The 53375-nt window shown below is 61.8% G+C and carries 50 protein-coding genes, 2 tRNA genes, 1 other RNA gene and 1 pseudogene; 46 read left to right on the plus strand and 8 right to left on the minus strand.

What is annotated here, in order from left to right:
* From ACO59D_RS07470 to ACO59D_RS07510, 9 genes are all read left to right on the plus strand, one after another.
* Window positions 1-492 (plus strand): transposase (locus ACO59D_RS07470; protein ID WP_485126456.1); only part of this gene is annotated, 492 nt, incomplete at its 5' end.
* 234 nt (window positions 493-726) lie between these two features.
* Window positions 727-1200 (plus strand): PTS sugar transporter subunit IIA, encoded by a 474-nt coding sequence (locus ACO59D_RS07475; RefSeq protein ID WP_130811865.1) that lies wholly within the window; start codon window positions 727-729, stop codon window positions 1198-1200.
* Between the two features lie 59 nt (window positions 1201-1259).
* Entirely contained in the window at window positions 1260-1550 is a 291-nt protein-coding gene (locus ACO59D_RS07480) for a PTS sugar transporter subunit IIB (RefSeq protein ID WP_130811866.1), read from the plus strand.
* Window positions 1551-1624: 74 nt separating this feature from the next.
* Complete coding sequence (locus ACO59D_RS07485) at window positions 1625-3031, plus strand: PTS galactitol transporter subunit IIC (RefSeq protein ID WP_485126457.1); 1407 nt, start codon at window positions 1625-1627, stop codon at window positions 3029-3031.
* 102 nt (window positions 3032-3133) lie between these two features.
* Window positions 3134-3805, plus strand: coding sequence for a class II aldolase/adducin family protein (locus tag ACO59D_RS07490; RefSeq protein WP_130811868.1), 672 nt, complete (start codon window positions 3134-3136; stop codon window positions 3803-3805).
* 108 nt (window positions 3806-3913) lie between these two features.
* The gene (locus ACO59D_RS07495) at window positions 3914-4516 is read left to right on the plus strand and encodes a hypothetical protein (protein WP_485126458.1); all 603 of its coding nucleotides are present in this window, start codon (window positions 3914-3916) and stop codon (window positions 4514-4516) included.
* A gap of 11 nt (window positions 4517-4527) precedes the next feature.
* Window positions 4528-5520: a dihydroxyacetone kinase subunit DhaK gene (locus ACO59D_RS07500; RefSeq protein ID WP_485126459.1), complete on the plus strand. Its 993-nt coding sequence runs from the start codon at window positions 4528-4530 to the stop codon at window positions 5518-5520.
* A gap of 37 nt (window positions 5521-5557) precedes the next feature.
* Window positions 5558-6208, plus strand: coding sequence for a dihydroxyacetone kinase subunit L (locus tag ACO59D_RS07505; RefSeq protein WP_130811871.1), 651 nt, complete (start codon window positions 5558-5560; stop codon window positions 6206-6208).
* A gap of 96 nt (window positions 6209-6304) precedes the next feature.
* Window positions 6305-8008 carry a dihydroxyacetone kinase family protein gene (locus tag ACO59D_RS07510; protein ID WP_485126460.1) on the plus strand — a complete coding sequence of 568 codons (1704 nt, stop codon included), beginning with the start codon at window positions 6305-6307 and terminating at the stop codon, window positions 8006-8008.
* A 236-nt stretch (window positions 8009-8244) separates the two neighbouring features.
* On the opposite strand, the gene ACO59D_RS07515 is transcribed toward ACO59D_RS07510, so the two are convergent.
* A complete protein-coding gene (locus ACO59D_RS07515; RefSeq protein WP_485126461.1) occupies window positions 8245-9099 on the minus strand; it encodes an alpha/beta fold hydrolase in 855 nt (284 codons plus the stop codon).
* Between the two features lie 164 nt (window positions 9100-9263).
* Here ACO59D_RS07515 and ACO59D_RS07520 point away from each other — a divergent pair, with 164 nt between their 5' ends.
* The 11 genes from ACO59D_RS07520 (at window position 9264) to ACO59D_RS07570 (ending at window position 20090) form a co-directional block, all read left to right on the plus strand.
* Window positions 9264-10175, plus strand: coding sequence for an ABC transporter substrate-binding protein (locus tag ACO59D_RS07520; protein ID WP_485126462.1), 912 nt, complete (start codon window positions 9264-9266; stop codon window positions 10173-10175).
* 2 nt (window positions 10176-10177) lie between these two features.
* Entirely contained in the window at window positions 10178-11239 is a 1062-nt protein-coding gene (locus ACO59D_RS07525) for a FecCD family ABC transporter permease (RefSeq protein ID WP_485126463.1), read from the plus strand.
* Window positions 11236-11997 carry an ABC transporter ATP-binding protein gene (locus ACO59D_RS07530; protein ID WP_485126464.1) on the plus strand — a complete coding sequence of 254 codons (762 nt, stop codon included), beginning with the start codon at window positions 11236-11238 and terminating at the stop codon, window positions 11995-11997. The genes ACO59D_RS07525 and ACO59D_RS07530 overlap by 4 nt, the downstream gene beginning before the upstream one ends.
* A gap of 60 nt (window positions 11998-12057) precedes the next feature.
* The gene (asrA, locus tag ACO59D_RS07535; RefSeq protein WP_485126465.1) at window positions 12058-13134 is read left to right on the plus strand and encodes an anaerobic sulfite reductase subunit AsrA; all 1077 of its coding nucleotides are present in this window, start codon (window positions 12058-12060) and stop codon (window positions 13132-13134) included.
* Window positions 13127-13924 (plus strand): anaerobic sulfite reductase subunit AsrB, encoded by a 798-nt coding sequence (asrB, locus tag ACO59D_RS07540; protein ID WP_485126466.1) that lies wholly within the window; start codon window positions 13127-13129, stop codon window positions 13922-13924. The genes asrA and asrB overlap by 8 nt, the downstream gene beginning before the upstream one ends.
* Before the next feature lie 9 nt (window positions 13925-13933).
* Window positions 13934-14923 (plus strand): sulfite reductase subunit C, encoded by a 990-nt coding sequence (gene asrC, locus ACO59D_RS07545; protein ID WP_485126467.1) that lies wholly within the window; start codon window positions 13934-13936, stop codon window positions 14921-14923.
* Window positions 14924-15409: 486 nt separating this feature from the next.
* The gene (locus ACO59D_RS07550) at window positions 15410-17209 is read left to right on the plus strand and encodes a BglG family transcription antiterminator (protein ID WP_485126468.1); all 1800 of its coding nucleotides are present in this window, start codon (window positions 15410-15412) and stop codon (window positions 17207-17209) included.
* Between the two features lie 50 nt (window positions 17210-17259).
* Window positions 17260-17691, plus strand: coding sequence for a PTS sugar transporter subunit IIA (locus ACO59D_RS07555; RefSeq protein ID WP_485126469.1), 432 nt, complete (start codon window positions 17260-17262; stop codon window positions 17689-17691).
* Between the two features lie 48 nt (window positions 17692-17739).
* Window positions 17740-18042 carry a PTS sugar transporter subunit IIB gene (locus ACO59D_RS07560; RefSeq protein ID WP_485126470.1) on the plus strand — a complete coding sequence of 101 codons (303 nt, stop codon included), beginning with the start codon at window positions 17740-17742 and terminating at the stop codon, window positions 18040-18042.
* 2 nt (window positions 18043-18044) lie between these two features.
* Window positions 18045-19319 carry a PTS ascorbate transporter subunit IIC gene (ulaA, locus tag ACO59D_RS07565; protein ID WP_485126471.1) on the plus strand — a complete coding sequence of 425 codons (1275 nt, stop codon included), beginning with the start codon at window positions 18045-18047 and terminating at the stop codon, window positions 19317-19319.
* 27 nt (window positions 19320-19346) lie between these two features.
* Window positions 19347-20090: an SIS domain-containing protein gene (locus tag ACO59D_RS07570; RefSeq protein WP_130811901.1), complete on the plus strand. Its 744-nt coding sequence runs from the start codon at window positions 19347-19349 to the stop codon at window positions 20088-20090.
* Between the two features lie 124 nt (window positions 20091-20214).
* Here the strand turns inward: ACO59D_RS07570 and ACO59D_RS07575 are convergent, their stop codons facing one another.
* On the minus strand, window positions 20215-22260 hold the full coding sequence (locus ACO59D_RS07575) for a class I tRNA ligase family protein (RefSeq protein WP_485126472.1): 2046 nt from the start codon (window positions 22258-22260) through the stop codon (window positions 20215-20217).
* Window positions 22261-22456: 196 nt separating this feature from the next.
* On the opposite strand from ACO59D_RS07575, the gene ACO59D_RS07580 reads away from it, so the two are divergent.
* From ACO59D_RS07580 to queA, 5 genes are all read left to right on the plus strand, one after another.
* Window positions 22457-23233, plus strand: a complete 777-nt coding sequence (locus ACO59D_RS07580) for a YwaF family protein (protein ID WP_485126473.1) — start codon at window positions 22457-22459, stop codon at window positions 23231-23233.
* The gene (locus tag ACO59D_RS07585) at window positions 23230-23781 is read left to right on the plus strand and encodes a DUF3267 domain-containing protein (protein WP_485126474.1); all 552 of its coding nucleotides are present in this window, start codon (window positions 23230-23232) and stop codon (window positions 23779-23781) included. Before ACO59D_RS07580 ends, ACO59D_RS07585 begins: the two co-directional genes overlap by 4 nt.
* Window positions 23782-23896: 115 nt before the next feature.
* Window positions 23897-24715 (plus strand): PHP domain-containing protein, encoded by an 819-nt coding sequence (locus ACO59D_RS07590; RefSeq protein ID WP_485126475.1) that lies wholly within the window; start codon window positions 23897-23899, stop codon window positions 24713-24715.
* Window positions 24716-24947: 232 nt separating this feature from the next.
* A complete protein-coding gene (locus ACO59D_RS07595; RefSeq protein WP_485126476.1) occupies window positions 24948-25601 on the plus strand; it encodes an epoxyqueuosine reductase QueH in 654 nt (217 codons plus the stop codon).
* Window positions 25602-25676: 75 nt separating this feature from the next.
* On the plus strand, window positions 25677-26843 hold the full coding sequence (gene queA, locus ACO59D_RS07600) for a tRNA preQ1(34) S-adenosylmethionine ribosyltransferase-isomerase QueA (protein WP_485126477.1): 1167 nt from the start codon (window positions 25677-25679) through the stop codon (window positions 26841-26843).
* Between the two features lie 46 nt (window positions 26844-26889).
* Here queA and ACO59D_RS07605 read toward each other — a convergent pair whose 3' ends face one another.
* Window positions 26890-28155 carry a hypothetical protein gene (locus ACO59D_RS07605; protein ID WP_485126478.1) on the minus strand — a complete coding sequence of 422 codons (1266 nt, stop codon included), beginning with the start codon at window positions 28153-28155 and terminating at the stop codon, window positions 26890-26892.
* 257 nt (window positions 28156-28412) lie between these two features.
* On the opposite strand from ACO59D_RS07605, the gene ACO59D_RS07610 reads away from it, so the two are divergent.
* The 11 genes from ACO59D_RS07610 to rplT all read left to right on the plus strand — a co-directional run bounded on the left by ACO59D_RS07610 (window position 28413) and on the right by rplT (window position 41146).
* Complete coding sequence (locus ACO59D_RS07610; RefSeq protein ID WP_130811909.1) at window positions 28413-28685, plus strand: HPr family phosphocarrier protein; 273 nt, start codon at window positions 28413-28415, stop codon at window positions 28683-28685.
* Window positions 28686-28840: 155 nt separating this feature from the next.
* Window positions 28841-29980 carry a tRNA guanosine(34) transglycosylase Tgt gene (gene tgt, locus ACO59D_RS07615; RefSeq protein WP_485126479.1) on the plus strand — a complete coding sequence of 380 codons (1140 nt, stop codon included), beginning with the start codon at window positions 28841-28843 and terminating at the stop codon, window positions 29978-29980.
* Window positions 29981-30520: 540 nt separating this feature from the next.
* Window positions 30521-32056 carry a protein translocase subunit SecD gene (gene secD / locus ACO59D_RS07620; RefSeq protein ID WP_485126480.1) on the plus strand — a complete coding sequence of 512 codons (1536 nt, stop codon included), beginning with the start codon at window positions 30521-30523 and terminating at the stop codon, window positions 32054-32056.
* Window positions 32049-33038 carry a protein translocase subunit SecF gene (gene secF, locus ACO59D_RS07625; RefSeq protein WP_130811912.1) on the plus strand — a complete coding sequence of 330 codons (990 nt, stop codon included), beginning with the start codon at window positions 32049-32051 and terminating at the stop codon, window positions 33036-33038. The genes secD and secF overlap by 8 nt, the downstream gene beginning before the upstream one ends.
* A 1-nt stretch (window position 33039) precedes the next feature.
* Window positions 33040-36375 carry a single-stranded-DNA-specific exonuclease RecJ gene (recJ, locus tag ACO59D_RS07630; protein WP_485126481.1) on the plus strand — a complete coding sequence of 1112 codons (3336 nt, stop codon included), beginning with the start codon at window positions 33040-33042 and terminating at the stop codon, window positions 36373-36375.
* Between the two features lie 158 nt (window positions 36376-36533).
* Window positions 36534-38858: a RelA/SpoT family protein gene (locus ACO59D_RS07635; protein ID WP_485126494.1), complete on the plus strand. Its 2325-nt coding sequence runs from the start codon at window positions 36534-36536 to the stop codon at window positions 38856-38858.
* A 7-nt stretch (window positions 38859-38865) separates the two neighbouring features.
* Window positions 38866-39543: an MBL fold metallo-hydrolase gene (locus ACO59D_RS07640; RefSeq protein WP_485126482.1), complete on the plus strand. Its 678-nt coding sequence runs from the start codon at window positions 38866-38868 to the stop codon at window positions 39541-39543.
* Between the two features lie 46 nt (window positions 39544-39589).
* A tRNA-Leu gene (locus tag ACO59D_RS07645) sits at window positions 39590-39675 on the plus strand.
* Between the two features lie 242 nt (window positions 39676-39917).
* Window positions 39918-40535, plus strand: coding sequence for a translation initiation factor IF-3 (infC, locus tag ACO59D_RS07650; protein ID WP_485126483.1), 618 nt, complete (start codon window positions 39918-39920; stop codon window positions 40533-40535).
* Window position 40536: 1 nt separating this feature from the next.
* Window positions 40537-40734 carry a 50S ribosomal protein L35 gene (gene rpmI, locus ACO59D_RS07655; protein ID WP_130811916.1) on the plus strand — a complete coding sequence of 66 codons (198 nt, stop codon included), beginning with the start codon at window positions 40537-40539 and terminating at the stop codon, window positions 40732-40734.
* Between the two features lie 46 nt (window positions 40735-40780).
* Window positions 40781-41146, plus strand: a complete 366-nt coding sequence (rplT, locus tag ACO59D_RS07660; protein ID WP_130811917.1) for a 50S ribosomal protein L20 — start codon at window positions 40781-40783, stop codon at window positions 41144-41146.
* A 435-nt stretch (window positions 41147-41581) separates the two neighbouring features.
* Here the strand turns inward: rplT and ACO59D_RS07665 are convergent, their stop codons facing one another.
* The gene (locus ACO59D_RS07665) at window positions 41582-42820 is read right to left on the minus strand and encodes a glycosyltransferase family 4 protein (RefSeq protein ID WP_485126484.1); all 1239 of its coding nucleotides are present in this window, start codon (window positions 42818-42820) and stop codon (window positions 41582-41584) included.
* A 245-nt stretch (window positions 42821-43065) separates the two neighbouring features.
* Here ACO59D_RS07665 and ssrS point away from each other — a divergent pair.
* Both ssrS and ACO59D_RS07675 read left to right on the plus strand, forming a co-directional pair.
* A non-coding RNA gene (ssrS, locus tag ACO59D_RS07670) (6S RNA) lies at window positions 43066-43223 on the plus strand.
* Window positions 43224-43359: 136 nt separating this feature from the next.
* Window positions 43360-43435 (plus strand) — tRNA-Ala (locus ACO59D_RS07675).
* A gap of 103 nt (window positions 43436-43538) precedes the next feature.
* On the opposite strand, the gene ACO59D_RS07680 is transcribed toward ACO59D_RS07675, so the two are convergent.
* The 4 genes and pseudogenes from ACO59D_RS07680 to ACO59D_RS07695 all read right to left on the minus strand — a co-directional run bounded on the left by ACO59D_RS07680 (window position 43539) and on the right by ACO59D_RS07695 (window position 44779).
* A complete protein-coding gene (locus tag ACO59D_RS07680) occupies window positions 43539-43757 on the minus strand; it encodes a transposase (RefSeq protein ID WP_485126485.1) in 219 nt (72 codons plus the stop codon).
* Window positions 43754-44446: pseudogene (locus ACO59D_RS07685) on the minus strand (ISL3 family transposase). The gene ACO59D_RS07680 and the pseudogene ACO59D_RS07685 overlap by 4 nt, the downstream one beginning before the upstream one ends.
* Before the next feature lie 12 nt (window positions 44447-44458).
* On the minus strand, window positions 44459-44641 hold the full coding sequence (locus ACO59D_RS07690; RefSeq protein ID WP_485126486.1) for a hypothetical protein: 183 nt from the start codon (window positions 44639-44641) through the stop codon (window positions 44459-44461).
* Between the two features lie 12 nt (window positions 44642-44653).
* The gene (locus ACO59D_RS07695) at window positions 44654-44779 is read right to left on the minus strand and encodes a hypothetical protein (protein WP_485126487.1); all 126 of its coding nucleotides are present in this window, start codon (window positions 44777-44779) and stop codon (window positions 44654-44656) included.
* Window positions 44780-45181: 402 nt separating this feature from the next.
* Between ACO59D_RS07695 and ACO59D_RS07700 the strand changes: the two genes are divergently transcribed.
* The 8 genes from ACO59D_RS07700 to ACO59D_RS07735 all read left to right on the plus strand — a co-directional run bounded on the left by ACO59D_RS07700 (window position 45182) and on the right by ACO59D_RS07735 (window position 53195).
* Window positions 45182-45970: an HNH endonuclease gene (locus tag ACO59D_RS07700; protein WP_485126488.1), complete on the plus strand. Its 789-nt coding sequence runs from the start codon at window positions 45182-45184 to the stop codon at window positions 45968-45970.
* Window positions 45971-46098: 128 nt separating this feature from the next.
* A complete protein-coding gene (locus ACO59D_RS07705) occupies window positions 46099-46344 on the plus strand; it encodes a recombinase family protein (protein WP_485126489.1) in 246 nt (81 codons plus the stop codon).
* A gap of 99 nt (window positions 46345-46443) precedes the next feature.
* A complete protein-coding gene (locus tag ACO59D_RS07710; RefSeq protein WP_485126495.1) occupies window positions 46444-47034 on the plus strand; it encodes a recombinase zinc ribbon domain-containing protein in 591 nt (196 codons plus the stop codon).
* A 405-nt stretch (window positions 47035-47439) separates the two neighbouring features.
* A complete protein-coding gene (locus tag ACO59D_RS07715; protein WP_485126490.1) occupies window positions 47440-48441 on the plus strand; it encodes a radical SAM protein in 1002 nt (333 codons plus the stop codon).
* 57 nt (window positions 48442-48498) lie between these two features.
* A complete protein-coding gene (locus tag ACO59D_RS07720; protein WP_130811919.1) occupies window positions 48499-48810 on the plus strand; it encodes a hypothetical protein in 312 nt (103 codons plus the stop codon).
* A gap of 74 nt (window positions 48811-48884) precedes the next feature.
* Window positions 48885-50378 (plus strand): nicotinate phosphoribosyltransferase, encoded by a 1494-nt coding sequence (locus ACO59D_RS07725; protein ID WP_485126491.1) that lies wholly within the window; start codon window positions 48885-48887, stop codon window positions 50376-50378.
* A 95-nt stretch (window positions 50379-50473) separates the two neighbouring features.
* Window positions 50474-52318 (plus strand): arginine--tRNA ligase, encoded by a 1845-nt coding sequence (gene argS / locus ACO59D_RS07730; protein ID WP_485126492.1) that lies wholly within the window; start codon window positions 50474-50476, stop codon window positions 52316-52318.
* Window positions 52319-52526: 208 nt separating this feature from the next.
* Window positions 52527-53195, plus strand: a complete 669-nt coding sequence (locus tag ACO59D_RS07735) for a MarR family transcriptional regulator (protein WP_485126493.1) — start codon at window positions 52527-52529, stop codon at window positions 53193-53195.
* The last annotated feature ends 180 nt before the right edge of the window (window positions 53196-53375 follow it).

Consider the following 53375-nt stretch of genomic DNA (forward strand, 5'->3'; position numbering starts at 1 on the left):
CTCGTCGTCACCGACGTCACCGAGTTCGCCCTCGACGGCTACAAGGCCTACCTCTCCCCGGCGATCGACTGCTTCGACGGGATGCCCGTGTGCTGGCGCGCGTCGCTGCACCCCGACAAGGCGCTCTCGCTGGGCATGCTCTCCGACCTGGTCGCGGCCGTGCGCCCCACGGGGGCGAGGCCGCTGGTCGTCCACACCGACGGCGGCTCGGTCTGCATGACCGACGAGTGGCGGGGCGCCTGCGAGGCGGCCCACGTCACCCGCTCGATGTCGCGCAAGTCGAGGAGCCCCGACAACGCCCGCGCGGAGTCGTTCTTCGGCACGCTCAAGAGCGACTTCTTCGAGGACGTGGACTGGACGGGCGTCACCTTCGCGGAGTTCCGCCGGAGGCTGGGCGCCTACATCGAGTGGTATCGTGGGGGCAAGCTCAAGAGGTCGCTCGGCTGGAGGACCATCGAGCAGTACAGGAGGGACATGGGCTACGCCGCGTAGCGCCAGGTCCGAGAAAACGTCCGGGGTCCCCTTTGCAATAGAAGGACCTACAACCTGCGCAAACAAGTTAGAAGAACATCCTGCAAACATCGTGAAAGAGGCTAAACAGACTACAAGGCTGCAGGGAATCGTGAAGAACCTTTCACTAGTGTGCAAGGCTTGTGCCCCATAGAATCTACGTCGACAGGGGGAAGCAAGGCATTTGGTGCCTTAGGGCATTCGAGGGGAGGATAGATGCTAGGAAAAGAGATTATCATGCGCGAGCTTGCCGAGATCGGCCTGGACGTAGACGGCTACGAACAGGTCTTCGACATTATGGGCGCACGCTTTCTCGAGAAGGGCTATGTCAACGACCGGTACCTTCCCACAATCAAAGAGCGTGAGGCACAGTATCCCACTGCATTGCCGGTCGAACCGTATCCCATTGCCATCCCGCACACGATGGCGCAGGCGATCATCAAGCCCTTCATCGCGCCGGTACGTCTTCTGCATACCGTTCCATGGGGCGATATGTCTGACCCCGAGAACAAGTTCGACGTAAAGCTCGTCTGCATGCTGGGTTTCAAGGACCCTGGCGAGCACATCGAGCTCCTCCAGATTCTGATGCATAACTTCCGGAAGCCCGAGTGGGTCAACCCTCTGTTCGAGGCGGAGACCGTGGACGAGTTCTACGACGACTTCGTAAAGATGGAGTGGACGCACGACTGAGAGCTTTGCGCAGTGCGGGAAAACAGTCGTTTCTTGGCCGTAGAGAGCAGGAGGAAACCATGACAGCAAAGATAATCGTCGCCTGCGGGAGTGGTGTTGCCACGTCTCAGACCGTGGCATCCAAAGTCAACCGCATGCTCGACAAAGACAGGATTGACGCGCACGTCGAAGCCGTCGATCTCAAGAGTGTCGACCGCTATCTCAAGGACGCTGCTGCCTACATCACCATCGTGCGCGACAAGAAGACCTACGACCTTCCCGTCATCGATGGAATTGCGTTCCTCACGGGGGTTGGCCAGAAGCAGCAGTACGAAAAGCTGCTCAAGGCGATTAGGGACCACAAGGGCTGAGAGGCCCGCGTATGACCCCCGCTTGAGGGCGGGGGCTCCGAAGAAACATAACCCATACTGAGAGGTGAGAGCATATGGATCTTGCTGCCGCAAGCTCGTGGATTAACGGCTTCCTTAGCTCGGTAGGTGCAGCCGTCTTCGTGCCAATCATTATGATTGTCATGGGCCTCATCGTGAGGATGAAGCCCAAGGAGGCAGTCTCCGCCGGCATCCTTCTGGGCGTGGCCTTCACGGGCATGTCGATGCTCATCAGCTATATGGGCAACATCATCCAGCCCGTCGGCGAGGCAATGCTCAATAACTTGGGAATTGACCTCCCGATCCTCGACGGCGGCTGGACCACCATGGCGGCAATCGCCTGGTCGTGGCCTTATGCCATCCTCATGTTCCCGTTGATGATCGTCATCAACATCATCATGCTCGTTGCCAACAAGACTGACACCTTCAACGCCGACCTTTGGAACGTGTGGGGCAAGATCTTCACAGCCGTGGGCGTGGTTGGCCTTACCGGAAACGTGTTGCTCGCTTTCGTGATTGCTGCTATCCAGATCGTGTTCGAGCTCAAGACCGCCGACCTCTTCAAGGACGAGATTTTCGAGCTCACGGGCATTCCTGGCGTCACCTGCACCCACAAGATGGTCTTCCTGGCTGCCATCTTCTATCCCATCGACAAGGTTCTTCGTAAGATTCCCATCCTCAACCACAAGGCTGACGCGGAGGCCCTGCACGAGAAGATCGGCATCTTCGCCGAGAACCATGTGCTCGGCTTCATACTCGGATGCCTCTTTGGCCTGCTGGGCGGCTATGACCTTGGCGCCCTCCTTACGCTCGGTGTCGAGTGCGCAATGTGCCTGACCCTCTTCCCCGTCATCTCCAAGTACTTCATGGAGGCCCTGTCGCCTATTTCCGAGGCCGTGTCCGACTACATGCACGGCAAGTTCGAGGGCCGCACTCTGGTCGTCGGCTTGGACTGGCCGTTCCTCGGCGGCTCCAACGAGATTTGGATCTCGGTCATCATCAGCATCCCCATCACGGTGCTCTTCGCCTTTATCCTGCCTGACAACAGGCTCCTTCCGTTCGCCGGTATCGTGAACACCGCTCTTGCCGTTCCCGCGTACCTGGTCACGAAGGGCAACCTGCCTCGCATGATCATCCTGAGCATCATTGGTATCCCCATCTTCTTGCTCGTTGGCACCGCATTTGCCCCGTTTGTCTCCCAGCTTGCCCTCTCCACGGGTGCTGTCGTGAAGGATGCACTTGGTGCCTCCGGCCTCATCTCCAACTCTGCGATCGATGGTCCCTGGTTCACCTATGCGTTCTCTCAGTTCCTCGACTGCATGAACGGCAACTACATCCCGCTTGGAATGCTGATCGTCTGGCTGGCTGGTTACTTCTTCATGTACCACGACACGAAGAAGGCCGCCAAGGAGAAGGCTGCCGCCGAGCCTGGCGAGGCTTCTGCCGAGGTTGCTGCCGAGTAACGGCTTCAACGCGAATCATGCCGGCGATGTCCTAGGCAGTTTTCAAATGGCCGACGGGCGCCAGTTGGTCCGTCGGCCATTCACTAGAGAAAGGAAAGCAACATGCTCGAAGATCTTAAGCTCAAGGTCATGAACGTTGCAAAGCAGGCTCAGCGCGAGGGAATGTGCAAGCACAAGTCTGGTAACTTCTCCGCTCGTGACGAAGAGACCGGCCTTGTGGTCATCACCCCCACGAGCGTTGACCGTGAGGCCCTGGTGGTCCCAGACATGATTGTGATGGACTTCGACGCAAATGTGGTCGAGAACCAGACGGGCCTACGTCCCACATCGGAATCCCTTATGCACCTCAAGATCTACCAGACGCGTCCGGACGTTAAGGCAATCGCACACACCCACTCGCAGTATGCGACTACCTTCGCCATCCTGGAGAAGCCCATCCCTGCCGTAGTGTACGAGCTCGCCACCCTCAACTGCTCCAAAGCCCGCATCCCGGTTGCGCCTTACGGTCGTCCCGGTACCCCGGCGCTGGCAGACTCCGTCGTCGAGCCCGTCAAGGAAGCTGACGTATTCCTGCTTCAAGGCCATGGCTCAGTTGCCGTTGACGAGGACAACATCGATGAGGCATACCTCAAGGTCTGCTACATCGAGGAGCTCGCCGAGCTGTACTACCATGCGCTGACCGTCAATGGCGGCAGGGAGCCTAAGTCCTTCCCGCCCGAGGAGCTCCAGAGCTGGGAGTATCCCAAGGAGATCAAGTTCCCCAACGCGAAGTAACGCCTTGCGCCTGGGGCTCTTCCTTTCCCAGCTGCCCGTCCACGCCTCTTGTGCGGGGCGGGCGGCTCTCTCGGCAGGGCCTACGTTGGCATGTCATGGAGGCAGAGCGTGAGTAAGAAGAGGACAAAGAAACGGAACGTTGCGCCCTCCGGTGTCATGGGTTCCAAAAAGGCTCAAGATAGGCGCTCGTTCGAGCTCCCCAAAGTCAGCGAGACGAGGCATCCTGCCCCCATCACTGTCGGGGCGCGTATGGCGACCTTCGTAGAGCTGCTCGCCATCTGCGCAGTCTGGCTCTTCGTCGCCTTTAGGTTCTTTGCCAGCAAGGATATTTTTGGGACGTTCGTGATAGGCCTCACCTATTTTCTCGGCGCCTTCTCCATGTACCTGGTAAGGGCTGCCCTGGAGGCCAAGCGTCGCTACGGGAAGGCTGACGGCAAGAGGCTCTTCTACTATAGCCAGATGGTGAAGGGAGACCAGAAGTGGTCCCTCTACATCGGGCTTTCCTTCTTTGCCGTTTCGATGGTGCTTCGTTGGCTGGCTCCGTCTCCCAACTTCGACATGGTGGGTATCGACATCGCCACGTCCTTCTACCTGGGATATATCTGGACGGCAAAGTACAAAGGGGAGGAAGCGCTTCCCTTCGCGTACATGGAAACCATCTTCCTCCTGCTCACCATGTTCACGAATTACATCGTCTACTTCTTTGGATGAGAGGATAAGCAATGAAGAAGATCATCAACGCTCCCGAGGATTACGTCGACGAGATGCTCCAGGGCATCTACGCCTCCCACCCAGACCAAGTGAAGTGTGTCGCAGATGACCTGCGCTGCTATTGCACCGCTCGCAAGAAGCCGGGCAAGGTTGCGATCATCACAGGTGGCGGCACCGGTCACCTGCCCCTGTTCTTGGGCTATGTGGGCGATGGTCTGATTGACGGTTGCGGCGTTGGCGGAGTGTTCCAGTCTCCCTCTGCCGAGCAGATCTACAACATCGCCAAGGAAGTCGAGGCTGGAGCGGGGGTTCTCTGCCTCTACGGCAACTACACCGGCGACATCATGAACTTTGACATGGCGTCCGAGATGCTCGAGATGGATGACATTGAGTGCAAGTCGCTCGTAGGAGCTGATGACGTTCTCTCGAACGAGAATCCCGAGGCTCGTCGTGGAGTTGCGGGCATATTCTTCATGTACAAGGCTGCTGGTGCTAAGGCCGACCAGGGCGGTGCGCTCGATGAGGTGTATGCAGCTGCAAAGAAGGCCGGGGACAATGTGAGGACGGTGGGTTTTGCTCTCACGCCTTGCATCGTTCCCGAGGTTGGCCATTCCAACTTCGAGCTCAAGGACGATGAGATGGCCTTCGGCATGGGCATTCACGGCGAGCCCGGCGTTTGGAATGGTCCTATCAAGACCGCAGACGAGCTTGCAGAGGAATCGGTGGGGGAGATTTTGAAGGACATGCCCGTTGCCTCGGGAGAAGAGGTTGCCCTTCTCGTTAACGGGCTTGGCGCCACTTCCGTCGAGGAGCTCTACATCCTTAGTAACTCCGTGAGGAAGCAGCTCAAGGCCAAGGGAATCAAGGTGTGGCGCTCTTGGACGGGGGAGTACGCGACCTCTATGGAGATGGCAGGTGCCTCCATCTCCGTCTGCAAGGTCGACGAGGAGCTCAGGGGATACTTCGAACACCCTGTAAACACCCCCTTCATCTGCCAGAGGTAGGCACCTTGGCCCATTCGATGCTTGGAGGCATCTAGGGATGGAAAAGATCACAGCAAACGATGTTCCGGCAATGTTCGATTGTGTCAGCAAACTATTTGCCGAGAAGAAGGACGAGCTCTGCCAGATGGACGCGGTAATGGGAGACGGTGACCTAGGCCTCACCATGAGCAAGGGCTATGGCGCACTCCCTGGGTTCCTTCGCGACTTCACCGGCGAGGGAGACATCGGCAAGATGCTTTTCAAAGGCGCAATGAAGATGCAGAACACCGTCCCGTCGACGATGGGAACCCTCATGTCGTCAGGTGTCATGCAAGCCGGGAAGTCCTTCAAGGGAAAGACCGAGCTGGTTCCCCCTGACATGGCTACCTACATAGAATCGTTTGCCGAGGGAATCAAGAAGCGCGGCAAGTGCGAGCTTGGGGACAGGACGATTCTCGATTCCGTCGATGCCGCAGCAAAGAGTGCACGCGCCCTCGTCGACCAGAATCCTGAGGCAAGCTTCCGCCAAGTCATGGATGCGGCTGTCGAGGGAGCAAAGGCAGGCTGCGAGGCGACGAAGGACATGCTGCCCAGGTTTGGGAAGGCTGCCGTTCATGCTGCAAAGGCGAAGGGCGTGATTGACCAAGGCGCGCTTGCCGGACAGTATATGCTTCAAGGGCTCCGCAATTACTTTGCAGATAACCAATAACAGCGACATGAGGACGGGACACTCCGCCCAATAGGGGGAGCGGGCGGGGAGGGAATCCATCTTCCCGCCCGCCTTTTGAAGGGATGCGTGAGACCCATGCTCTACAACGACCCAAAGAGCTTTCGCGAGGACATGCTGAGGGGCTACGTGGCCGCATACCCGGAGTATGTCGCCCAGGTGCCCGGGGGAGTCGCCCGCGCGACGAGGATGCCCGCCGGCAAGGTCGCAGTCATCAACGGAGGCGGCTCCGGTCACTACCCGGCCTTCTGCGGAATCGTGGGCGACGGATTCATGGACGGGACCGTGGTCGGCAACGTGTTCACGTCACCCTCGGCCGAAGACGTCCTCGGGGTCGCCCATGCGGTCGAGCAGGGGACGGGGCTCCTCATCGTCGGTGGCAACTACGCCGGTGACAAGATGAACTTCGACATCGCCCGCGATCGCCTGCGCGAAGGCGGCGTCGACTGCCGCACCACCTACATCACCGACGACGTGAGCTCCGCCGCACCGGAGGAGGCGTGCAAGCGCCGAGGGAACGTGGGGACGTTCATGGTCTTCAAGGCCGCGGGCGCCGCGGCCGCAGCGGGGCTGCCCCTCGACGAGGTGGAGAGGGTGGCGAGGGAGGCGAACGACTCCACCAGGACCATGTCCGTGGGGTTCCGCGGGTGCACGCTCCCGGGCGAGGACGCTCCGCTCTTCCACGTCCCGCACGGGCGCATGGAGGTCGGGCAGGGCATCCACGGGGAACCCGGCGTCGGGGAGGCCGACCTCGAGAGCGCCGACGGGATAGCCGGCCTGCTCGTCGACCGCGTCCTCGCGGAGGCGCCTAAGGGCGGCAGCAAGAGGGTCGCAGCTATCCTGGACGGGCTCGGCTCCACCAAGTACGAGGAACTCTTCGTGGTCTGGGGCACGGTGAGGAGGCTCCTCGAGGACAGGGGCTACACCCTCGTCCACCCGCTGGTCGGGGAGTACGTGACGTCGCTCGACATGGAGGGGATAGCGCTCGCCGTGGAGTTCCTGGACGACGAGCTGGAGGGGTACTGGCTCGCCCCGTGCGACACGGCGTCGTACCGCCTCGGTGGAGGGACGATGGCCTCGCGATCGCGTGCGACCTACGAGACGGGGCCAGGGGTGGAGGAGTCCTTCGGGCGCGGCTCCGACGCGTCCGAGGCTGCCGCAGGATATGTGGTGGACGCGCTTGCCCGCATGCGCGACGCGGTAGCCGCCGCCGAGCAGGACCTCGCCAGGATCGACGGGGTGGCCGGCGACGGCGACCACGGACGCGGGATGGTGAAGGGGGCCACCTTCGCTGCCGAGGCTGCCGCGGACGCGCACGCACGTGGCGCTGCGCTCGGCTCCACCCTCCGCGAGGCGGGCCGAGCCTGGGCGGCCAAGGCCGGCGGTACCTCCGGGGTGCTCTGGGGCTCGGCGCTCGAGGTCGCGGGTGGTGCGCTGGGCGATGACGCGGATGCTTATGGCACGGCTGACGCGGCAAGGGCGGCGAGGGCTGCGCTTGCCAAGATGGAGGAGCTCGGCGGTGCACGCCCCGGCGACAAGACCATGCTCGACGCCCTCGGCCCGTTCGCTGACGAGCTTGGGCGCCAGGCGGAGGCAGGGGCCTCCCTCGGGAACGCCTGGGCCGCGGCCGCGGCGGTCGCCAAGAAGGCTGCCGAGGAGACCAAGGGCCTCGTCCCAAAGGTCGGGCGCGCCCGTCCGGCGGCAGAGCGCAGCCTTGGGACACCCGATGCGGGTGCCATCTCGATGGCGCTGTGCATGAAGGCGGTGCTTCCAAAGAAGTAGCGAGCTTCCTGTGGGAAACGGCCGGGAACGAATTGTGAAATGGTTCCCGTAGCTTCTTGGGACAATGCGTTGCGTTGCCGGGATGACACCGTCCCGGCAACGGCCCCGACATTGCTGGGAAACAGTCACTAAGTCGTGAATTCTCGACAGTCAAACACGCCTAACCTTCGAAATATCACGACTTGGTGACTGTCTCGTACAAATTCGCTGGTTAGCCGGTCTTAAACGGCGAAATACTACGGAACGAGAAGGGAGAGGAGCTCGCGGCTCACGTCATCGGGGGCGCACTTGGGCAGCACGTGGTCGGCCCCGGGCACCACGACCTTGCGCGCGTAGGGAATTGCGTCGACAATCCGCTGCGTCTCGGCGGGATTGATGCAGTCGAACTCACCTACCATCACGGTAACGGGGCAGCCAATCGAGCCAAGCGACTCCGCCGGAATGTGGGGTTCGTCCAACATGAGGCGCATAAGCTGGGCGGTCATTCTCGCCTCCTCGATACTGGGGGTCATGATAGAGGGGTCAATGCCCTCAGGTCCGTCTTCCAGCCATGCCGCCCATGCCTCGCTCTGCTCGGCGGTGCCTTCTATGTCCCAGTCATCTTCCACAAGCACGCCCTCGGGCGTGAGGTTTGCGCCCATCGAGAGCACCGAGGCCACGCGCTCTGGATGGTCACGGGCCATGAGTAGGGCTTCTATGGCACCGTCCGAGAAGCCCACTACGTGCGCACGCTGCACCCCCAATGCACCGAGCACGAGAAGCGCATCGTCTGCCATGAGCTCATAGGTGAGGGGGGAGCTTCCGCGCGTGGACGCACTCTGTGCGCGCGAGTCCACGCCAATGGCGCAGCGCCCTTTATCGACGAGGGCGTCTATCTGCGCGCCAAAGATGCCGTGCTCCTCTCCGTTGCCGTGGAGGAAGAGGACCGGATCCGCTTCCACCCGCCCCTCGACCGGGCCATACACGAATGTGGCAATCTGGGCCCCATCGCCAGTCTCGACCTTGCGCGCCACACGGGGCACGACGGTGGGGCGCAGATAGTAGCTGGGGAAATGCGGCTGAGGCGGAATGGGCGCTACGGTGCTCGGCATGGGCTTCCTCTCTATGACGACGAGAACGATGGCATGGCTGCCCAAGTTCTTCATTTCGTTGCTATGCCAACAGAAACACGAGCGTTTGAGCAGATATCATTAAGTCATCTGCGTGGCTACAGGACAAGGCGACTCTGATATCACACTACCATGTGGGAGGGCCCATGCTCGAGAGAAGAGATTTCCTGCGCTTGTCAGCGCTTCTGGGTTGCGGGCTTCTCACCGGGTGTGCTACGCAGCCAAGTGCGGACACCGCACCGTCATCAGACTCGACTGGGACCGCAGATGCCGTCGACGAAATGCGCATCATTGCTACCTCTCGCTCGCTTGCCCAGATGGCGGTCCTTGCCGGTATGCCGCCCGTGGGCGTTACCGAAGATGCTACCGGTCTCGACGGCCTACCCGAAGACGTGGAATCTGTGGGCACCATCGCGCAACCGAGCCTCGAGAAGATCGTTGCGCTCAAGCCCACGCTCGTGCTGCTCACTGCCGAGATCCCCGCGCAGGAGGAGCTCGAGTCCGGCCTGGGCGGTGCGGGCATTGCGTGGCGCGACGTCGACGTGAACAGCTTCGACGACTACGCAAGCAACATGGCCGCACTTACCGAGACGAGCGGGCGAGACGACCTCTACCAGGCCAACGTCACGGACGTCTCGAATGCCATAAGCGAGGTCGAGGCAAGCGCGGCAGGCCTGCCCCAGGTGAGCTACCTGGCGCTTCTCATCTCGTCTACCAAGGCAAAGGTCGCCAAGAGCGGCTACTTTGCCTGCGAGATCTTCGACAACCTGCAGATGGCGAACATCGCCGAGGACGACTCCTCGTTGGATGACCTCTCGGTCGAGGCAATCGTTGCCGCCGACCCCTACTACGTCTTTGTCATCCCTCGCGGGGACGAGGATGAGGCCAAGGGGGTCTTCGAACAGGATTTCCAGGCTCAGCCGGCATGGTCGTCCCTCTCGGCGGCTCAGGCGGGCAGGGTCAACGTCCTGCCCAAGGACCTCTTTGAGTACAAGCCAAACGAGCGCTGGGCAGAGGCCTACTCCTACATCCTCAGCGTGCGAGAGCAACAGGGGTAGTCGTGTCCAACGGTGAAGAGGGGCGATACGAGAGGAGCCACTGGGCGTGCGTTCTGGGTGCCGTCGCGCTCGCGCTCGCCTCGCTCGCCTCGCTACTCAAGGGCACCTCGGCGCTCGGCTCGTCCGAGGCGTTTCAGACGCTTGGCCTCCTCGTCACCGGCCGCGCTGCAGATCCCACGGCAACGCTCGTCCTTATGGGTGTTCGCCTGCCTCGTGTGGTTGCGGGGGCGTTCTGCGGCGCGGCGCTGGCATCATCGGGCCTCCTCCTGCAGGCGTCGCTCGACAACGACCTTGCCTCGCCGGGTGTGATGGGCGTCAATGCCGGGGCGGGCCTGCTCTGGCTTGTCGCAGCCCTCTGGCTGCCAGGACACCCTATCCTGAGACAGGCCATGGCCTTTGCCGGCGCGCTTCTCGCCACGCTTCTGGTGTGCCTGGTCTCGCGCCGAGCGGGGAGCGGCCCCAGCACTGTGGTCCTTGCCGGCGTTGCGGTCTCGAGCCTTATGGCGGCAGCCATTGACGTGATCGTGGTCGTGTGGCCGGAATCGGTCACGGATCGCGTGTCCTTTACGCTTGGCGGACTTTCCGGGGTGACCTACCAGAGCCTTGCGGTGAGCCTTCCTGCCATGGCGGTGGCGCTTGTGGCCGGGGCCTGCCTCGGCCGTGGCATAGACCTGCTTGCACTGGGTGACGAGGCCGCGCACGGCCTTGGTCTTAATGTGCGCGCCTGCAGGCTGGGAGCCATTGTCTGCGCCGCGCTTCTCGCCGCCTCGGCCGTATCCATCTGCGGCCTACTCAGCTTTGTTGGCCTTATCGTTCCCAATCTCATCCGCATGTGGGCGAGACCCACGACCCGCCAGGGGCTCGCACTTTGCGTCGTGTGGGGCTCGGCCCTGCTGGTTGCATGCGACCTCGTGGCACGGACCATCGCATTTCCCTACGAGCTTCCGGTCGGCCTGGTGCTCGCACTTCTCGGCGCGCCGTTCTTCCTAGGGCTTCTGTCGCGGCGCAGGTGCAGGCATGGCTCACATTCTGTCACGGCGTGTCGCAGGGGTGATGCCGCATGATTGACGTGCGGGGCCTCTCGTTTGTGCGCGAAAGCGGCTTCTCCCTTGCCGTTGACTCCCTCGAGCTCAACGACGGCCAGGTGAGCACCCTCGTGGGCAAGAACGGCTGTGGCAAGTCCACGCTTTTGCGCTGCCTTGCCGGCGTGCTCCCGCACGAGGGGAGCGTGGCCGTGGACGGACTTGGCTTGGGGAAGCTCAGCCACCGGGAGCGGGCACGCCACCTTGCCTATCTACCCCAGAAGCTCGGCGCTCCGCGCATGGATGTCTACACCCTGGTGTGCCACGGGCGTTTTGCCACGCTCGGTGCTGTAAGGACGCTGGGCGAGAAGGACCGCAGTCTGGTGCGTCACGCCATGGAGCTCACGGGCGTGTGGAAGCTTCGTGACCGGCTCCTCGGGGATGTGTCGGGCGGCGAGTTGCAATGCGCCTATCTTGCTATGGTTGTCGCCCAGGACGCAGGGACGCTCCTTCTCGACGAGCCGTCCGCGCACCTTGACGCCCACAGGCGCTGGGAGCTCGCCGCGCTCTTCCGCCGCCTTGCAGGAGAGGGTCTGGCGGTGGTGGTTGCGACCCACGACGTGGAGTCGGCCTTCTCGTATGCCGACAAGGTCTGCCTCATGGCCGAGGGGCGCGCGGTTGCCCAGGGACCGCCAGGCCTTGTCGCCACGAGCGGAGCCGTGCCGACGGCGCTGGGCGTTGGCATGGCAGAGCAGGACGACCCGCAACTCCTGTGGAGGTATGTGCTCACGCACCCGTGAGCGCCGCACTCACAAGAAAGAGGATGCGTCCCGGCCGGGACGCGGAAGAGAGGGGAGACCATGGGATACGTGCTTGATGGGGAGGGGCTTGACGGGCTGGTTCGCGAGCTTGCCCGCGACCACCTCGTCTTTGCTCCGGTGAGAAGGGTGGGTGCAGGGCGCTTCACCGACGTTGACCAGGTAATCTACGATTTCGTGGATGACGCCTCGCAGGTCGAGCTCGACGCGAAGAGTGACTACTCGTTCAAGGAACTGCTCACACCGCTCTCGCAGACGCTCTTCTACTACACCGAGGACCAGGTGAGAGAGGCTAGCGATGTTGGTGCAGCCAACGACTCCGCCGTGCGCGGTGACGCCCGCGAGGTTCTCGTGCTCATGCGCGCCTGCGATCTCTATGGCGTGAAGCGCCTTGACGCGATGTATCTGCACAACGGCCCCGAGGATAGCTTCTACCGTCGCATCCGCGACCGCGTTCGCTTTGTGCTTCTCGGCTGCCCACAGACCTTCGAGCACTGCTTCTGCGCAGACATGGGCACAAGCGTCGCACCCGACTGCTGGGAGTTCTCGCTCGAGCGCTTGGGCGACGGCTACGCCTGTGCCGTGGCAAACGAGTCCTTCCGACCGCTCTTCGAGCGTCATGCCACACGCAGCCAAGACGTTGTTCCCGCGCACGTCAGCACAAACGAGGTGCACGTGCGCGTCCCCAAGTCCGTGCCCTTGGAGCTTCGCTCCAGTGACGTGTGGGACGAGTACAACCACCGCTGCATCGGCTGCGGCAGGTGCACCATCGTGTGCCCCACCTGTACGTGCTTCACCATGCAAGACGTGGCCTACACCGAGAATGGTAGGGTTGGCGAGAGGCGCCGTGTGCAGGCCAGCTGCATGATTGACGGCTACTCGACGGTTGCCGGCGGGGCAAGCTACCGCAAGCAGCACGGCGAGCGCATGCGCTTCAAGGTGCTCCACAAGGTGTGCGACTTCCGCCAGCGCTTTGGCTACGACATGTGCGTGGGCTGCGGGCGCTGCGACGACGTATGCCCCGAGTACATCAGCTTTGCCGCGTGCGTCAACAAGCTCACCGACGCCGTTGACGAGTGGGACGCCCAGCACGAGGGGAGCGTGGCCTGCGATGCCTAGCAACAATCCATACCTACCCTTTGCCTCGAAGGTGATCGAGATCATCAGGCACACCGAGAAGGAATACACCTTTCGCATGGGCTTTGGCGGAGAGGTTTGCCCCGGCCAGTTCTTCGAGGTCTCCGTCCCTAAGTACGGTGAGGCGCCCATCAGCGTGAGCGGCATTGTGCCCGGCGAGTCGGTCGACCTCACCATTCGCCGCGTGGGCGTGGTGACCAGCGAGGTCTTCGAGGCCTACGAGGGCTCGACGCTGCTTTTGCGTGGGCCCTACGGAAACGGCTTCGAAGTCGAGCGCTACCTAGACGGGGAGTGCGTTGTTGTGGCCGGTGGCACGGGTGTGAGCCCCGTGAGGGGAGTCGTCGAAGCCTTGGCCGCAAGCGCCACACCCAAGGACAAGCACGTGATCGTGGGCTTTCGCAGTCCCTCCGACATGCTCTTCCGCGATGACCTTGCACGCTGGGATGGTCTTCTGGACCTCATCCTTACCGTGGACGGCGCACCTGACGGCTACGAGGGCAACGTTGGCTTGGTAACCAAGTACATCCCCGGGCTCCCTCTGCGTGACCCCTCAATGGCGCAGGCAATTGTCGTAGGCCCGCCGCCCATGATGCGCTTCTCCGTGAAGGGCCTTCTCGAGCTGGGCCTTGCAGAGGAGAACATCTGGGTGAGCCAGGAGCGAAAGATGTGCTGTGGCCTGGGCAAATGCGGTCATTGCCGCATAGGTGAGAAGTACGTGTGCCTGGATGGGCCCGTCTTCAACTACACCCAGAGCAAGCAGCTGCTGGATTAGGAGACCTCCATGATTCAAGACATTGACGTCAAGGCCATGAAGAAGAACGCGTTCCGCGTGAGCAAGGAGCGCGGCATGGCCGCCAGCCGCGTGCGCATTCCTGGCGGCCTTGTGAGCGCCAAGAGCATGGCGCGCATCGTCGAGATTGCCGAGGAGTACGGCAGGGGGGAGATATTCCTCACCAACCGCCAGGGCGTCGAGATCCCGGGCATCCACATGGAAGACATGCCCAAGGTAAACGAGAAGCTCAGGGCCATCATCGAGGACACAAAGATCAACCAGGAAGACACCTCACAGGGCTACCTGGCAAGTGGCACCCGCAACGTTGTGGCATGCCCCGGCAAGCGGCTGTGCCCCTTTGGCTGCTACGACACGACCGCCTTTGCCCAGCGCATGGACCACGAGATCTTTCCCAACAACCGGCACGTGAAGGTGGCCTTCACCGGCTGCTCAAACGACTGTGCGCACGTGGCTCTCAACGACTTTGGCATCATCGGCATGACCGAGCCCCACTACGACCCTAACCGCTGCATCGGCTGTGGGCAGTGCGTCGACTGGTGCCAGCGGCGCTCGGTGAGCGCGCTTAGACTCGAGAAGGGCAAGGTCGTGCGCGACGAGGACCGCTGCATAGGATGCGGCGTGTGCGTGGTCTACTGCCCCACGCGCGCCTGGACCAGGAGTCCCGAGCACTATTTCCGTCTCAAGATCATGGGACGCACGGGCAAGCAGAACCCGCGGCTGGCTCAGGACTGGCTGCGCTGGGTGGACGAGGGCTCCATCGTGAAGATTGTGAAGAACACCTACGCCTTCATCGAGGAGTACATCGACCCCAATGCGCCCGAGGGCAAGGAGCACATCGGCTACATCGTTGACCGTGTGGGCTTTGACGAGTTCTGCGCATGGGCGCTCAAAGACGTCGGACTGCCCGAGAAGTGCCAGCGTGCAACACGCGTCTACTGGGACGGCAAGCACTACGACCGCGACAACAGCCTGCGATGAGACAAAGGGAGTTTCCCTTTGTCTCATCCAAGAAGAGGGGCGCCCCGGCGGCGCCCCTCTTTCCTTCTGGATTTGTCGGCACCACTCGATAAGAACGACGGAGCCTTATTCCCACGTGTTCTCGACGGATGCAATATTAGTTCCTTTGGATTGCCTCCAAGTTTAACTGTCTAGCTCAGGCATCATTCGAATGATTGCCTACCTAGCTATCTCTGCGGGTCAAACCCCAAGCAACATGCATTAAGGCTCATCTTTGCCATTTCCTCTGCTCCGATTGGTCATTGTTGCCCTATCGAATGGCACGTACATTCTAATCAGGAAGCGAGGTGGTGAATAATGTTCGACTTGACGAATCGACAGGTGAGCGAACTCGAATGGCTTTGCCGACAAGATGAGCCCGTGCTAGTCGGTGACGTCGCTTACCGCTTCCACGTGAGTGTCCGCTCAGTGAGAAACGACTTGTCTCAGCTTGAGCAATTTGCGCGCATGCATAACGTGACCCTCGAGCGCAAGCGTGGCAAGGGGATTGTGCTGGTAGGCACTCCAAGCAGTGTGAAGGCACTTCACAGGACGCTTGAAACGCAGGGCCGACGAATCCTTAACCCCGAAGAGAGGCTGTCAGCAATGATCGCGTCTCTTCTGCTTCGTGACTCAGCAACGTTTCAACTTCTTGCAAACGATTGCGGAGTGAGCAGACAAACAACAATCCGTGACTTCCCCGAAATGGAAGCGGTGCTCAAGAACGAGTGCATTTCAGTAGTTCGCTGCCAAGGAAAAGGTCTGGCTTTACAGGCAGACGAATTGAGCATACGTCATGCATTCGTTCAGCTTCTTGCCGATAACCCCTGCCCGGACTGCATCAGCGATTTGGTTGCTCGCGATGAGGGCATGAGTGTGTGCATGCCTCTTGCAAAGGAAATCCTCCAGCATGCAAAAGTCGTCTTGGGCATGGGATTTCTCAACGAGGGCTATATCGAGACCCTGGTCTGCTATATGTTGCACCGTATCCAGTGCGGGCACACCGTTCGGTCGACGCACTACGAGCTTGAACTCTCGGCAAACGCAGAGACGCTGGATTTGCTCCGCATAATGCTTGAGAGGTACGTTTCCCAGCGGGATGAGAGAACCTATCTGGCAATCCTGATTCTTTCGCAGAGAATAGGTCCGCTACCATCTCAAAGGGAGCGCACAGAGGCTGATGCCATGAACGGGGAGGCAAAGAAACTCTCACGGCAACTGGTTGATGCACTCAGTAAGTATCAGCGAATTGACGGTGTCGCAGTCAAGGATGTCGTAGCGATGCTTACGGAACACATTCGAGCGGCGCTCTATCGCAAGCACAACAATATCCAGTTGCATGACGAGAAGATAGAGTCCTACCTTCGCCTGACCTCTCCGCTCATCCTTGAGTTCACATCAAGCACTCTTGAAGATTGCGGAGTTGAATTCCCTCCAAGCGAAATAGCCTACATAGCGATGTATCTTACGTCCATTTTTGAGGCAAGTGGGGGAGAGGATCTTGTCCCAAGCGTTCTCTTTGTCTGCTCTTTTGGCCTCGCGACTAGCGTGTTGCTGAAGTCACGTCTGGAGAGACTGCTATTCGGATGCCGGCTTGTTGGCCCAAAATCTCTTGGGGAGGCAAAGGAGTACCTTCAGCGCAATGAGGTCGACTTGGTAATTGCCTCCTGCGAGTTCTCGACTTCGGCGGCGCCTGTATTACATGTAAATCCAATGCTTACGCAAGTCGATATCGATCGAGTGAAGGGCTACGTTAACCAACTCCCCTACACCAAAATGAGCTCTCAGTTTGTTAAGCACTACTCTGAGCAGAAACATGAGAAATCGTTTCATCGTGTGACGGACTATGTTTGCGCTGATGATATCCAGGTAGTAGATGCATGTGAGTCTTGGCAGGATGCCATTCGACTAGCCGCTATGCCCTTGGTCCAGCGTGGTCTTATGGAGCCTCGCTACGTCGAGACAATGGTTCACGCCGTATGCGAACTCGGTACATATATGGTGTTGACTCCAGGTACCGCATATGTACACGCCGGTGTGGATGACGGTATCTCAGACGACTGCGCGGCAATTCTTGTATCCCGTTCGCCAATTAGATTCGGCAGCGAGAATGCCAAAAACGTCCGCGCCATAGTTGTTCTTGGAATCAAACACCAAGACAAGAGCGATTTGTTGGCACTTGCATCGATATTTGGGGCTTCGAGCAATCTAGAGAGCCTTGCGAAGCCAGAAATCAGCGCCAAGACCATCGCACAAATGCATGACTAGAAGCAACGAAGAGACTGAAGAAAGAGTTGCTGATGCAATCGCAATCTCCCGTGAGTGTCGGAATTGACAATATCCGTATCGGCCTCAAAGCAAACGATTGGGAAGACGCTATCAGGCAAGCGTCAGAGCCGCTCGTTGGGTCAGGGGCAATTCGCAGCAGATACGTTGACTCCATGGTCAATAGCGTCAAGGAGCTCGGCCCTTACATTGTCTTAATGCCAGGATTCGCGCTTGCCCATACCGCCCCATCTTCTGAGGTATTGCGCACGGACATCTCAATCGCCGTATTCGATTCTCCCATTTTCTTCAATTCTGAAAATGACCCAGTGTTTGTGGTGATGTGCCTTGCATGCAAGGACAAGGCATCTCACCTCGAGAGACTGCAGCACGTCGCACGCAAATTCCTCGATGACGCTCATCTTGTGAGGCGTATTCGAGAGTGCAAGACCTGTGACGAGCTCTCCACTCTGCTCAATGAGTAGGGAGTTGGAATACAACGAGGGGCCATTGCCCCGGAAGGAGGCAGTACGGTGAGACGCGTTCCCAAGATTCAAGCGGTGTGTGGTTTTGGGTGTGGTTCTTCTCTCATGCTGCGCATGAGCATAGAAGAAATCGCCAAAAAGCACGGGGTGGAAGTCGCGGTGTTTTGCGGTGACGTTTCCACGTGCTCCGCAAATACGTGCGATGTCATCTTTTGCTCGGTTGACCTTTCCGATCGGGTCCGCCAGCACGCGAAGGTGCCGGTTGTTGCCATCAATCGTCTTATGGACAAGCAGGAGGTCGAAGAAAAGTTTCTGAAGTTTATTGATGATTTCGAGGGAAAGGGTGAGTAGCAATGGCCGTACTCAGTTTCATCGTTAACGACATCTTTGGGCAGGGCGCGATCTTCATTGCTCTTATCGCAATGATTGGCCTGATATTGCAGAAAAAGCCTTTTGGTGAGATTGTCCGCGGAACGGCGATGACCGCAATTGGCTTTTTCATTCTGACAACAGGAACGGGGATTATCACCGGAAAGTCAATCGATGGCATTTCTGCTGCATTCAATGCGATTATGCCTCAGGCTGTTCCTTCGACAACGGTGGATATCAGCGCAGAATATGGCACGCAAATTGGTATCGTCATGATACTTGCCTTTGCGATTAACCTGCTTGTTGCACGTTTCACAAAGTGGAAGAGCGTGTTCCTCACCGGCCACATGCTGTATTGGTTCCCCTTTGTCTTCATAGCTGCCGGTGTTGATGCGGGTCTTTCCGGCGTGAAACTTATTGTGCTTGCGACTGTGTTTACTGCGCTATATATGGTTGTCTCGCCAAACCTTATGCGTCCGTTTGTGAAGGGTGTAACCGGAAGCGATGACTTCACGATCGGTCACCCTACGACATGCCTTTCGGTGATTTCGGGGCTCCTCGGAAAAGCGTTGGGGGATAGATCTCGCTCGACTGAGGATCTTAACGTTCCCAAGTCGCTGAGCTTCCTGCGCGAGATTTCGATCACTGGCTCCATTGCGATCGCTATCACCTATCTCATCATGTACTTCCTGCTTCTGTCCAACGGTATGGATCCCGCAGCCGTTTGGGGATATGCTGACACGACCACCGATGCGTTTGTGTACATATTCCAGCATTCGATCATGTTTGGTGTAGGCATCACTGTCATGCTTCAAGGTGTGCGCATGCTCATCGCGGAAATCGTTCCCGCATTCAAGGGAATTGCCGACAAGGTCGTCCCCGATGCTATTCCAGCTCTCGATTGCCCTGTCGTTTTCCCGTACGCACCCAATGCGCTGACCATTGGCTTCCTTGTTGCAATGGTTACGAGTGTCATTACCATTCTTCTTACGAACGGAATATTCCCCACCGTGGTCATTCCACTCATCTCCACATGCTTCTTTGAGATTGGCACTGCCGCAATTATTGGAAATAGCACCGGTGGAGTTCGTGGCGCAGTCATCGGATCTGCTGTTGCGGGAGTCCTCGCCGTCTTCTTGGTTGGTTTTGGAGCCTACTTCTTCAACAACACGATTCAGCAGTGGATGCTGGTTTACGGTGGCCAGGACTTTGACCTCTGGGGTATTGTTTGCGGCTCTATTGCTCGACTCATTGCTTAGAGACGGGTTCTCATGGGAGAGGCAACGATGGAGTTTGAGTACTTCGACCACGTCGAGGCAATTCTAAAGAAGGTCAGGTCTAGTGAGACGGCAAACATGCGTGCCGGCGTTGACCTGTTGGAAAAATGCGTGGTGGGTCATGGTTCGATTTACATCTTCGGCGCATCCCATGCGGGAATCCTTAGTCAAGAGATGTTTTACCGTGCCGGCGGTTTGATGCTGATCAATCCAATCTTTGGCAAGGAGGTGTCGGTCGAAGCGAGTCCGATTACCCTAACCAGTGATATGGAGCGTCTCGTCGGATATGGAACCGCACTTGCCAGGCACCGTGCGGATTTTCGGAGGGGTGATGTGCTCATCGCGCATTCGGTATCAGGGCGCAATCCGGTCACGGTCGAGGTTGCCCAGGCTGCAAAGGACGCAGGGGCAAGCGTGATCGCCTTGACCAACCTCTCCTACTCCAAGACGGTCTCCTCGCGTCACCCCTCTGGAAAGCGACTCTTTGAGCTTGCCGACGTGGTGATAGATAACCACGGTGATGTGGGAGACGCGACAGTTCCAATCACCGGACTTGAACAGAAAGTTGGACCGACGTCGACCGTTGTGGGCGCTGCGGTTCTGAATGCGATGATCGCCGAGCTCGTTCAGCGCCTTGTCGATGGGGGAATGAAGACGCCGCCAGTCTTCTACAGCGCGAATATCGATGGAGGCGATGAGCTCAACCGTTCGCTCTACGAGAAGTATCGGGATAACATCAAATACGCATTCTAGGGTGCTTTGCAGTAATTCCTCGACAATGTCGCTCTATCGGAGCGGCCAAAAGAGGAGCCGCTGCCAAGCATTGCTCTGGGTACCACGCACAAGAACAGGGGCACCTTGTCGGCGCCCCTGTTCTCTACTTCTGGCTTGGGTGCCTCTCGAAGAAGTCGAAGCGCGGCGGTAGCTCGGGCAACGCGTGCTCGGCGGGCTTCTCGCCGAGCGCCTCTGCCAGCTGCGCGGGGGTCTCGAACGCGTGGTCCCACGAGAAGAACGCGTCTGCCGAGAAGCCCAGGTGCTCGCAGATCTTCTCGCAGCCAGCCGGCACCGCAGGGTGCATGAGCAGGGTCACCGTGCGTAGCGCGGCAAAGGCGTTTGCCAGCGCGTGCTCGTAGGCGGCATCGTCACCCTTGGCGGCCTTGGACTCGTCGCCCCAGCGGCGGTTGGCGTCACGGCAGAAGCCCTCGGCGACAGCGAGCGCACCGTGGGCGTCGAAGGCGTGGGCGCGGCGCTCGTAGGCAAGCGCCGCCTCTCGGCAGGCATCAAGGACATCAGCGTCTGCCTCGACTGTGGGCAGGTGTCCTCCACAGACGTTCTGCGCGCCGTAGATGCAGCTTCTGGCCAGGCGGTTGAAGATGTTGGTGAGGAAGGCGCTCTCCTTGAGGGCGGGGTCGACCACGCGCGGGTCGTCCTTCACCAGGACCTCCTCACCCGTTTCCTTGTCCTTGTGGCTCACGGAGGTGTCATAGGGCTTGGGCGAGAAGCTCACGGCCTTCTGGTCGAGGCCAAGGCTTAGCCAGTGGCAGCGCAGCTGCTCGGCGGTGTAGTGGTCGAGGAGCTCGGCGGCCATGGGCGGGCGGATCTTGCCAGAGCTCGAGGCCTTCTTGTTCATGAACAGGATGTGGTAGTTGGCCACGGGAATGTCCTGCGTGAGGCCCCAGTCAAGCGCGTCCCACAGCGCGGGCTGCGCCACACAGTAGAAGTAGATGTTGTCCTGGCCAATGAACTGGTACACCTTGGCGTTGTCTGCGCACCACCAGTCGTGCCAGTCGTCAGACGAGAAGCGCGTGCCGCCATTCTCCTCGTCCAGCGCAAGCGCGGTCTGCGTGAAGCTGATGGGTGCCCAGAGGCTCTCGGGCCAGCACCATACGGTGAGCCCGCTCGTGTCCTCAAGCTCCGGCGCGGGCACGCCCCACCCGATGTTGCCGGTGATGCGGAAGGGCAGAAGCGTCTTGCCGGTGCGGAAGCGCACGCCAGCCGTCTCAAGAACGTTGCGGGCCCCATCACGGTCGCGCCAGTTGGCAAACTCTACGGAGAAGGATTGCTGGCCCCTCTCGGCCTCGTGGAGCTTGTGGGCGGGGAGCCTGTCCTCCACAGCGTTGAAGCCCTCACGGAACTTTTCCTGGATGTAGACGACGGGCGGCACGAGAGACTCGCGTACTGTCTTGGTCACGATGGGCCTCACCTGCGGGTCCACGTCCCATTCGTCCATGAGCTCCTTGAGCTGCGACTCAAACGCCGGCAGGTCAAAGTACCAGTTGTCAACAGGGCGCAGCTCAGGCGTGGTGCCGGTGAGTGCCGAGACGGGATTGATGAGCTCCTCGGGGTCAAACTGGTGGCCCATGTCGCACTCGTCGGCGTAGGCCTTCTCAGACTTGCAGCCACGTACGGGGCAGCGGCCTATGACCTGGCGTCCGTTCAAGAACTGGCCGACCTTGACATCGTAGAACTGACGGGTGCCCATCTTGTGCAGAAGGCCGCGGCCATGGAGGCGGCGCAGGACCTCGGTGGTGAAGCGGGCGTGGAAGTCGCGTGCCGGCTCAAGGCCAGAGCCTGCGAAGAGGTCGAGCGAGATTCCGTAGGCGTCAAGCGCCTCCTTCTGGGCGTCGTGGTTGGCCTGGACGTAGTCGGTGATGGTGCCCTGGTAGCCTTCCTGCTCCACCTTCTTGCGGTAGCCCTCCATGATGGGCGAGCCGTAGCAGTCCGTGCCCGAGACAAAGATTACGTTCTTGCTCCCGATGCGGTCGCGAAGGAATCGCGCGAAGAAGTCCGCGGGCACAAAGACACCGCCGATGTGGCCAAAGTGCAGGTTCTTGTTGCCATACGGCATGCCCCCGGTGATGACGGCGCGGGCGGGGAAGCTTGGGCGCTCGACGGTTGGGGCGTTCTGGGAATTGTGTGCCATGTGGGACGTGCTTCCTCTTGGTCGTGTGTGGTGCAGGTGATGCCCGTCGTCATGCCGTGCATGCCGCAGGCCACGTGATTATCCCACAACGGACGTATGCACGCGTGGTCTGGAACGGCATTGGTTGGGTACGTTGGAGGGTATGCGGGTGCGATTCTGGCGCTCGTCGCATCCTGGGTGCATCGAAGGGGGCAGCATGTCCATCGATAAGGTCATTGTCGCGGAGCCTCTGCTCTGGGGCGGCAAGGGCTTTGACATGTTTGGCCCGTGGCACCTGCTCTGGCTTGTCATCTGCGCAACGGTCATTGGGCTTCTCGTGCACGGGTATCGCAGCCTTCCCGCAGACGGTTCGTGGCATGGAGGGAGGCGCCGGCTCGTCCTCATCACCGCCATCGTTCCCAATGCGCTGCTGCTCTTGGGAGACATTCTCAAGGTGCAGACCGGGACCTTCTCGCCTGACTGGTGGCCGCTTCACGTGTGCAACATCGTCGAGTACATCTGTCTGTGGCATGCGCTTGCGCCATCGCGCGTGACCCGCGAGCTGCTGCTCTGCTTTGGGCTTACGGGTGGGCTGTGCGCCATGCTGTTTCCGGGATGGACGTACTGTCCGCCGTATACCCTGCCCTGCATCAGCGGCTTCATGGAGCATGCATTCTCATTCGCCGTGTCGCTCATGGCGCTCGACGACCCACGCGAGGCTCCCCGGTGGCGTGATGCCTGGACATCTCTGGTGGCCTCTGTGGTCTACCTGGTGTCTTTCCGTTGGTTCAACGGCGTGTTCGATACGAACTTCGGCTTCGTGACCAGTCCCGCTGCAGGCTCGCCGCTCGAGTGGTGGGAAAGCGCCTTGGGCAATCCCGGCTACCTCGTCCCATACATGGCCGCGTTTGTCGTTACCGTGGTGCTACTCCATGCCTGGCAGGGCGCCCGCCGCCGTGCCCTTGGGGTGTCACCGAGGAGAGGCGCCTCGTGAGGGGCGTAGGGACTCTCGACATCCTGGGCGACACGCCGCTTGCTCGCCACATGCTGTATCTCTCGGCGGCACTTCTCGCCGCGGGCTTTGTGGGCGTCATCTTCATGCTTGTGGCCTGGGGCTGGGGCGTGGGCATTGACGCGTGGCTGGTGGTCTATGCGGTGGCAACGCTCGTCGCGCTGCCCGTTCACGAGCTGGTACACGCGGCTACGTTCCTGCTGCTCGGGCGTGGACGGGTGCACATTGGCTTTGGCTTTACGGGCGGGATGCTCTACACCAGGGCCGAGGGCGCCCCTCTTGCACGGAGTCGCTTCGTGGCGGTGCTTCTGGCGCCATCCGTGGTGGTGACGGCAGCGTTGGCCGTGGTGGGCAGCCTTGTCGCCGGGCCAGCGCTTGCCTGGGCGCTCGCGTGGACGCACCTCTCGGGGTGCGCCGGTGACCTGGCCATGGTTGCGGGGATTCTCCGCACGCCCGGCTGCACACACGTGCGCGATACGGACGCGGGCGTGGAGCTGCTTGCCGCCGATCCTGGCGATGCCTTGCGCTAGAGTGTCTGTGGTCCACGCATCCCCTATAGTCTCTTTGCGTGCTTCTCATGCAGGAATTGCTTTGGCTGCAGTATCTTATGCAGGCAAGGCTGGCGACAAGGACACGGGTAACCGCATGATCAAAGCTAACTTCCACACGCACACGACGCTCTGCGACGGGAGAAACACACCGCAGGAGATGGCGCAGGCGGCATTTGGCGCGGGCCTTTTCGCCCTTGGGTTCTCTGGCCACATGGACCATGACGTCCATATGGATTGGGATGCCTACCTAGCTGCGATTCGAGGGCTTCAGGAAGAGTACCGCGGGCGCATGGACATCCTTCTCGGCGTGGAGCTGGACGCCCTGTACGACCCCTCGTGCTGCCCCGGGGCAGAGTTCAGGATTGGCTCGACGCACTTCGTGGACGTCGATGTGCCATGCAACACGTCGGTCGATTGGTCGCCCGAGAAGCTCGAGGCCCTTTGCCAGGAGGCGTTTGGCGGCAACTGGGCAGCGCTTGTCCGCGCCTATTACGAGCTCGAGGCCACAACCTACGATCGCACGGAGTGCACCTTCGTGGGCCACTTCGATCTGGTGAGCAAGTTCAACGAGGGCGGCAAGTACTTTGACGAGACGTCTGAGGAGTACCTCTCGCCTGCGCTTGAGGCCATGGAATACCTGGTGGGGGAAGGCGTGCCCTTCGAAGTCAACTGTGGCGCCCTGGCACGCGGGCTTAGGAGCCAGCCCTACCCCAGGCGCGAGCTTTTGAGTGCGCTGCACAAGATGGGAGGCCGCATCCTCGTGAACTCCGATGCCCACAGCACAGGCCTTCTCTGCGGCTGCCTGGACGAGGGCGCATGCTTTGCGGCGTCGTGTGGGTTCACGTCAGCGCTTGTCTTGGGACATGACGAGCGTGGCGAGGTCGTTATGCGGGAGGCGCCGCTCGGGGGATAGCGGGGCTGGCGGGCGCAGGCCTCATCGCTCCTCGAGCGTCCCGGGGGGTAACATCGTGCTGCGTGACCCTGCTGACATAAACAAGCGTGTGCCTGCACATTCTCGGGCAGATTGCGTGCTTGAGGAGGACGCTGCCGGTCGCATCCGCCTGCTCTCCGCGCTATCATGATGGCCGCAGACAGCGGTGCCAAGAAGAGTGGCGTCACGTCAGGGGCAGAACACGGAGGTGCTTGTGAACACGGAAGAGACGCGTGACGTTCGTACGCCGCTCTTCCTGCACGCGTGCTGCGGCCCCTGCTCGATAGAGCCTGTGGAGCTCCTGCGTCGCGAGGGCTTCGAGCCCACAATCTGCTGGACCAACCCAAACATCCAGCCCGTGGCCGAGCATGACCGCCGACTTGCCACACTGCGCGCCTGGGCGCGTGACGTTGCGCATGTCGGCGTTGTTGTTGCCGCAGACAACCGTGCCGCGTGGGAGGCGGGTGTCGCCCCGCACGGCTTCGACCGCGCCGCCCGCTGCCGCGCCTGCTACGCCCTGCGCCTGGCCGAGGCCTGCCGCACCGCGCGCAACCTTGGCTTTACTTACGTCTCCACCACGCTTGCTGTCTCGCCGTACCAGCTCTTCGAGACCTGCGGAGACGCGCTTGCCAAAATCGCTGCCGCCTACGGCCTCACGCCGGTCTGGCGCGACTTTAGGCCCTACTACCCCCAGGCCACGCGAACCTCTCGTGACCTAGGCATGTATCGCCAGAACTACTGTGGCTGCCGCTTCTCGGCCGCAGAGGCCGCCATCGAGCGCCACGAGGCTCGCGACCGTTGCAAGGCCGAGCGCGATGCCGCCCGGGCCGCTGCCTGCGCTGGCTGCGAACTTCCCGCCGCGCGCTAGAATGGGCAGCCGGCGCACAACGCGCCGCACGTCACCTTACCACAGCAGCCTTAGGGCACGAGGAGAGCCACACACATGCGCACCGACGACTTTGACTACCCGCTACCAGACGGGCTCATCGCACAGGCACCGGCAGACCCTCGCGACTCCTGCCGCCTCCTCGTGCTCAACCGCGAGGACGGCTCTCTCGAGCATCGCCGCTTCACCGACGTGATTGACTACCTCGATCCGGGTGACCTTCTCGTTGCCAACAAGACACGCGTCATGCCGGCCCGTCTTGTGGGGCACAAGCGTGGTACCGGTGGCGTTGCCGAGACGCTTTTGCTCAAGCGCCGAGAAGACCTGGACCCCTTGGGACACGTGTGGGAGTGCCTCGTGAACCCCGGCAAGCGCCTCCGTCAGCCCGGGACCATCATCGAGTACCGCGCGGGCGGCTTGCATGCGCCCCTCTCCGCCGGGGTCGTGCTTACGGGAGAGATCGCCGACTTTCTCGAGGGCAACCGTGGCGGGCGCCTGGTTCGCTTCGAGCCGCAGGGCGGCCGTACGCTGGACGCTGCCATCCACGAGGCGGGGCACGTGCCGCTCCCGCCCTACATCACGAGCTACGAGGGGGATCCCGAGAAGTACCAGACCGTCTACGCCATGCACGAGGAGCACTCCGCGGCGGCGCCTACGGCAGGCCTCCACTTCACGCCTGAGCTCATCAAGAGGATCGAGGACAAGGGCGTGGGCTGGAAGACGGTAGAGCTCGAGGTGGGAATCGACACCTTCCGCCTGGTGACCGAGGACGACCCCACCAAGCACGTGATGCACACCGAGCGCTACCACGTCCCGCAGGACGTGGTCGACGCCGTGCGCGCGACAAAGGCCGCTGGGCATCGCGTGGTTGCCGTTGGCACCACGGCCGTGCGCTCGCTCGAAAGCGCCTGGGACCCCGAGGCGCCTGCGTCGAGGCCCGCCGTCACGGCTCGTCGCTTCGAGGACGCACCCGATTCCGCGTCCGCCATGGGCTGCGGTGACATCGTCGAGCGCCGCGATGCAACCACGAGCCTCTACCTCATGCCGGGTTCCACCTACCACGTGGTGGACGCCCTTATCACCAACTTCCACGTGCCCCGCTCAACGCTCATGATGCTTGTCTCGGCGCTTGCCACGCGCGAGCAGATCATGGCTGCCTACCAGGCAGCCATTGACGAGAGGTACCGATTCCTCTCGTTTGGCGACGCCATGCTCATCAGGTAGGGCGCCGGATTTGCGAACACGCGACACGGCGTGGCCGCCGGCGCCGCTACTGCCCAGCGAACATCGAGACGGCAAGAACCACCACGATCGCCACGATGACGAGAAGTATCGCCATGACGGCAATGCGCACGGTGCGGGTGCGCTGGCGCAGGTCGCGCTCGGCATGGCCCAGTTTCTCCACCTGCGCGCGCTTGGTCGCAAGCTCCCGCTCCCGCTCCGCTATCGAGCCGCGCAGCTGCTCGGTTGCCTGCGGCGTGTCGTGGATGCTTCTTGCCTCGGCGAGAAGGTCGCTTGCCTTGGTGGCATCCGTCCGGGCGCTGTCGCGCAGGCGGTTCGAGCGCTCGATTTCTGCCTTGTGGCGCTCGATGTCGTCGGAGACCTTCTTCTGCCGCGCGTCCGCCTTGGCGCAGAGGTCGTCGTACTCGTCCCTGCGCTCCTTGGCCTCTGCCTGTATGGACTCGGACTCGCGCTGGGCGGTCTCGAGGGACTGCTTCTGGGTCCAGAGGTGTGTCTGGGCATTATCGACCGAGGACTGTGCCTCTGAGGTTGACCTGGTCACGGCCGACTCGGCGGCGCTTACGTGCGAGACCTCGGCCGCAAGCTCCTGGCGCACCTGCGCGATTGCGTCGCTCTTGGCGGACGGATCGCCGAGCAGCTTGTCCAGCTCGCCTTGGACCTTGCGCTGGCGCTCCTTCGAGTTGTCGAGTGTGCGGTTTGCCGACGCTATGGCCTGCTCGCGGCGGTCTGTCGCATCCTTCACCTGGCCCTCTGCCGTGCGCACCGCGCGCTTCGCTTCGGCAACCGTGCGCGTGGCGTCGTCCGCGCGACCCTTTGCCGACTCGGCGAGCTGCCTGTAGGGGCGTAGTGCCTGCTCGTCGTCGGCACGCATCTTAGTGAGCTGGGCCTCGAGGTCTTGCAGCTCATGCGAGAGCTGAGCGGAGCGGCGCACTGCGTCGGCTGCGTGCTTCTGGGCATCGGCGAGCGCTGCGGACTGCGTGGCCACAATGCTGTCATAACCACTCTCGATGCCCTCGCGGTGCTTGAGTGCCGCACGCCGTGCCTCGAGGTCCTTCTCTATGGATTCCTGCTGTGCTTTTGCGGAGGAGTATTGGCGTGACGCATCCCGTACGTCGCGAAGGGCCGTGAAGCCCGCGGCAATGCCCCTACCGGCTCCGCGTACAGCTCCGGCAGCGGCACTTGCCGCTCCGCGTGTGGCACCTGCTGCAGCTCCGGCAGCCGTGTTCGCGGTGCCCGCCGCCTTGCCCTTCTCGACAGTGCCCTGCTCGTCTGTCTTGTCTTTGCCCCAAGCCATGAAGGCTCCTCTCGAAGGCGCACCTTGACGTTGCGCGCTATCTGCTGTGGATGCGATGGCGCTGTGGCCTTGCGGGCCACGCGCCTCTCCATTTTGCCGCAAGAGTCCGCACGTGGTGCCAATCGAGTCGCTTCAGAAGAGTTTGTTCGTCGGCTGTCCATTAAGTGTGTAAACTATACGGACGTTTGGTACGATATAGGCAATTCGGGGAATCACTCCCCGAGCTTAGTCAGGGAGTCTAGAAGGGGAGTTCTACTATGGTTTCCAAGCAGACTACGATCATCAACGCTACCGGTCTCCACGCCCGTCCCGCATCCGTCTTTGTGACCGAGGCCAAGAAGTACCAGTCCAACGTCACCATCAAGAATGTCGACAAGGACACCGCTCCCGTCAACGCTAAGTCCATCATGATGATTCTTGCTGCCGGTCTTGGCACTGGCACCAAGATCGAGATCTCTTGCGACGGCTCCGACGAGCAGGAGGCCCTCGACGCTCTCATCGCCCTCGTCGACTCCGGCTTTGGCGAGTAGGCGCACATAAATACGCATGTGTGAGCAGGCGGTCCGGGTCTCCCGGGCCGTTTTTCATGAGGTGAGGGGGGCACGGCCGTTTGCGGTCGTGGCAACCGCACTGGCCTGGCGTCCGAAGGCCGAGAAGCCCGAGTCTCGCGAGAGGAGCAAAAGACATGGAGCCCGAGTGGTTCTCCTACGACATCGTCGCCGAGGATTCCGCTACGCATGCGCGCACGGGCGTCCTGCACACCCCGCACGGTGACGTGCCCACGCCCATCTTCATGCCCGTGGGCACAAAGGGTACGGTGAAGGGGGTTCTCGCCCCGCAGCTTTCCGAGCTGGGGGCAAAGATCGTCCTTGCCAATACCTACCACCTCGCCATGCGTCCTGGCGCCGACCTTGTCGCCGAAATGGGCGGCCTTCACGCCTTTACGCGCTGGGAGGGCCCCATCCTCACGGATTCCGGTGGCTTCCAGGTCTTTAGCCACGAGGAGTTCTGCAAGCTCTCCGCGGACGGCGTGCGTTTTCGCGCGGTTGACTACGACGGGCGCTGGTTTATGTGGACGCCCGAGGAGAACATGGACATCGCCCAGAAGCTGGGTGCTGACATCGTGATGCAGCTCGACCAGTGCGTGGGCTATCCCGCGCCGCGTTCAAAGGTCGAGCGCGCGGTTGAGCTCTCTGCGATGTGGGCCGAGCGTTGCTGGAAGGCGCATACTCGCTCTGACCAGGCTCTCTTTGGCATCGTACAGGGTGGCATGGACCTCGCGCTGCGTCGGCGCTCGCTTGAGCACCTGCTTGACGTGGGAGACTTCCCGGGCTTTGGCATCGGCGGCTACTCGGTGGGAGAGGACCACGAGACCATGTTCGAGAGTCTCGAGCCGCTGGCCTCGCAGTATATGCCGCGCGAGAAGCCCCGTTACCTCATGGGCGTGGGCAATCCCACCACACTCGTTCGCGGCGTGGCGTGCGGCGTCGACATGTTCGACTGCGTGCTTCCCACCAGAACCGCCCGTATGGGAACAGCCTTCTCGAGTGAGGGGAGGCTCAACTTGCGCCACGCACGCTTCGCCCACGATGCCGGGCGGATCGACCCCGCCTGCACCTGCCCTGTTTGCCAAGGCGGATATTCTCGCGCCTATCTGCATCACCTGGTGCGTCAGAAGGAGATGGCCGGCTCGATTCTGCTGTCGCTGCACAACCTGCACTTCCTGCTCGACCTTATGCGTCGAGCGCGCGAGTCGATCGTTGCGGGTACGTACGGCGAGTTTGTCTCACGCTGGATGGACTCGCCGGCAGCGAGCGACTGGTAGGGGGCGGCAGGCATGCGGGCGGCTGGCGAGAAATCCCGCTCGTGCGTACGCACCATCCGCATCCATTGACAGGACCTTCTCGCCCAACTGGGGAAACGCTGGCATGCCGTCAGAAAATGGGGTTGGTGCGCACGCACCTTGGCTCATTTCTGCCCGAAAGGCCCCTCAGCGGGGCCGTTTTGTCAGAAAACCCGAGTGGTGCGCACGCACAACGCAGGATTTCTGACAAGGGCGTCTTGCGACCGGACGGCATGCCGTGATTTCTCGCCGGTTAGACCTCTCTAAGCGTTCGTCTTTTCCAAGACCGTTACCCATTCTGCGGATCATGCCCGCCCATGAATCCGGCGCGCGCCTGAATGTGCCAAATGATGTCATGTCGATCGTGAGCCCGGCATGCAGGCCCCATGCCGTCCCCGCCCGGGCCCCCGCAGCGGCAACCATCGGCAAACCTCTATAATGGCCTTCGGAAAAGAAAACAACCACAGTCGGGCGTCTCCCTCGCCTGGACGGCATGTCTGCCGCAAAACGGAAGGTTTGCACATGACCCAGAAGCAAGACCACGAGGCTCCTAAAACGGGCCTCGGCCGGTGGAACGCTACCGAGTCGAAGCCGCGTGGCTCAAAGGGTGCCCGCGCTGCTCGTCCCGGTCGCACCAAGCGACGTCGCATGAATCCCACCGTGCGTCACTACGTGTCAACGCTCGTGGTGACGGTCGCCGTCTGCGTGGCGTGCATCTTCTGCTTCACGCCGCTCAGCGAGCGCATCACCACTGGCCTTGACATCCAGGGCGGCGTCTCGGTAATCCTCACCGCGTCGAAGCAGGACGGCTCCACGCCCACCGTAGACGAGATGAACACCGCCAAGACTATCGTCGAGAAGCGCGTGAACACGCTTGGTGCCTCCGAGGCAACGGTGCAGATCCAGGGGAGCAACTCGATTCTGGTCCAGATTCCCGGTGCCACGGACGCCGACTCCGCAGTCCAGACCATCGGACAGACCGGACACCTCGAGTTTGTCCGCCTCGATGACATCGGCGACGCCGATGCGCTCGCAAAGATCGAGGCCGGTGCCTCCAACGCGACGCTGGAGCAGGGTACCTACACTGCCTTTCTCGACGGCTCCTACATCGAGTCCACCTCCGTCGCGCAGTCCTCGACCTCCGTTGGCACCTACGCCGTGAACATCACGTTCAATTCCGAGGGCGCCGACATCTTCGGCCAGGTCACCAAGGAGCTTGCCCCCACCAATGGCCAGATCTGCATCGTCCTCGACGGTGTCGTGCAGTCTGCGCCTGCCGTCCAGGAGGAGATTTCGGGCGGCAAGGTTTCCATCACAGGCAACTTTACCAGTGCCGAGGCCCAGGAGCTCAAGACCGTGCTCGACTCTGGCTCGCTGCCTGTTACCCTTAACTACTCCGAGAGCCGTGTGGTCGGTCCCACGCTTGGTCAGGACTCGCTCAACCAGGGCATTCTCGCCCTGGTCATTGGTGTGGCCTTTGTTATCGTCTACCTGTTTGTCTTCTATCGTGGCCTGGGCTTGCTCACGCTTGGGTCCCTTGCGGTATTCGCAGTCCTTTACCTGGGACTTCTCGCCATTCTTTCTCACTACGGCATGTTCTCGCTGTCGCTTCCTGGCCTTGCGGGCATGGTCCTCACCACGGGTTCGGCCGCAGACTCCTCGATTCTGGTGCTCGAGCGCTTCCGCGAGGAGGTCCGCATGGGCCGCACCGTCAAGAACGCCTCGGTCTCGGGCGCGCGCCACGGCATCATGACCTCGCTCGACGCTGACATCGTGACGCTCGTCACCGCACTTGCCCTCTTCTTTGTGGGGGCCGGTACCGTCAAGGGCTTTGGTCTCACGCTGGCGCTCGGCGTTGCCTGCGACATCGTGACCATGTTCGGCTTTAAGGCGCCCGCGCTGAGGCTCCTTGCCACCCATGCGATTCCCTCTCACCCAGGCTTCTGGGGCGTTGACCAGGACATTGCCGAGGCAGAGCGCAAGTCCCAGGAGGCCCAGAAGGCAAGAGGTGCCAAGGCGCCCTCCTCGTCCGCGAAGGGGGGTGAGGCTCGTGCGTAGCCACTTCTCCCACGAGATTTCGTTCATCGGTCACCGCAGGCAGTTCCTCACGCTCTCGTGCGTCCTTGTGATCCTCTCGGTTGTGGGCCTTGTCGCGCGCGGCTTGGTCTTTGGCATCGAGTTCACAGGCGGCACCGAGATAGACTTCTACGAGACGAACACCATCACCATCGAGCAGATGCGTGGCGCCCTCGAGTCAGCAGGGGAGGGCGCGGCCACCGTCCAGACAACCGCCACGCAGGGCGAGGCGGGCTTCCTCGTGCGTTCCGACACCACCGACCCCACCACCGCCAATGCGCACGCGCAGGCGGCGGCCGAGTCGCTCGGCCTCACGACCGATAACTACACCGTGACAACTATCGGCCCCGACTGGGGCGCCGACACCACGCGCTCCTCGCTCATGGCCTTTGGCGTGGCAATCCTTCTCATCATCGCCTACGTCTCGTTCCGCTACGAGTTCAAGATGTCCATCACGGCCGTCATCGCGCTCCTGCATGACCTCATCATCACGCTGGGCGTCTACGCATGGTTCCAGATTGACATCTCGCCCAACGTGATTGCGGCCCTGCTCACCATCATGGGCTACTCGCTCTACGACACCGTGGTCGAGTTCAACCGCATGAACGAGAACGCCAAGCAGCTCCGTGATGGCGTGCATCACACCTACTATGAGATTTGCAACTACTCGATCAACGAGGTCATCATCCGTACGATCAACACCACGGTCGTGACGCTCGTGCCGGTCATCTGCATGCTGGCCATCGGTGGGGCGACGCTCAAGGACTTCGCCTTCGCCATCCTGGTCGGCGAGATTCTGGGCACCTATTCCAGCTTCGCCGTGGCGTCGCCGCTCCTGGCCATCTGGAAGACGCGCGAGCCCAAGTGGGCCAAGCTCGAGGCCAAGTACGGCAACGTCGAGGCGGCCTCGGCTGCGCCTGCCACGGGTAATCATGCCGAGAAGAACGAGCCCAGGGAGAGCTAGGGTGCCCGGGCTTCTCGATAGCCGCCGTTGGGACGTCCTTGACGCGGACCCCCGCGCCGAGGCGTCCCTTGCCGATGCGCTGGGCGTTTCCCGCCTGGTGGCCCGGGTCCTCGTGGCCCGCGGCATCACCGGCGTCGAGGAGGCCCGCGCCTTCCTCACCCCCTCGCTGGATCGCGACTGGGCAGACCCGCTGCTCATTCCTGGCATGCCGGAGGCCGCAGATCGTGTTGAGCGTGCCGTGCGGACAGGGGAGGGCATCGCCGTCTTTGGCGACTTCGACGTCGACGGCATGAGCTCTACCTGCATCCTCGCACTTGGCCTGCGTAAGCTGGGCGGGCATGCCCGTGCCTACATCCCGCACCGCTTTGGCGAGGGCTACGGCCTTACGAGGGCCGCGCTCAACCGTGTGCTGGCAGACGGCAAGCCTGACCTCATCGTGACCGTCGACAACGGCATTGCTGCCCAGCACGAGGTTGATTGGCTGCTCGAGCAGGGGGTGGACGTCGTGGTGACCGACCACCACGAGCCCGCGGATCTGGTACCCCAGGGCGTTCCCGTGACGGATCCAAAGCTCGCGGCCGACGGCCCCTCTCGCGACCTTGCTGGCGCAGGCGTGTCGCTCAAGCTCCTGGCTGTGTTGGGCGAGCGTCTTGGCAAGCCCAACGTCTGGCGCTCCTACACCGACGTTGCCGCCCTGGGCACCCTCTCGGACATGATGCAGCTCTCGCGCGAGAACCGCGCCCTGGTCGCCGATGGCGTAGGGCGGCTGAGAAGAACCTCTCGTCCCGGCCTTGTGGCCCTTGCGGCCTGTGCCGGTCAGGACATATCCGAGGCCACCGCGGACTCGCTGCCCTTCTCGATCATCCCGCGCCTCAACGCCGCCGGTCGCATGGGCACCACTGACATCGCCATCGACCTGCTCATGACCAACGATCCCGCCCAGGCGCCAGTCCTTGCGGGGCAGCTCGAGGACATCAATAGGCAGCGCCGCGATATCGAGTCGGCCCTCACCGAGGAGGCGCTCGCGAAGGTCGCGGCCACATGGCGCGGCGGGCGCGTCATCGTTGTCGACGGCGAGGGCTGGCACGAGGGCGTCAAGGGCATCGTGGCAAGCCGCATCGTGAATCGCTACCACGTGCCTGCCATTCTCTTCACCATCCAGGATGGGATTGCACGCGGGTCTGGCCGCTCGGTTGGCTCGGTCGATCTGTTCCGCGCCGTCGAGCAGTGCTCCGACATGCTCGTCCGCTTTGGCGGGCATGCGGGTGCTGTGGGAGTGACCTGCGAGGCGTCGCGCCTCGACGAGTTCCGCGGTCGTCTGGAGGCCGTGCTCGACGCACTGCCTGCCGAGCAGTTTGAATCGCGCGGCGAGGTCGCCGCGGTCGTGCGCCTCTCCGAGCTCACCATCTCCTCCATTGCGTCGCTCGAGACGCTGCAGCCCTTTGGACAGGGCAACAAAAGGCCCCTCCTCGCCGTGCGTGGCGTCACCATGAGAAATCGCTCTCGTGTTGGTGCCGATGGTGCCCACCTGCGCTTTATTGCCACAGACGGCACCTCCTCGGTGCCCGCCATCATGTTTCGCGTGCCAGACTGCTCGCGCGCCTGCGCTACGGACAGCGTGGTCGACCTGGTCTTTGAGGCCGTGGACGAGACCTGGCAGGGGCATACGAAGCCAAAGCTCATGGTCAAGGACATCCTCTACCGCGACGGCGAGGATGAGGCGCCCGCCGGTCCGGGCTTCGTGGACGGTCTCTTCGCGCGCGAGGAGGGCGAGAAGGACGTGGTCGCGGGCCCCGCGGCACTCAGCGCGCCCGGAGAGCCCGCTGTGCCAGCACCCGAGGTTTTGCCCCAGGACTACGACGCCCTTACGAACAGCCTGGTGCGTGCCCTCATCGGAGAGAAGGCGCTGCTGCCTGCGCAGCGCGAGGCGCTCTCGCGCCTTGCCAACGGCCGCTCGACGCTCTGTGTGATGGCAACGGGTCGCGGCAAATCGCTCGTCTTCCACGTCCATGCGGCTCGCACCGCCCTTTCGCGGCATCGTGCGAGTATCTTCGTGTATCCGCTGCGTGCCCTTGTCGCAGACCAGGCGCACCACCTCTCCGACGAGCTTGCGCCTCTTGGTGTGGGCGTGGCTGTGCTCACGGGCGAGACGTCCGTCGAGGAGCGCGCCCGCGTCTATGCGGGCCTGGCCTCCGGCCTGGTTGACATCGTTCTCACCACACCTGAGTACCTGGCCCTCCACGCCGATGACCTTGCGCGCTCCGGCCGCGTGGGCTTTCTCGTGGTCGATGAGGCGCACCACAGCTCGCCCTCTGGCTCTGCCTCGCGCGACGCCTACCGCGACCTGCCTCGCGTTCGCGCTCTTCTCGGCGAGCCCGTCGTTTTGGCCGTCACGGCCACGGCCTCGGCTGAGGTGGCTCGCGACATCTGCGACCTCTGCGGCATTGCCGCCCAGGACGCGATTGTAGACCCTGCTGTACGTGACAACCTCAGCCTCGACGACTGCCGCGACCTGCGCGACCGCGACGCGGCGCTCGTCTCGATTGTGGCCGAGGGCGAGAAATGCATCGCCTACGTGAACTCCCGCGCCCGCTCGGTGACGCTTGCGCGCCTGCTTCGCCACCAGGTGCCAGAGCTTGCACCCCGGGTCGCCTTCTACAACGCGGGGCTCCCGCGTGCCGACCGCATGCGCGTCGAGCGGGCGTTCCGTATGGGCGAGCTTTCGTGCATCGTCTCCACCAGCGCCTTTGGTGAGGGAGTGAACATCCCCGACGTGCGCAGCGTCGTGCTCTACGACATGCCGCTGGGACGCGTCGAGTTCAACCAGATGAGCGGGCGGGCCGGTCGCGACGGAGGCGATGCCCGCGTGCACCTGCTCTTCGGCCGGCGCGACCTTGCCTCCACGCAGCGCATCCTGAGCCAGGTGGCACCCACGCGAGACGAGCTCGTCGCGCTCTACTGCGCACTGCGGGGCGTCTCCCGGAGCGCCGCTCAGGTGGGGAAGGCGTCATTCTCGGCGTGTGACTCCCAACTCGCGGCCATGGCCACGGTGAGGGGCCGTCCGCTTTCGGAAGCTACGGTCACCTGCGGTATACAGGTCTTCGAAGAGCTGGGACTTCTTTCGCTTGTGGGCTTTGGAGACGCACGTCTCATTACCATGACGGAGAGTCCCGCGCGCGTCAATCTTGAGGCCTCTGCCCGCTACCTCGAGGGCATTCGCGAGCGTCAGGCGTGCGGCGAGTTTGGCGAATGGGTACTCTCATGTACTGAGGAAGAGTTGCTCTCTGCGATTAACAGGCCCATTGCGCCAAACTTTGGCGTGTGTGTGGGCGAGTAGGAGGAGGGGCCATGGGCGATGACGGCATGATGGCCGAGAAGGCCCAGGATGCATTGGCTGCGGCGTCTGTGGGGGGAGCTGCCGTACCGGCTCCCGTCGATGGGGCGACTGCGGCCCCGGCCGCCCCGCTCGCATCGGCGACCGCGGCCGCGACCCCCATGCCCGCCAAGAAGCCGACCGTTCCCGATGCGGCAAACTTCCGCGTCCTCGAGGAGGCTGCGCGCTCCTACCTCAACGACAAGGAGTGGGCAAAGATCGACCGCGCCTACCACTTTGCGGCCAACTACCACCGCGATCAGCGCCGGCGTTCGGGTGAGCCCTACATCAACCACCCTGTCGAGGTGGCCCTCATCCTCTGCAAGGACCTCCACATGGACGAGGACACCATCTGCGCCGCGCTTCTGCACGACACGGTAGAGGATACGCCCGCCACGCTCTCGCAGATCTCGTCGCTCTTTGGCGAGACGACGGCCGAGCTGGTGGATGGCGTCACCAAGCTCACGTCCATCAAGGTCACCTCGATGGACGAGAAGCAGGCCCTCAACCTGCGCAAGATGTTTCTCGCCATGTCCAAGGACATCCGCGTGGTCATTATCAAGCTGGCCGACCGCCTGCACAACATGCGCACCCTGGCGGCGCTGCCTCCTGATCGCCGCCTCTTCAAGGCGCGCGAGACCATGGACGTGTACGCGCCTCTCGCCGATCGCCTTGGCATCTCCTCCATCAAGTGGGAGCTTGAGGACTTGGCCTTCTTCTGGCTCGAGCCCAAGGAGTACCAGCGCGTGGCCCGTATGGTCCAGGACTCGCGCGCACAGCGCGAGGACGACACCGAGGCAGCCATCAAGACCCTGGATGACGAGCTCAAGCGCGTGGGCCTCAAGAACTACCAGATTACCGGTCGCCCCAAGCACCTCTGGTCCATCTACCAGAAGATGACCCGCAAGGGCCGGGACTTCTCGGACATCTACGACCTTATCGCCCTGCGTATCATCACGCAGACGGTGGGGGATTGCTACTCGGCGCTGGGGGCTGTCCACACGCTCTGGCACCCCATGCCCGGGCGCTTCAAGGACTACATCGCCACACCCAAGGCAAACCTCTACCAGTCGCTCCATACCACCGTAGTGGGGCCGGACGGCAAACCCATAGAGATCCAGATTCGCACGGTCGAGATGCACGAGGCCTCTGAGTACGGCGTTGCCGCCCACTGGCTCTACAAGAAGGCGGGCAACTCCCGGGGCAAGATGTCGGCCGAGGACCGCTCAATCGACTCCACAATCAACTGGATTCGCAAGAGCCTCGATTGGGCCGTCGAGGATGACATCGACGACCCCCACGAATTCCTGAACAGCCTCCGCGTGGACCTCTTCGAGCACGAGATTTTTGTCTTCACGCCAAAGGGCGAGGTCATGAGCCTGCGCCGTGACTCGACGCCGCTTGACTTTGCCTACGCCGTCCACACCGAGGTGGGCAACCACTGCGTGGGCGCCAAAGTCAACGGGTCGGTGGTCCCACTCACCTACAAGCTCAATATGGGTGACCGCGTGGAAGTCCTCACCAACAAGAACGCCAAGCCCAGCCGCGACTGGATGAACATCGTGGTCACGCCCTCGGCGCGCGCCAAGATTCGCAAGTACTTCTCGGTGGAGACGCGCGCGGACGACGCCGAGCAGGGCAGGAGCGACCTTGCCCACGAGCTGCGCCGCCGTGGCTATGGCATCTCGACGCAGCGTACCGTGAAGGCAATCGAGCGCGTGTACCCACAGTTTGACTATCGCTCCGCTGACGACCTGTTTGCCGGCATCGGTACGGGCAAGGTCTCGTCCAAGCAGGTTGCCAACCGTATCGAGGAGGTCCTTGAGGAGGGCTCGCCCGAGCAACTCGAGGCTGCACGCAAGGAGGCGGAGCGCCAGGCCAGGGTCGAGCAGGCCATCAAGGAAAACAAGCCCCTCATGCAGTCCTACGCCATCACGCAGACCGCGAGGGGAGCGAGGCGTCGTAGCAACTGCGGCGTGGTCGTGAAGGGCGATGCGGACCTTCTCGTGCACCTCGCGCACTGCTGCAACCCCGTGGCCGGTGACGATATCGTGGGTTTCATCACGCGCGGCCGCGGCGTTTCGGTGCATCGCGCCAACTGCCCCAACGTGCACGACCTCATGAACCACCCCGAGCGCATGATCCCTGTCGAGTGGGACACTTCGGGTGCCACGGAGTTCCGAGTCGAGATTGTGGTCGAGGCTACGGACCGCATGGGGCTTCTCAAGGACGTCACCATCGCGATTGGCGACGCGGGCGGGAACATCCTCTCCGCTGCGACGCAGACGGGCAAGCGGGGCATCGCGCGCCTGCGCTTTATCGTGGCCATCTCGGACGCAAGCCTTCTGGACGCACTGCTCGCCAGCGTTTCTCGCGTGCCTTCCGTTTACGATGCACGGCGCATCATGCCCGGTGAGGGTGCCAGCCAGATGAAGAGAAGGGTGTAGTTCCAGCATGACGGGCTACTTCCGCGATGCGGGTTCATTTGAAGTTTCTTCCGGCGGTGACGTGGTGCGCGTCTTTGTCGTTGGGCCCATCCAGACCAACTGCTACGCTTACGTCTCTGCCGGCGAGGCCCTAATCGTCGATCCCGGTGCGGCAGGCGTGCGGGTGGCTGCGGCGCTTTCTGGCGAGAAGGTCGTCTGCGTGGTGGGGACCCACGGCCACGGAGACCATGTGGGTGGCGTAGCAGCGCTTGTCTCGGAAACAGGTGCGCCCTTCGAGCTTGCGGCACCGGACGTCGAGATGGCCGAGCACGCCAGCAACCCACGCCATTCCGGCTCGGGAGTCTCCTACGACAACGATGCCCCCGCACCTTCTCGGCTGCTTGTCGAGGGCGACGTAGTCAAGGTGGGTACGGCGCAGTTCCGCGTGATGGAGACGCCTGGTCACACGCCAGGTGGCATCTGCCTGGTGGGGGAGGGCACGGCCGACGGCATCGCCTTCGTGGGCGATACGCTCTTTCCGGGATCCTGCGGGCGCACCGACCTCGATGGTGGTGACCCAGACGCCATGCGCCAATCGCTCTCGCGCATGGGCCGCGAGATCGCTCCAAAGACGGTCTTGCTCTGCGGGCACGGCCCTGCGACCACGATGGCCGAGGAGCTTGAGAACAACCCCTTCGTGCAGTGAGGTATTTGCTGGCGCATCTGGTATAGTTCTCAGGTGCGCATGGCGCGCCCGAGTGGCGGAATGGCAGACGCGGAGGTCTCAAAAACCTCTGAGGGAAACCTCGTGTGGGTTCGACCCCCACCTCGGGCACCAGTTATCCTGGCGTTTCTCGGTAGCATGTTGTCTCGATGGAGACGTGCGTCTCGAAAGAGGGTCGTTGCGCTAGCTGGTTGGCTGGGGTACTATCATCCATGCGTGAACATGCGAAGCGGGGCATACTGTCCCCACCTGAACGGCGCCCACGCGGCAGCTGTCTGGTCAGACAAAGAGTTCTCACCACCCAGGCATGGGTGGCCCTTGTCTCCCGACGGCTGTGTGTCATCGGGAGTTGTTTTTTGTTCGCGGCGCCAGGCGCCGCAGAGAGAGGAAGGTGTAGAGAGATAGCCAGAAACGATGGTCCTCGCGTCAACGGGGAAATCACCTCACGCACGTGCCGCCTCATCGGTGTCGATGGCTCGCAGCTGGGCCTGTTTGGCGTGCGTGACGCCTTGCGCATCGCGCAGGAGCAGGGGCTTGACCTCGTGGAGATCGCGCCCAACGCGAACCCTCCGGTATGCAAGGTGCTCGACTACAGCAAGTACAAGTACGAGCAGGATCGTAAGGCCAAGATGGCGCGCAAGAACCAGGCGCGCATCGAGGTCAAAGAGATGAAGTTCCGCCCCAAGATCGACGTGGGTGATTACGAGACCAAGAAGGCCCACGTGATGCGCTTCCTCAAGAAGGGCGCAAAGGTCAAGATCACAATCATGTTCCGCGGTCGTGAGATGGTCCACCCCGAGCAGGGACGCATCGTGCTCGACCGTCTTGCCGAGGACCTCAAGCCTTGGGCCACCGTCGAGCAGCAGCCCCTCATGGAGGGCCGCAACATGCACATGCTCATTGCCCCCATCAAGGGTGCGTTCGATGTGACGCCCCAGGGCGGCGAAGACACTAGTGAGAAGAAGGAGAAGTAACATGCCCAAGATGAAGACGCACAAGGGTACCGCAAAGCGCTTCCGTCGCACTGGTACCGGCAAGATTATGCGTGCCAAGGCCTTCAAGAGCCACATCCTGTCCAAGAAGTCCCAGAAGCGCATTCGCAACTTCCGCAAAGAGGCGGTGCTCGCTCCCAGCGACGTCAAGGTTGTCTCCCAGCGCATGGGTTCCAAGTAGGCGCTTCGCGCGTCCCGATTTTCCCTCAACGAGGAGTTGATTAGATATGTCCCGAGTCAAGCGCGCAGTCGCTGGCCGCAAGAAGCGTCAGACCCTGGTCGAGCGTACCAAGGGTTATTACGGAACTTCCTCTCGTACCTTCCGCGGCATGAAGGAGCAGGCTCAGCACTCTGGCCAGTATCAGTATCGTGATCGCCGCAACAAGAAGCGCGACTTCCGCAGCCTGTGGATTCAGCGTATCAACGCTGCTGCCCGCATGAACGACCTTTCCTACAGCACCTTCATGCATGGCCTCAAGCTTGCCGGCGTCGAGCTGGACCGCAAGGTTCTCGCCGAGATTGCCTACGGCGACGAGGAGGCATTCGCTGACCTCGCCGGCGTTGCCAAGAAGGCCCTCGCTGACGCAGAGTAGCCCTACGGCATGCACTAGCACTAACTCTTTGGTTTGACTGATAGCGGCAGCGGGCTTGTCCCGGTGCCGCTTTTTGAGACAAGGGGATAGCCCCCTTGTCTCATCTCATTGGTTGCGCGATGCCACTTTGCACAAAAGTGCTCTATCGCGGGGAAATTGGTGACTCGTTGCACAAAAGCGGGCTATCGCGGGGCGTTTTTGGTGCCGCGTCATCAAATTATTAACTACGTTTACAGTAAAGTGCATAAAGTTAGACATGTATTCGAAACTATGCATTCAATATTGCATATTTGATATCAGAGTGAGAAAATCACCCAGCGATAGCCCGCTTTTGTGCACAAGACTCCCAAAACCCCATCGATAGAGCCCTTTTGTGCATTGTGAGACAAGGGTGTGGGACGAGGGAGCTGCCCCCTTGCCTCTTGTCTCATTCTGTTAGCCTTGGCGACCGTTGCCCTTGCTGTCGGAATGGACGCCGAGAAGCTCTTCGCGTCCTCCTTCGTGGCGTTCACGCGCCCTTGCAGATTCTTCCGCAAAGGCCGGGTCATCCGGTCCTACCAGCTCGTCATCACCGGTGTGCGAATCTTTATGGTGGCGCAGTACGGGCTCAAAGAGATGCAGGTGGCTGGCGAACGCCCCGGAAATCACGAGTAACAACAGGAAAATGCAGATGCGTGGCACCGTAGTCACCTGCGTCATGACCAGCGCACCCGCACAGAGAAGCGCCGTCCACGCGTACACCACGAGCACAGCTTGGCGTTGGTCAAAGCCCTCGGCCAGAAGGCGATGGTGGATGTGTCCACGATCCGCTCGACCGACGCTCACGTGAGCCCTGGTGCGGCGAACGATTGCGGAGAACGTGTCGATGATGGGGATGCCCGCGATAACAAGGGGCACGATGATTGTGGTAAGGCCAGCAATTCTTGTCACCGAGAGAAGCGAGATCGTCCCTAGTGCAAAACCCAAGGTAAGTGAGCCGGAATCACCCAGAAAGATACTTGCTGGGTGGAAGTTGTAGTGGAGAAAACCAAGCGTCGAACCAGCAATTGCACAGGCAAGCGCAGCAGCGTCGAGACGCCCCGCCCAGATCGAGAGTACAAACATCGTCACAGAGGCAATGCACGAGATGCCCGAGGCAAGTCCGTCCAACCCGTCGATGAGGTTGATGATATTCGCGTAAGCAACCAGATAGATGATGGTTGCGGGGTAGGTGAGCCAACCAAGCTCGATGAACTCCCCGGGTTCAAAGGGGTTTGCAATCACGCCGATAACTAGACCGCCCAAAGCAGCAACGGTGGCGGCAAGCACCTGCCCGGCGAGCTTCGCCTTGGGGGAGAGAGAGTATTTGTCGTCGAGAAGTCCGGTTGTGAAGATGATGACAAATGCTAGGACGAGCATCCAGTAGTTCACCGAGAGTCGCGGTGAGGGGACGAGAACAACCGGCCAGTCAAAGTAGGTGGTGCCAATGTACTGGACTGTGAAAGCGGCAACGATTCCTGCAAAGATTGCGATACCGCCCATGCGGGGGATAGGCGTCTTGTTCACGCGGCGCTTGCTGGGATAGTCGATGGCGCCAATCCTAACGGCAATCTTTCTAGCAAGGGGCGTGACTGCAAGCGCGCTAGCGAGAGAGGCGGCAAACAAGCAGAGAAATGATAGCCAGTACCTGGGCACCGTCCGACACCTCTCCCTTCTCGCTACCTTCCCTCGCCAGACATCATACACAGAAACGTTCGAAAACATGCCCTTAGGCAGCTATGGGTGAAATGGGCGAAGGGATGGAACGGTTGTTTACTTGGACTTTATTCGGACCCCTCTTGAATGCTGCGCAAAAAAGCCCCAATACATCCATTGTGTATGCACCGCTCGCCGTGTCAAGACTGGTATCCAGATGCCCATTCGCCTACATTAGAACTGTCGTCCCCCTGCGGTACAAACTGGGTGAACCGACAAGCGTTACGAGGGAGTCCAACATCTCGTTCTGAAAGGGAATCCTCCGTTGCTGAGGAAGCCGGAAGGGGCGATGAGGACACCCACCTTCTGAAGGTGGGTTCATAATCGTATCCGCAGGGGGCGGCTTTCCTGTCTTCTCTCGCATGCGCCATAGCAACGGCACCGTAGGGGCGCCATGTGCTTGTCTTCCGCAATTACCGTACTTTGGCGTTGACACGGGCACCGCAAATTGCGACAATGGCTCCCGCGCATGAGCGTCTGGGGATGTAGCTCAGTTGGGAGAGCGCTGCCTTCGCAAGGCAGAGGCCGAGGGTTCGAATCCCTTCATCTCCACCATATAAGGAACGGTCGAGCTCTTCCTGACAAGGAAGAGGCTGGCTGTCAGATATAGGCGGGTGTCCGACTAGGGTACCCGCTTTTTTGTGGCTCTTCCACATTTCTAGTGGGTAGCACAGGCTAGTGACGTCTGGGCCGAGAAGTCCAGCCTCCCGAGCCTGAGGAAGATCATGGTCTCGAAGCAGGACGTGTTCCTGAAGCCCCGCGCCGCCCGCTTGATGGACTGAATTACGGAATTGAGGCCCTCCAGGATCGCGTTGGTCGACCTCGAGCCCCACCAGCTGAGGATGCCGTCCCACCCCTTCCTGAGGGTCCTCGTCACACAGTCTTCATCCTCGGGACGTTCGAGTGCATCATCCAGGAGCAGAGCCTGCGGAGCGCACGCTCCGCCTCGCCCCTGGTGGCACAGGCGTAGACGTCGCGCATGGCCTCGGTCATCGCGCAGGCCCTCGCGGTCCTGAGGTGCGACGTCTTTGGGTCGAGCTCCTCGCGCTTGGCGCGCTACCTCTCCGTCAGGTTCCCCTCGCGCTCGGGCCAGACGCACTTGGTGCCGCTAAGCGCCCTGCGCTTTTCGTCCGACTCTCTGCGCTTTTCGCACCTCACCTGGTCCGTGGCCTTGGCGAAGGGCTGCATGAGGTGGAAGCGCTCCACAATCTGGGCGGCCCGCGGCATCTCGGAGGCGACGCCGAGGGAGTACGCCTTAAGCCATGTCGCGGGTGAGCTCGGCGAGTGCCCCGCGGCCGCCGCCGTGCTCCTCGAGCTGGTCGCAGAGCCTGCCTGCGCCTCCTTGTCCCTGCCCTGCGTGACGGCGACGACCCTTCTGGCCGGCGCGGCCTGCCATCGTGCTGATGCGCGGTTTTGGCCGCGCCTGCGGGGCGTGTTGTCGATCCCCACGCGGGTGACGCCCGAGTAGTCGGCGGCACCCCTGGTCTCGAAGACGGCCCTGTTCAGGATCCCCCAGACGCGCGAGTCGGACTCGCGGACCTGATGCGCTATCGCGCTCGCGCTCATGCCACAGAGGGCCTAGAGCAACACCTGAGCCTCGAAGAGCGCCGTGAAGTGGGAGTTCGGGCGCACCTCCCAGGGCATCCTGCACGTGTGGACGCCGTCCTTGGGGCAGTCCGCCCTGGGGACGGCGCAGTGCACGATCGTCCCGTGCTGCCAGATGCCGGGGTGGCGCCAGGTCCTCTCGCGGGTGTCGTACACGCCGCAGCGGCGCTAGCACGCCGGGCACTCGACGGCCCTCCCGTGGACGTGCTCGACCCGGACGTGGAGTTCGTCGGGGGAGCCGTCGTGCTCCTCGAACCAGACGTCGCAGACCCTCCACTCGTCGCCGAGCCCCATGGGACCTCTCGAAGAGCTGTGCCAGCATGCTCGCGTCCGCGCCCATCCGGACCTCCCCATCGCGTTGCTACCCGTTGTGAGAATCCTACCTTTCGGACGGGACGCGCTCAATGCGGGGAGGGTATGCTACCCACCAGAAGTTTCGAAGAGCCCTTTTTGCAAGCCTCAAGACGCACGTCGAGAGATTTCGCTGCGCTGAGTCTTTGCGCGTGCAGATGGCGCGAGAAGAGGCGGACAAGGTGGGCTCATAGGTTGCCCGGCGTCGACGCGCTGTGAACGCTCCGCAGCAAAGCATCAGCCACTCCGAAGAGGACTTCGGACGGATAGCCTTTTTGTTGTCCAATTCTGGTCGATGGCGCGTAAAATGTCGAGTGTTGGTTTTACATACGACGAGGACAGGGCATGACAGGCTATTCGAGCTATGACAGCTTTCTTTTCTTTATCGTCGCGGGGGTCTTCGTCATTGCAGTCCTCGCGATTGTCGTGTTGGCTGTCGCAAGGGTTCTCGCGATTGCCATATCGGCTGTCGCGAGGGTTCTCGCGAACCCTTTTCATTATCCGTACTTCATCGAACAGTTCGACGTGTCACGAAAGAGGAGCGCCGATATCCAGGACTACGTCGACCGGTTCCTGAGTGACAGGGACAACAGAAAGGCTCTGCGCGCACATCGTCAGCGAATCGAGAATTGGAAGGCCACTCAAGAGAAATATCTTGAGACGTGCCTTCTCCAGAAGCGCCGTCGTCGCCAGTATCTCGAGACACTTGACGACGGTCGCGCCTACCGCTTTCAGGCGGTGCGCAACCAGACCCGCTATCGCCAGCATAATTACGTGAAGACCTCTTACGCGGTCAGCGTCTACGACGACGAGCTAGCCGTCAATTGGGAATGGCTTTCCGAGCGAAACAAGAGGCTTGCGGCCATCGGCTACGAGGCGACGCTGAAGGAGTACCACGCTAAGAACCAGCGCCGCCTGGTGACACAGAAGCTGCGCCAGCAAATCATGGAGCGCGATAACTACACGTGCCAGATTTGTGGCAAGTACATGCCCGACGAGGTGGGTCTGCACATCGACCACATCGTCCCGGTTGCGAAGGGCGGCAAGACGGTGCCGTCGAACCTGCAAGTGCTCTGCTCAAAGTGCAACGGCAGCAAGGGCGCGAAAACCCGTCGACGAGGTCTAATTCAATGACGAGATTAAAGAACACCCCCAATCAATAATAACAACAGCCTTGCCATCGCATACTATCGTTCGAGGGAATAGCGGAAAGCTTCGCCGAGTACTACTTGCGCAACCTCTCCCAGAGCATACGGCAAGGGATGGGCTACAACGCCGAGCACAGGCTCTGCAACGGTCATGCCGTGTTTGGTTACGTGGGCAGCCAGGGCAAGCCTTACGAGGTCGATCCCAAGGCGGGGTCTGCGGTGCAAAGGATGTTCGCCGACTATGCGAGCGACACGTCGATGCAAGAGATTTGCGACGAGCCGAGTGCCGCCGGGTTCCGGACGGTGAGGGGAAACAAGTTCGGCGTGAAGACCCTCAACCGGATGTTGAAGAACCGTTGATACATCGGCGAGTACGCCGAGAGAGAGGTGTTGTTATCCCAGGCGGCATGCCGAGGCTCATCGATGACGCGACTTTCCGCACCTGCCAGGCCAAGCTAGCTGGCAACAAGCGACAGGGCAAGAGCAAAGGAGCAGGCCGCGCACTATTGGCCGTCCAGCAAGCTCTTTTGCAGCAAGTGCGGCGCCCCTGTGACAGGCGTCTCGAGCACGTCGAAGACTGGCCGAACGTATACGTACTACTACTGCGCCAACGCCTGCAAGCACACGCGCAACCTGCCGAAGCTCAGGCAAGCGGCAATCGAAACCCTCGTGAGGAGACTGTTGCACTATCTGCTGACCGGCGACGAGCTCGCGGCGTCGCTCGCTGTGGATGCTGCCGACTACTATGCCACCCACTACAGCGGCACGGCCTATCTCGACGGCCTGCGGGTGCAAGAGAAGGACGTCGAGACGAAGCTCGCCAACGTCGTGAAGGCGGTGATGGCGGGCGCTGCGGGCGAGACAATCACGTCGGCGCTTAACGAGCCGGAAACACGCAAGGCGGGACCTGCCGCCGCCATCGCCGCCAAGGAAGCACGGCACGCGCTCGCCGATGACGCTCACAGCGTGCAGACGTACTTCGCGCGGTACTGGCGGGTGCGCACGTCCGACGAGGCGCTGCGGGGGCTACGCCCTCGGCTGCCTCGTTGACAGGGTATTCGTAGACGAGGACGGGCTGACGATTACGGCTTGGTATACTGACCGCTGAGATAAGCTCGACGAGTTCAGCTGGGAGATACTTTTGGGATTGGCGGACCACAACCCTTTTGCAGTTAGGGAAGCGGTCGCAGGGTTCGAATCCCTTCATCTCCACCAGAGACAGATTCTATCTCGGGGTGCTCGCTTTTTTGTTCGACGCCGGGTCTCTTGCGCGCTCTGCCGACTCCGGAAGGCGCGTTTGCGCAGCAGCTCCGTCGCGAATCGGGCTTCCGGTGCCAATCCGGTGCCGAGGCAAGAGTTGCCGGACAGTGCCGCCCCTTGCCCCCGGATGACAACCGATTGGCTACGAGATAGACTAGCAGCGCATAATTCGAGTCTGATGGGAGCATGGCAGGGATGGAGGATCTCATCGCCAAGCTGGACGCATCCTCCTACGACGTCTGCGGGCTTTGCCCGCGCCGCTGCGGAGCCGCACGTTCCAAGGGCCGCGCTGGCAGCTGTGGAGCCACCTCCACCCCGCGCGTCGCCAGGGCTGCGCTTCACTTCTGGGAGGAGCCGCCCATCTCGGGCGAGGTCGGCTCGGGAGCCATCTTCTTTACGGGTTGTCCCCTCCGCTGCTGCTTCTGCCAGAACCACCTCATCTCACAGGAGGGCTTCGGCCTTGCCGTCTCCACCTCGCGCATCGCCGAGATGATGCTCGAGCTTCAGGCCCAAGGTGCTCTCAACATCAATCTTGTGACCCCTCTGCACTTTGCGCCAACCGTCCGCAAGGCAGTGCTCCTCGCTCGCGAGAATGGCCTTGCCTTGCCTATCGTCTGCAACACCTCCGGCTATGAGCTGCCCGAGGTCGTGCGCGCGATGTCCGACGTCATCGACATCTGGCTCACCGACTTCAAATACGCAAGCCCCACCTTGGCAAGCAGACTCTCTGCCGCACCAAACTACCCGAGCGTTGCGGCAGCAGCCCTGCAGGAGATGGTCGCCTCCGTGAGCGCCGCAGGCGGCCGCGAGCTGGGCGAAGACGGTGCGATGAGGCGCGGGGTCATCGTCCGCCACCTGGTGCTGCCTGGCCACGTGGACGACTCCTGCGCGGTTCTCGACTGCGTCTGGGAGGCCTGTGGCAATGCGGCTGACCTCTCGGTCATGAACCAGTACACGCCCAATGACATCTGCCGCAAGGCGGGCGGCGACCTTGCGCGCGGCGTGACGGACGAGGAGTACGAGATAGTCCTCTGCCACGCGGACGACCTCGGCTTCGAGAACATCTGGTGGCAGGAGGGCGACACCGTCTCCGAAAGCTTCGTGCCCGAGTTCGACGCCACCGGCGTCGAGGGGCCAGAGCTACAAATCGCGCAGGCATTCGCCTCCGTAGCGCCCGATGGCCGCAAAGGGGTATAGACTCTCAGACAACTGTACGCAATCGCGTGCCCGCCGCGCGTCCACCATGGAGGTCCCATGCCAGAGAACACGCCACTCTCCGACGAGGAGAGGTCAGAGCTGGAGAGGCTCCGCGCCGAGAAGGCCGCCCGCGAAAGGGCCCAGGAGGCCGCCCGTGAGCGCGCAGAGTTCGAGCGCCTGAAGGCCGAGAAGGCCACCAGCGAGAAGGACGCTGCCGAGCAGCAGAGAATCGCCGTGGCGCGCGAAAAGGGCCGTCAGCTCATGGAGCCCGACGACGATGACCTCCGCATGCCCAAGGGCCAGAAGATCGTTATCGCCATCGTGGTCGTAGTGGCGGCGGTGTGGCTTCTCGCCATGGCGCTCGGCTAGGCGCGCAACCACATGGAAGTCCGGCGCAGGGCAGCCCCCATGCCCGCGCCAGCAGACGGGAGGAAGTAGCAGCAATGTCGCTCACGGACCGCACCAAGCCAACAGATGTCTCGCTCAACACCGACCTCTATGAGCTCACAATGGCTCAGGGATTCTGGGAGTCGGGCCTTGTCGACACCCAGGCAACCTTCAACGCTTTCTTCCGCGAGAACCCCTTTGGCGGTGGCTATGCGGTTGCCTGCGGTATGGGGCAGATTACGGATTTGGTCGAGAACTTCGTCTTCGACGACGAGGACATCGCCTACCTGGCCAGCATCCCGGCACCGGGTGGTGGCCCCATGTTCAAGCCGGGTTTTCTCGACTACCTTCGCGACCATCGCCTTGATCTTACGATCCATGCCGTCCCCGAGGGGGACGTGGTCTTTCCGCGCGAGCCCATGGTGCGCGTTCAGGGCCCTCTCGTCGACTGCCAGCTCATCGAGACGGCCCTGCTCAACCTTGTGAACTTCCAGACCCTCGTGGCAACGAAGGCCTCGCGCGTGGTTCGCGCGGCCGAGGGGCATCCGGTGTCTGACTTTGGCCTGAGGCGTGCCCAGGGTCCCGACGGCGGCCTTGCCGTTGCTCGCGCCTCCTACATTGCCGGCGCAAGTTCCACATCGAACCTGCTTGCGGGCAAGGTCTACGGCATCCCTGTCTTTGGCACCCACGCCCACTCCTGGGTCATGGCATTCCCCACGGAGCTCGACGCCTTCCGTGCGTTTGCCAAGTCGAGTCCCAAGAACTGCGTGCTGCTCCTCGACACCTACGACGTCCACCAGGGTATCAAAAACGCAATCATAGTTGCCAAGGAGATGGAGGCCGCGGGCGAGCGCTTGGCCGCAATCCGCATCGACTCGGGCGATCTTGCCAAGCTCACCAAGGAGACGCGCGAGGCCTTTGACGACGCCGGCCTGCCCTACGTGAAGATCTCGGCCTCGAACGACCTGGACGAGTACACCATCCAGTCGCTCTACGCGCAGGGTGCGCCCATCGACTCATTTGGCGTGGGCACCAAGCTCGCTACCTGCGACCCGCAGCCCTCGCTCGGCGGCGTCTACAAGCTCTCGGCCGTTCGCGATTCGGCAGACGCCCCGTGGAACCCTGTCATCAAGCTCTCCGAGCAGGCCTACAAGCGCACGGTCCCGGGTGTCCAGCGCGTCCTGCGCTTCTTGGACGACGACCACTGCCCGGTGGGCGACATGATTCTGGATGACTTCTACGTGCGTGGGGATGCCACGGCAACCGCGAGGATGGAAGACATCCTCGATCCCTTCTCGTCCTACGAGCTTTCCGGCACGCCGCGCGAGCTTCTCGCCTGCTATGTCGAGCATGGTGAGCGTGCGGGCGAGCCGGTGGACATCGAGGAGTCGCGCTCCCGCTGTCACAACGCGCTCATGCACCTTGATCCGGCAGTGGCCCGCTTCCTCAACCCGCAGATCTACCCCGTAGGCCTGGAGCCGGGTCTTGCAGCGCTTCGTCGCGACCTCGCGGAGAAGGAGCGTAGCGAGTCATCGCGCGTCAAGCGCTAGCATCTGCGCTTCGGCGGCGCACGGCGCCTCTGTTACACTGCTCGCACACGTAGGCGTGCCAGGGGGCGCGCAGGTATCCAGGAAGGACGAGGCACATGCCCGAGAAGATTGAGGAGCTCGTCAGGAAAGCCGTCGCAGATGCGCAGGAGGCGGGAGACCTTCCTGCCTTCGAGGTGGGGGACCTTGGCCTTGAGCGCCCCGCCGACGCCGAGAACGGTGACTGGACCACCACGCTTGCCCTGCGCTCCGCACGTCTCGCACACATGGCGCCCCGCGCGATTGCCCAGGCCATTGTGGGCCACATGGCAAGTGACCCCGGCGTCCCCAAGGTCGAGGTCGCAGGTCCCGGCTTTGTGAACTTCTACCTCTCGGCGGCCGCCAACAACGAGATTTTCCGCACGGTGCGCGAGCAGGGTCATGACTTTGGCCGCTCGAACATTGGCGTTGGCGAGAAGGTCCAGGTCGAGTTCGTGTCGGCAAACCCCGTGGGCCCGCTCCACATTGGCCACGGTCGCTGGGCGGCACTGGGCGACTCGCTCTGCCGCGTGATGGAGCACGCCGGCTACGACGTTGAGCGCGAGTACTACATCAATGACCATGGCAGCCAGATGGACGTCTTTGGCAACTCTGTCGCCGAGCGCTATCTGCAGCTGGCGCAGGTGATGGGGGAGCGTGGCTGCTCGCTCGACGAGGCCGTGAAGGTGCTGCTCGATGACCGCAAGGCCTTCGTGGCAGACGAGGAGGACGCTTGTCCCGAGCTGCACCCCTTCGCTGACTCTTTCAACAGGAACCTGGGTGGCAATGCCTATGGCGGAGACTACATCGTCGACGTTGCCCGTCACTTCATGGAAGTCGACGGCACGTGCTGGGTGGACGCAGATCCCCAGGAGCGCATGCTCGAGTTCCGCGAGCGCGGCTATCGGCTCATGCTCGAGACGATCAAGAACACGCTCGACGAGTCCCGCTGCCACTTTGATGTGTGGTACTCCGAGCGCTCCCTCTACGCGAAGGGCGAGGATGGCACCTCGGCCGTCGGCCGTGCCCTCGCGCGTCTGGATGAGATGGGCTACCTCTACCGCGACGAGGACGGTGCGCTGTGGTTCCGCTCAACCGCCCTTGGTGACGACAAGGACCGCGTGCTCATCAAGACCAACGGCGAGTACACCTACTTTGCCTCTGACGTGGCATATCACTGGAACAAGTTCCAGCGTGTCGACCACGTGATTGACATTTGGGGTGCCGACCACCACGGCTACATCAAGCGCGTCGACTCCGCCTGCGAGGCCCTGGGCTATCCCGGCAAGCTCGAGGTGCTGCTCGGCCAGCTCGTGAACCTGCTGCGCGACGGCGTACCGGTGCGCATGTCCAAACGCAAGGGCACCATGATTCCCTTCAAGGAGCTCATGGACGAGGTCGGTGTGGATGCAACGCGCTACACCCTCATCTCCAAGTCGAGCAACCAGATGATCGATTTTGATATCGAGAAAGTCAAGAAGCAGGACAACACCAACCCCGTCTATTATGTGCAGTATGCGCATGCGCGCATATGCTCGATCCTGCGCAAGGGCGCGGGCGTGACGGCCGAGGAGGCTGAGGGGCTCGGCATGGACGAGGTCGCCCGTCGTGCGGTGGGCGAGAACTACGATCTTGCCCTGCTTACCGATTCCACCGAGACCACGCTTGCCCGCAAGCTTTCCGAGTTCCCGGCGCTGGTGGAAGGCTGCGCACGCGACCGCGCCCCCTTCCGCCTCACGCACTATGCCGAGGAGCTGGCCGGGGACTTCCACTCCTTCTATACGGTGTGCCAGGTGCTTCCCAGCAAAGGGCGCCCGGTGGACGAAGCACTCTCGAAGGCCCGGCTCGCCGCCGTGGACGCCACGCGCAGGGTGCTTGCCCTCGCGCTTGAGCTCTGCGGGGTTCACGCGCCACAGAGCATGTGACGTTAGCCTGTCCCCTTTGGTGCATTCACCCGAACAATCTCTACGTATAAGCAGTTGTTCCAGCAAGAAGTTCCATTTAATATATAATCGCTCTTTAAGGGGGCACGGGTTGGCATCAGGCGGGTTGCGTCTGGCGCTGCAATGTCGTCCCATGACGTTGGGATGCGGCTAGAGACAGAGGTGGGGGCTCGTGGACCTGCGCGAGTACATGTCGGTACGCAGAGCGTACAACCTCGTGCGCCAGTCACAGCCTGCGCGCGATAGACTCACGTTCGAGGAGTTTGCGGTTCTCTGTCGCCTTCAGGTGGCGGGTGAGCCGATGAAGACCTCGACTATTGCCGAGTACCAAGGGGCGTTGCGTCCCACCATGACGCATCGCGCGAACAACCTTGCCGAACTTGGGCTGATCTCACGAGATGAGGGTGGCAAGGACCGCCGTAACGTGGTCTGCGCCATCACGCCAGAGGGGATCCGCTATGTCGAGATGCTCTCCGAGCTCACCTGCAACGAGATTCAGCCTGGCCAGCCGCTTTCCCGTACCTTGCCCGAACGCATCGTCAAGTACGTCGATGCCATGGGTTCCACCTTTGCCAAGGCAGGAGATCTTGTGCTTCTCGCCATGTATGCCGAGGATGCTCAGCCCGTCACCGTTACGAGGCTTGTCGATGCGCTGGGGCTTTTGCAGCCCACGGTATCGATGTCAGTCTCATCGCTTGTGGCGGAGGGGCTGATTGAGCGCGGGCCTTCCCGCGCGTCTGGCCTTGTCCTCACGCCAAGCGGAACTGGGCGTGCGGCCAAGCTTGCCGCTCGTATCGCGGAGATTGTCGTAAGGCGTCGTCCCAGGGGTCAGAAGCTGGATGACCAGGCGGAGGGGTAGTAGCGCCGTCTGATTAGCTTTGGGCGCCGTCATCACCGATGTGGACATGAATGGCCGCCCGCCCCCAGCGGCTCAGGGGAAGGCTAATCCGGATCTCTAGTGCATACTACTAGCCCCCGGTTGATTTTCAAACTTAGCCGAACGCCCGGGGTTGAGTCGGCAATTCTCGAGGTCAGGGGA

The organism is Tractidigestivibacter sp. (assembly GCF_057241865.1).

Bases quoted from the DNA above. Each gene is read 5' to 3' on its own strand.
- ACO59D_RS07475 (WP_130811865.1), top strand. From the start codon at position 727: ATGCTAGGAAAAGAGATTATCATGCGCGAGCTTGCCGAGATCGGCCTG.
- ACO59D_RS07480 (WP_130811866.1), top strand. From the start codon at position 1,260: ATGACAGCAAAGATAATCGTCGCCTGCGGGAGTGGTGTTGCCACGTCT.
- ACO59D_RS07485 (WP_485126457.1), top strand. From the start codon at position 1,625: ATGGATCTTGCTGCCGCAAGCTCGTGGATTAACGGCTTCCTTAGCTCG.
- ACO59D_RS07490 (WP_130811868.1), top strand. From the start codon at position 3,134: ATGCTCGAAGATCTTAAGCTCAAGGTCATGAACGTTGCAAAGCAGGCT.
- ACO59D_RS07500 (WP_485126459.1), top strand. From the start codon at position 4,528: ATGAAGAAGATCATCAACGCTCCCGAGGATTACGTCGACGAGATGCTC.
- ACO59D_RS07505 (WP_130811871.1), top strand. From the start codon at position 5,558: ATGGAAAAGATCACAGCAAACGATGTTCCGGCAATGTTCGATTGTGTC.
- ACO59D_RS07510 (WP_485126460.1), top strand. From the start codon at position 6,305: ATGCTCTACAACGACCCAAAGAGCTTTCGCGAGGACATGCTGAGGGGC.
- ACO59D_RS07515 (WP_485126461.1), bottom strand. From the start codon at position 9,099: ATGCCGAGCACCGTAGCGCCCATTCCGCCTCAGCCGCATTTCCCCAGC.
- ACO59D_RS07520 (WP_485126462.1), top strand. From the start codon at position 9,264: ATGCTCGAGAGAAGAGATTTCCTGCGCTTGTCAGCGCTTCTGGGTTGC.
- ACO59D_RS07530 (WP_485126464.1), top strand. From the start codon at position 11,236: ATGATTGACGTGCGGGGCCTCTCGTTTGTGCGCGAAAGCGGCTTCTCC.
- asrA (WP_485126465.1), top strand. From the start codon at position 12,058: ATGGGATACGTGCTTGATGGGGAGGGGCTTGACGGGCTGGTTCGCGAG.
- asrB (WP_485126466.1), top strand. From the start codon at position 13,127: ATGCCTAGCAACAATCCATACCTACCCTTTGCCTCGAAGGTGATCGAG.
- asrC (WP_485126467.1), top strand. From the start codon at position 13,934: ATGATTCAAGACATTGACGTCAAGGCCATGAAGAAGAACGCGTTCCGC.
- ACO59D_RS07550 (WP_485126468.1), top strand. From the start codon at position 15,410: ATGCATAACGTGACCCTCGAGCGCAAGCGTGGCAAGGGGATTGTGCTG.
- ulaA (WP_485126471.1), top strand. From the start codon at position 18,045: ATGGCCGTACTCAGTTTCATCGTTAACGACATCTTTGGGCAGGGCGCG.
- ACO59D_RS07570 (WP_130811901.1), top strand. From the start codon at position 19,347: ATGGAGTTTGAGTACTTCGACCACGTCGAGGCAATTCTAAAGAAGGTC.
- ACO59D_RS07575 (WP_485126472.1), bottom strand. From the start codon at position 22,260: ATGGCACACAATTCCCAGAACGCCCCAACCGTCGAGCGCCCAAGCTTC.
- ACO59D_RS07580 (WP_485126473.1), top strand. From the start codon at position 22,457: ATGTCCATCGATAAGGTCATTGTCGCGGAGCCTCTGCTCTGGGGCGGC.
- ACO59D_RS07590 (WP_485126475.1), top strand. From the start codon at position 23,897: ATGATCAAAGCTAACTTCCACACGCACACGACGCTCTGCGACGGGAGA.
- queA (WP_485126477.1), top strand. From the start codon at position 25,677: ATGCGCACCGACGACTTTGACTACCCGCTACCAGACGGGCTCATCGCA.
- ACO59D_RS07605 (WP_485126478.1), bottom strand. From the start codon at position 28,155: ATGGCTTGGGGCAAAGACAAGACAGACGAGCAGGGCACTGTCGAGAAG.
- ACO59D_RS07610 (WP_130811909.1), top strand. From the start codon at position 28,413: ATGGTTTCCAAGCAGACTACGATCATCAACGCTACCGGTCTCCACGCC.
- tgt (WP_485126479.1), top strand. From the start codon at position 28,841: ATGGAGCCCGAGTGGTTCTCCTACGACATCGTCGCCGAGGATTCCGCT.
- secD (WP_485126480.1), top strand. From the start codon at position 30,521: ATGACCCAGAAGCAAGACCACGAGGCTCCTAAAACGGGCCTCGGCCGG.
- ACO59D_RS07635 (WP_485126494.1), top strand. From the start codon at position 36,534: ATGCCCGCCAAGAAGCCGACCGTTCCCGATGCGGCAAACTTCCGCGTC.
- ACO59D_RS07640 (WP_485126482.1), top strand. From the start codon at position 38,866: ATGACGGGCTACTTCCGCGATGCGGGTTCATTTGAAGTTTCTTCCGGC.
- rpmI (WP_130811916.1), top strand. From the start codon at position 40,537: ATGCCCAAGATGAAGACGCACAAGGGTACCGCAAAGCGCTTCCGTCGC.
- rplT (WP_130811917.1), top strand. From the start codon at position 40,781: ATGTCCCGAGTCAAGCGCGCAGTCGCTGGCCGCAAGAAGCGTCAGACC.
- ACO59D_RS07695 (WP_485126487.1), bottom strand. From the start codon at position 44,779: ATGGGGCTCGGCGACGAGTGGAGGGTCTGCGACGTCTGGTTCGAGGAG.
- ACO59D_RS07700 (WP_485126488.1), top strand. From the start codon at position 45,182: ATGACAGGCTATTCGAGCTATGACAGCTTTCTTTTCTTTATCGTCGCG.
- ACO59D_RS07705 (WP_485126489.1), top strand. From the start codon at position 46,099: ATGGGCTACAACGCCGAGCACAGGCTCTGCAACGGTCATGCCGTGTTT.
- ACO59D_RS07715 (WP_485126490.1), top strand. From the start codon at position 47,440: ATGGAGGATCTCATCGCCAAGCTGGACGCATCCTCCTACGACGTCTGC.
- ACO59D_RS07720 (WP_130811919.1), top strand. From the start codon at position 48,499: ATGCCAGAGAACACGCCACTCTCCGACGAGGAGAGGTCAGAGCTGGAG.
- ACO59D_RS07725 (WP_485126491.1), top strand. From the start codon at position 48,885: ATGTCGCTCACGGACCGCACCAAGCCAACAGATGTCTCGCTCAACACC.
- argS (WP_485126492.1), top strand. From the start codon at position 50,474: ATGCCCGAGAAGATTGAGGAGCTCGTCAGGAAAGCCGTCGCAGATGCG.
- ACO59D_RS07735 (WP_485126493.1), top strand. From the start codon at position 52,527: ATGTCGGTACGCAGAGCGTACAACCTCGTGCGCCAGTCACAGCCTGCG.